The organism is Geodermatophilus sp. SYSU D00965 (genome assembly GCF_054050075.1).
The window spans coordinates 1-41,035 of record NZ_JBJGYQ010000032.1; the positions used below are offsets into that span (position 1 = coordinate 1).

The 41,035-nt window shown below is 76.2% G+C and carries 40 protein-coding genes and 1 pseudogene; 19 read left to right on the top strand and 22 right to left on the bottom strand.

What is annotated here, in order from left to right:
* Positions 1-132 precede the first annotated feature (132 nt).
* Positions 133-1,182: a 2,3-butanediol dehydrogenase gene (locus ACI789_RS22675; RefSeq protein WP_457011749.1), complete on the top strand. Its 1,050-nt coding sequence runs from the start codon at positions 133-135 to the stop codon at positions 1,180-1,182.
* A 175-nt stretch (positions 1,183-1,357) separates the two neighbouring features.
* A complete protein-coding gene (locus tag ACI789_RS22680; RefSeq protein ID WP_457011750.1) occupies positions 1,358-2,209 on the top strand; it encodes a cold-shock protein in 852 nt (283 codons plus the stop codon).
* A gap of 272 nt (positions 2,210-2,481) precedes the next feature.
* On the opposite strand, the gene ACI789_RS22685 is transcribed toward ACI789_RS22680, so the two are convergent.
* Positions 2,482-2,637 carry a hypothetical protein gene (locus tag ACI789_RS22685; protein WP_457011751.1) on the bottom strand — a complete coding sequence of 52 codons (156 nt, stop codon included), beginning with the start codon at positions 2,635-2,637 and terminating at the stop codon, positions 2,482-2,484.
* Positions 2,638-2,820: 183 nt separating this feature from the next.
* Between ACI789_RS22685 and ACI789_RS22690 the strand changes: the two genes are divergently transcribed.
* Complete coding sequence (locus tag ACI789_RS22690; protein ID WP_457011752.1) at positions 2,821-3,012, top strand: hypothetical protein; 192 nt, start codon at positions 2,821-2,823, stop codon at positions 3,010-3,012.
* A 12-nt stretch (positions 3,013-3,024) separates the two neighbouring features.
* Here ACI789_RS22690 and ACI789_RS22695 read toward each other — a convergent pair whose 3' ends face one another.
* Positions 3,025-3,570 carry a TIGR03086 family metal-binding protein gene (locus tag ACI789_RS22695; RefSeq protein ID WP_457011753.1) on the bottom strand — a complete coding sequence of 182 codons (546 nt, stop codon included), beginning with the start codon at positions 3,568-3,570 and terminating at the stop codon, positions 3,025-3,027.
* 34 nt (positions 3,571-3,604) lie between these two features.
* On the opposite strand from ACI789_RS22695, the gene ACI789_RS22700 reads away from it, so the two are divergent.
* Positions 3,605-4,444 (top strand): helix-turn-helix domain-containing protein, encoded by an 840-nt coding sequence (locus ACI789_RS22700; protein ID WP_457011755.1) that lies wholly within the window; start codon positions 3,605-3,607, stop codon positions 4,442-4,444.
* A 42-nt stretch (positions 4,445-4,486) separates the two neighbouring features.
* On the opposite strand, the gene ACI789_RS22705 is transcribed toward ACI789_RS22700, so the two are convergent.
* Both ACI789_RS22705 and ACI789_RS22710 read right to left on the bottom strand, forming a co-directional pair.
* Positions 4,487-5,074 (bottom strand): hypothetical protein, encoded by a 588-nt coding sequence (locus ACI789_RS22705; protein ID WP_457011757.1) that lies wholly within the window; start codon positions 5,072-5,074, stop codon positions 4,487-4,489.
* 105 nt (positions 5,075-5,179) lie between these two features.
* Positions 5,180-6,556, bottom strand: coding sequence for an FAD-dependent oxidoreductase (locus tag ACI789_RS22710; RefSeq protein WP_457011758.1), 1,377 nt, complete (start codon positions 6,554-6,556; stop codon positions 5,180-5,182).
* A 79-nt stretch (positions 6,557-6,635) separates the two neighbouring features.
* Here ACI789_RS22710 and ACI789_RS22715 point away from each other — a divergent pair, with 79 nt between their 5' ends.
* Both ACI789_RS22715 and ACI789_RS22720 read left to right on the top strand, forming a co-directional pair.
* Positions 6,636-6,785, top strand: a complete 150-nt coding sequence (locus ACI789_RS22715; protein WP_456921140.1) for a hypothetical protein — start codon at positions 6,636-6,638, stop codon at positions 6,783-6,785.
* A gap of 116 nt (positions 6,786-6,901) precedes the next feature.
* Complete coding sequence (locus ACI789_RS22720; protein WP_457011759.1) at positions 6,902-7,483, top strand: endonuclease V; 582 nt, start codon at positions 6,902-6,904, stop codon at positions 7,481-7,483.
* Here the strand turns inward: ACI789_RS22720 and ACI789_RS22725 are convergent.
* Together ACI789_RS22725 and ACI789_RS22730 are read right to left on the bottom strand one after the other, a co-directional pair.
* Complete coding sequence (locus ACI789_RS22725; protein ID WP_457011760.1) at positions 7,440-8,918, bottom strand: tannase/feruloyl esterase family alpha/beta hydrolase; 1,479 nt, start codon at positions 8,916-8,918, stop codon at positions 7,440-7,442. The two genes, ACI789_RS22720 and ACI789_RS22725, sit on opposite strands and share 44 nt — an antisense overlap.
* A gap of 47 nt (positions 8,919-8,965) precedes the next feature.
* Positions 8,966-9,436 carry a winged helix-turn-helix transcriptional regulator gene (locus ACI789_RS22730; RefSeq protein WP_456921138.1) on the bottom strand — a complete coding sequence of 157 codons (471 nt, stop codon included), beginning with the start codon at positions 9,434-9,436 and terminating at the stop codon, positions 8,966-8,968.
* A gap of 83 nt (positions 9,437-9,519) precedes the next feature.
* Here ACI789_RS22730 and ACI789_RS22735 point away from each other — a divergent pair, with 83 nt between their 5' ends.
* Complete coding sequence (locus tag ACI789_RS22735; RefSeq protein WP_457011762.1) at positions 9,520-10,017, top strand: N-acetyltransferase family protein; 498 nt, start codon at positions 9,520-9,522, stop codon at positions 10,015-10,017.
* Here ACI789_RS22735 and mug read toward each other — a convergent pair.
* Positions 9,966-10,544 carry a G/U mismatch-specific DNA glycosylase gene (gene mug, locus ACI789_RS22740; RefSeq protein WP_457011763.1) on the bottom strand — a complete coding sequence of 193 codons (579 nt, stop codon included), beginning with the start codon at positions 10,542-10,544 and terminating at the stop codon, positions 9,966-9,968. The two genes, ACI789_RS22735 and mug, sit on opposite strands and share 52 nt — an antisense overlap.
* An 84-nt stretch (positions 10,545-10,628) precedes the next feature.
* Between mug and ACI789_RS22745 the strand changes: the two genes are divergently transcribed.
* The gene (locus ACI789_RS22745) at positions 10,629-11,459 is read left to right on the top strand and encodes an alpha/beta hydrolase fold domain-containing protein (RefSeq protein ID WP_457011764.1); all 831 of its coding nucleotides are present in this window, start codon (positions 10,629-10,631) and stop codon (positions 11,457-11,459) included.
* On the opposite strand, the gene ACI789_RS22750 is transcribed toward ACI789_RS22745, so the two are convergent.
* Complete coding sequence (locus tag ACI789_RS22750) at positions 11,422-11,904, bottom strand: nitroreductase/quinone reductase family protein (RefSeq protein ID WP_457011766.1); 483 nt, start codon at positions 11,902-11,904, stop codon at positions 11,422-11,424. The two genes, ACI789_RS22745 and ACI789_RS22750, sit on opposite strands and share 38 nt — an antisense overlap.
* A gap of 120 nt (positions 11,905-12,024) precedes the next feature.
* Here ACI789_RS22750 and ACI789_RS22755 point away from each other — a divergent pair, with 120 nt between their 5' ends.
* Entirely contained in the window at positions 12,025-12,492 is a 468-nt protein-coding gene (locus tag ACI789_RS22755; RefSeq protein WP_457011767.1) for a RidA family protein, read from the top strand.
* 53 nt (positions 12,493-12,545) lie between these two features.
* On the opposite strand, the pseudogene ACI789_RS22760 reads toward ACI789_RS22755, so the two are convergent.
* Positions 12,546-13,763 (bottom strand): annotated as a pseudogene (locus ACI789_RS22760) (ScyD/ScyE family protein); the annotation flags it as partial.
* Here ACI789_RS22760 and ACI789_RS22765 point away from each other — a divergent pair.
* From ACI789_RS22765 to ACI789_RS22780, 4 genes are all read left to right on the top strand, one after another.
* Positions 13,762-15,126 (top strand): FAD-binding oxidoreductase, encoded by a 1,365-nt coding sequence (locus ACI789_RS22765; protein ID WP_457011768.1) that lies wholly within the window; start codon positions 13,762-13,764, stop codon positions 15,124-15,126. The pseudogene ACI789_RS22760 and the gene ACI789_RS22765 overlap by 2 nt on opposite strands.
* Before the next feature lie 97 nt (positions 15,127-15,223).
* Positions 15,224-16,303, top strand: a complete 1,080-nt coding sequence (locus tag ACI789_RS22770; RefSeq protein WP_457011769.1) for an LLM class flavin-dependent oxidoreductase — start codon at positions 15,224-15,226, stop codon at positions 16,301-16,303.
* Between the two features lie 80 nt (positions 16,304-16,383).
* Positions 16,384-17,202 carry an SDR family NAD(P)-dependent oxidoreductase gene (locus ACI789_RS22775; RefSeq protein WP_457011771.1) on the top strand — a complete coding sequence of 273 codons (819 nt, stop codon included), beginning with the start codon at positions 16,384-16,386 and terminating at the stop codon, positions 17,200-17,202.
* Positions 17,203-17,269: 67 nt separating this feature from the next.
* Positions 17,270-18,814, top strand: coding sequence for a hypothetical protein (locus tag ACI789_RS22780; protein WP_457011772.1), 1,545 nt, complete (start codon positions 17,270-17,272; stop codon positions 18,812-18,814).
* Positions 18,815-18,865: 51 nt separating this feature from the next.
* On the opposite strand, the gene ACI789_RS22785 is transcribed toward ACI789_RS22780, so the two are convergent.
* The 6 genes from ACI789_RS22785 to ACI789_RS22810 form a co-directional block, all read right to left on the bottom strand.
* On the bottom strand, positions 18,866-19,795 hold the full coding sequence (locus ACI789_RS22785; protein ID WP_457011773.1) for a ribonuclease Z: 930 nt from the start codon (positions 19,793-19,795) through the stop codon (positions 18,866-18,868).
* 40 nt (positions 19,796-19,835) lie between these two features.
* Positions 19,836-20,954, bottom strand: coding sequence for an NDMA-dependent alcohol dehydrogenase (locus ACI789_RS22790; protein ID WP_457011775.1), 1,119 nt, complete (start codon positions 20,952-20,954; stop codon positions 19,836-19,838).
* A gap of 106 nt (positions 20,955-21,060) precedes the next feature.
* Entirely contained in the window at positions 21,061-21,591 is a 531-nt protein-coding gene (locus tag ACI789_RS22795) for a MarR family winged helix-turn-helix transcriptional regulator (protein ID WP_457011776.1), read from the bottom strand.
* 58 nt (positions 21,592-21,649) lie between these two features.
* Positions 21,650-22,891: a cytochrome P450 gene (locus ACI789_RS22800; RefSeq protein WP_457011778.1), complete on the bottom strand. Its 1,242-nt coding sequence runs from the start codon at positions 22,889-22,891 to the stop codon at positions 21,650-21,652.
* The gene (locus ACI789_RS22805; RefSeq protein WP_457011780.1) at positions 22,888-24,516 is read right to left on the bottom strand and encodes a flavin-containing monooxygenase; all 1,629 of its coding nucleotides are present in this window, start codon (positions 24,514-24,516) and stop codon (positions 22,888-22,890) included. Before ACI789_RS22805 ends, ACI789_RS22800 begins: the two co-directional genes overlap by 4 nt.
* Positions 24,517-24,590: 74 nt before the next feature.
* Positions 24,591-25,613: an ABC transporter substrate-binding protein gene (locus ACI789_RS22810; protein WP_457011781.1), complete on the bottom strand. Its 1,023-nt coding sequence runs from the start codon at positions 25,611-25,613 to the stop codon at positions 24,591-24,593.
* Positions 25,614-25,863: 250 nt separating this feature from the next.
* On the opposite strand from ACI789_RS22810, the gene ACI789_RS22815 reads away from it, so the two are divergent.
* The gene (locus ACI789_RS22815; protein WP_457011783.1) at positions 25,864-26,715 is read left to right on the top strand and encodes an SDR family NAD(P)-dependent oxidoreductase; all 852 of its coding nucleotides are present in this window, start codon (positions 25,864-25,866) and stop codon (positions 26,713-26,715) included.
* A 10-nt stretch (positions 26,716-26,725) separates the two neighbouring features.
* Here ACI789_RS22815 and ACI789_RS22820 read toward each other — a convergent pair whose 3' ends face one another.
* On the bottom strand, positions 26,726-31,273 hold the full coding sequence (locus tag ACI789_RS22820; protein ID WP_457011785.1) for a cation-translocating P-type ATPase: 4,548 nt from the start codon (positions 31,271-31,273) through the stop codon (positions 26,726-26,728).
* Between the two features lie 128 nt (positions 31,274-31,401).
* Here ACI789_RS22820 and ACI789_RS22825 point away from each other — a divergent pair, with 128 nt between their 5' ends.
* Positions 31,402-32,577, top strand: coding sequence for an LLM class flavin-dependent oxidoreductase (locus tag ACI789_RS22825; RefSeq protein ID WP_457011786.1), 1,176 nt, complete (start codon positions 31,402-31,404; stop codon positions 32,575-32,577).
* Positions 32,578-32,640: 63 nt separating this feature from the next.
* Here the strand turns inward: ACI789_RS22825 and ACI789_RS22830 are convergent, their stop codons facing one another.
* Together ACI789_RS22830 and ACI789_RS22835 are read right to left on the bottom strand one after the other, a co-directional pair.
* Positions 32,641-33,036, bottom strand: a complete 396-nt coding sequence (locus ACI789_RS22830) for a YybH family protein (RefSeq protein WP_457011787.1) — start codon at positions 33,034-33,036, stop codon at positions 32,641-32,643.
* Positions 33,033-34,211 carry an AI-2E family transporter gene (locus ACI789_RS22835; RefSeq protein WP_457011788.1) on the bottom strand — a complete coding sequence of 393 codons (1,179 nt, stop codon included), beginning with the start codon at positions 34,209-34,211 and terminating at the stop codon, positions 33,033-33,035. Before ACI789_RS22835 ends, ACI789_RS22830 begins: the two co-directional genes overlap by 4 nt.
* Positions 34,212-34,304: 93 nt before the next feature.
* On the opposite strand from ACI789_RS22835, the gene ACI789_RS22840 reads away from it, so the two are divergent.
* Positions 34,305-34,688, top strand: coding sequence for a nuclear transport factor 2 family protein (locus tag ACI789_RS22840; RefSeq protein ID WP_457011790.1), 384 nt, complete (start codon positions 34,305-34,307; stop codon positions 34,686-34,688).
* 7 nt (positions 34,689-34,695) lie between these two features.
* Here the strand turns inward: ACI789_RS22840 and ACI789_RS22845 are convergent, their stop codons facing one another.
* Positions 34,696-35,160, bottom strand: a complete 465-nt coding sequence (locus ACI789_RS22845) for a DUF3237 domain-containing protein (protein ID WP_457011792.1) — start codon at positions 35,158-35,160, stop codon at positions 34,696-34,698.
* 153 nt (positions 35,161-35,313) lie between these two features.
* Here ACI789_RS22845 and ACI789_RS22850 point away from each other — a divergent pair, with 153 nt between their 5' ends.
* Entirely contained in the window at positions 35,314-36,495 is a 1,182-nt protein-coding gene (locus ACI789_RS22850) for an MBL fold metallo-hydrolase (protein WP_457011794.1), read from the top strand.
* Here the strand turns inward: ACI789_RS22850 and ACI789_RS22855 are convergent.
* Both ACI789_RS22855 and ACI789_RS22860 read right to left on the bottom strand, forming a co-directional pair.
* Entirely contained in the window at positions 36,473-37,399 is a 927-nt protein-coding gene (locus tag ACI789_RS22855) for a LysR family transcriptional regulator (protein ID WP_457011795.1), read from the bottom strand. The two genes, ACI789_RS22850 and ACI789_RS22855, sit on opposite strands and share 23 nt — an antisense overlap.
* Positions 37,400-37,452: 53 nt before the next feature.
* Positions 37,453-38,106, bottom strand: a complete 654-nt coding sequence (locus tag ACI789_RS22860; RefSeq protein ID WP_457011796.1) for an HAD-IA family hydrolase — start codon at positions 38,104-38,106, stop codon at positions 37,453-37,455.
* Positions 38,107-38,186: 80 nt separating this feature from the next.
* Between ACI789_RS22860 and ACI789_RS22865 the strand changes: the two genes are divergently transcribed.
* Both ACI789_RS22865 and ACI789_RS22870 read left to right on the top strand, forming a co-directional pair.
* On the top strand, positions 38,187-38,783 hold the full coding sequence (locus ACI789_RS22865; protein ID WP_457011798.1) for a TetR/AcrR family transcriptional regulator: 597 nt from the start codon (positions 38,187-38,189) through the stop codon (positions 38,781-38,783).
* A gap of 77 nt (positions 38,784-38,860) precedes the next feature.
* Positions 38,861-40,501 (top strand): MDR family MFS transporter, encoded by a 1,641-nt coding sequence (locus ACI789_RS22870; protein ID WP_457011799.1) that lies wholly within the window; start codon positions 38,861-38,863, stop codon positions 40,499-40,501.
* 119 nt (positions 40,502-40,620) lie between these two features.
* Here ACI789_RS22870 and ACI789_RS22875 read toward each other — a convergent pair.
* Positions 40,621-41,035 (bottom strand): HNH endonuclease (locus ACI789_RS22875; RefSeq protein ID WP_457011800.1); only part of this gene is annotated, 415 nt, incomplete at its 5' end.

Here is a 41,035-nt window from a genome sequence, read left to right on the forward strand (position 1 = left end):
CCCCCGGCCCCCCCCACCCCGGCAGCGCCCCGCCCCCCCGCCCCCCCCCCCCCCCCCCCCCCCCCCCCCCCCCCCCCCCCCCCCCCCCCCCCCCCCCCCCCCCCCCGCCCCCCACCCCCCGAGGAGGACACCGTGAGGGCAGCCCGGTTCCACGCACAGGAGGACGTCCGCATCGAGGACGTCGCCGAACCCTCGCCCGGCCCCGGTCAGGTGAAGCTGCGCAACGCCTATGCCGGCATCTGCGGGTCGGACCTGCACGTCTTCTACTCGCCGGAGAACTCCGGCCTGGACTACACGCAGCCGCATCCCCTCACCGGGTCGATGCCCCCGCAGGTGCTCGGCCACGAGTTCTCCGGCACCGTCGTCGACCTCGGCGACGGGGTCGACGGGGTGGCGGTCGGCGACCGGGTCGCCGTCTGGCCGGTCTACTCCTGCGGGACGTGCGCGGCCTGTCGCAAGGGCATGGTCAACACCTGCCGCAGCTTCGGCTTCCACGGGCTGACCAGCGACGGCGGCGGCATGGCCGAGTACACGACGGTGCCCGCGACCATGCTGCACCGGCTGCCCGACGCGGTGGACCTGCGCATGGGTGCCCTCGTCGAGCCCATGTCGGTCGCCTGGCACGCCGTCGACGTCAGCGGGGTCCGGCCGGGCGGGTCGGCCCTGGTCGCGGGAGCCGGCCCGATCGGCATCGGCCTGTACTTCGCGCTGCGGGCCCGCGGGGTGACCGACGTCGTCGTCTCCGAGCCGAGCGCGGCCCGGCGCGCAGCGGTGCAGCGGCTCGGCGCGCCGCACGTCGTCGACCCCACGGCCGACGACCTCGCCGCGGTCGTCGCCGAGGTCACCGGCGGGGACGGGGTGGACGTCGCCTTCGACGCCGCCGGCGCCGGCGCGGCGGTGACCGCGGCGGTCGGGCTGCTCGCCCCGGCCGGCCGGCTGGTGGTCGTGGCGCTGCACGAGAAGGGCTTCGAGTTCAACCCGTCGGTGCTGGTGTTCGGCGAGACCTCGATGACCGGGGCCCTGGCCTACCTGCCGCGCGACTTCGACGCCGTCATCGCCGCCATGGCCGAGGGGCGCTACGACCCGACCGGGTGGGTGGAGGAGATCGCCGTCGACGACCTCGTGGGGGCCTTCGGCCGGCTGCGCCACGGGGACGGGATGAAGATCCTGGTCAGGGTCTGACCGCACCCTGGCGGCGGCCGCCGGGCCCGCCCGGGAGATCCGCGATCCACGGGGGTGCGCGAAGTCCCGTCGGACGGGTAAGGCACGCTGCCAGTACCGCGCACGAGCCGGAGAGAGGCCCGCGCGGGCGGTCGGCGGGACGGACCCGCCGACGCGAGGGGTGCAGGAGCAAGAGATGCCGCAGGGCACGGTGAAGTGGTTCAACGCCGAGAAGGGCTTCGGGTTCATCGAGGCCGACGAGGGCGGGCCGGACGTGTTCGTCCACTTCTCGGCCATCGCCGACACGGGCGGCTACCGCAGCCTCGACGAGGGCCAGCGGGTGGAGTACGAGACCAGCCAGGGCCAGCGGGGCCCCCAGGCCGAGGACGTCCGGCCGCTGGGCGGTGGCCGTCCTCAGCGGGAGGCGCCGCCCCGCGACCGTGACCGGGGCGGCGACCGGGGCGGGGACCGGGGCCGGCCGTCCTCGCGCGGGGGCGGGCGCAGCACGGGCACCGTGTCGTGGTTCAACGCCGAGAAGGGCTTCGGGTTCATCGCCCCCGACGACGGCTCGGCCGACGTCTTCGTCCACTTCTCGGCCATCGCCGACACCGGCGGCTACCGCAGCCTCGACGAGGGCCAGCGGGTGGACTTCCAGACGACCCAGGGCCAGCGCGGCCCGCAGGCCGAGGACGTCCGCCCCGAGGGGGGCGCGGGGGGCGGGTCCCGCGGCCGGGACGGCGGCTACCGCGACTCGGGTGGCCGGGACGGCGGCTACCGCGACTCGGGGTACCGCGACAGCGGTCCGCGGGAGAGCGGCGGCCGGCGCTCCGGCGGCGGCGGGCGCGCCCGCGGCACGGTGAAGTGGTTCAACGCCGAGAAGGGCTTCGGGTTCATCGAGCCCGACGACGGCGGGCCGGACGTGTTCGTGCACTTCTCGGCCATCGCCGACCGCGGCGGCTACCGCAGCCTCGACGAGGGCCAGCGGGTCGAGTTCGAGACGACCCAGGGCCAGCGCGGCCCGCAGGCCGAGGACGTCTCGGGCGTCTGACCGACCGCGGGGGGGGGGGGCCCGCCCCCCGGGGGGGCCCCCGGGGGGGGGGGGGGGGGGGGGCGCCGCGGCCGGACTCCCGCCCCCCACACTCCGCCCGCCCCCCCCCCCCCCCCCCCCCCCCCCCCCCCCCCCCCCCCCCCCCCCCCCCCCCCCCCCCCCCCCCCCCCCCCCCCCCCCCCCGCCCCCGCCCCCCCCCGCCCCCCCCCCCCCCCCCCCCCCCCCCCCCCCCCCCCCCCCCCCCCTGGCCGGGGGGCGTTCCCCCCGGCCGGTCACTCGCCCGGCGCCGTCCCCTGGCCCATCGCGTCGTCGACCGCGGTCTCGCCCTGCGTGCGGCCGCCGCCGGCGCGCTCCGGGTGCTGCCCGGGGCTGTCGGACGAGCCCTCCTGCTCCTGGCCCTGCTGCGCGGCGTCCGTCGGCTCGCTCATCTGGTCCTCCTCGTGTGCTGTCCCCACCGGTTCGCGGCCGTCCGGGCCCGGACCCGGTCGCGCCGGGCGGCCCGGACTCGCGCATACCCGGCCCCGGTGGGGTTGAGCCCCGGAACGCGGGTACTACTGCGGCAGAGCCCCGGGCGAGACGGTCCCGGATCCGTGCCTCGCCAGGGAGCCGCCATGCTCTCCACTGCCCTGCCCGTGTCCGAGATCGACCTGCTGATCGCCGAGGCCCACCGTGACCTGGGGGTCGCCCGCTCGGAGTTCACCGACTCGCCCAGCATCGCCGCCTTCACCGCCTGCCAGGCCGCCGAGGCCCGCCTCAACGAGTGGCTCGAGGCGCGCTGGGCCCTCACCCGCCCCGCGGCCTGAGCGCCGCGCCGGTCAGGCCCGCCCGAGGCGGGCCAGCACGCGGGTCGCCCGGTCGGCGCCGGCGGGCGCCTCGACCGCCGGCCGGCAGATGCCCTCGCTGTAGAGGGCGTCCCCGAAGCCCTCGGCCCCCTGCTCGATCCGGTCGAGCTCGTCGTCGGTGAACCCGGCGTCGATGCCCGCGGCCCGGGCCACGTCCCAGCGGTGCACGAGCATGTCCCAGACGTAGAACCGCTCGAGGGTGGCGCCGACGGTCGTGGGGCCGAAGTACCCGTCGAACTCCGCGCCGGCGACGGCGTCGTCGGCGACCGCGCCGGAGACCCGTTCGGCGTGCCGGCGCCACGCGCCGGCCGGGTCGGCGTCGACGTCCGGGGCCTCCCCCAGGTCGACGCCGTGCCCGGTCAGGAACTCCCGCTGGGTCTCCACCAGGTGCCGGACGACGTCCCGGGCCGCCCACCCGGCGCAGGGCGACGGTGCGGTCCACCGGTCGGCGGGGACGGCGTCCAGGACGGCGGTCAGCGGGCGGTCGGCGGCCTCGTACGAGCTCGCGGTGTCGGTCATGGCCGAACGTTGACCACGGCAGGGTGGGGTCTTGATGAAACCCGACACCGCCCGGGCGGTCCCGCTGGACGCGATCGAGCGGGCCCACCTGCGCGATCCCCGCGACGGGTCGCACGTGATGCACCGGTACGCGGCCGACCCGGAGTTCGCCGGACTGCTCCAGCGGTTCTGGATCCCGGTCTGGTCGGTGCCGCCCGGCGCCGAGGCACCGCAGCGCGTGCTGCAGTACCCGGTGACGCTGCTGGTCGTCTCCGCGGGGTACGCGCGCTTCTACGGCGTCGTCTCGGGCCTGTCCACGACCACGCTCACCGGGGACGGCTGGGCGGTCGGGCTCATGTGCGCGCCGGCGGCCGGGTACCTCCTGGCCCGGGAGCCCCTGGCGGCCTACACCGACCGGTACGTCGACCTGGCCGAGGTCCTGGGTGCCGAGGGGAGCCGGCTCGTCGACCGGGTGCGCACCGCCATGGCGCCCGCCCCGGCCGCGCCCGCCGCGCACCGGGCGGCGATGGACGCCTTCGGCGACGCGCTGCGCCCGCTGCTCCCCGTCGACGCCGAGGGCGACCTGGTCAACCGGGTGGTCGCCTTCGTCGAGGGGGACGCCGGGGTGACCCGCGTGGCGCAGGTCTGCGCCGAGTTCGGGCTCTCGGAGCGGGCCCTGCAGCGGCTGGTGCACCGCCGGCTCGGGCTGACGCCGAAGTGGCTCATCCAGCGACGCCGGCTGCAGGAGGCGGCGGAGCGTCTCCGCAGCCGGTCCACCACCCTGGCGGAGGTGGCCGCCGTCCTCGGGTACGCCGACCAGGCCCACTTCAGCCGCGACTTCGCGCGGGTCACCGCGATGACGCCGCGCGCGTTCGCCACGCGCTACGCGGGTTGACGCGGGCCGGCCTGCGCCCGCGGCAGGCTCCCGGCGTCGAGGTCAGCGGCGCACCAGCCGGGCGAGGACGCCTTGGGCGGTGGCGGCAGGCCGGTAGGACTGCACGAGCCAGGAGCCGCAGACGATGTTCGCCCCGGCCAGCGCCGGGACGACGAACTGCGTGATCCGCTGGCGCCGCTGCCAGGTCGCGATCTCCTCGGGGGTGCCCGCGGTGGGCAGCGTGGCGTCCTTGACCTCGACGGGCGTGCCGCGCCGCTCGGCCTCCTCCGCCAGCGTGCCGATGCGGCTGCCGCTGTAGGCGGCGTACGCCGTCGCGCCGGCGCCGGCCACGGCCAGGGCGGCCTTGAGCGCACCGACCGACGCGAAGCCCTCCTGGAGCGCGAGCCGGCGGCCGCCGACCTGGGTGAGCCGCAGCCCGGCCAGCAGCGTGGCCGCGATGCCGCCCCACTGCGCCGGGGCGAACCGGCTCCAGGCGGAGTTGGCCACCCGGATGCGGTCGATGCCCTGGCTGAGGTCGCTGCCGGACTTGTTCACCCCGGCGATGCCCATCACCGCGCCGCCGAGCCACAGCGCCGAGCCGAGGTCGTGCACGGCCTGGGCGAGGAAGTGGTTGTCGCTCGTCGTGGTCACGTCTCCCCCTGCGGTCGCTCCCGTCCTGAGCCGCCCTGGTCTACCCGCGGACGCCCCCCGGGTAACGGTTCCCGCCCAGGGCGACGGACCGGGCCCCCTCGGCCGCTACAGCAGCCGCAGGTCGTTCTCCACGGCCTCGAACGCCTTCCGGGCCGCGATGAGCACGGGGTCCCACACCGGGGAGAACGGCGGGGCGTAGGCGAGGTCCAGGGAGAGGACCTGGTCGACGCCCATCTCGTTCCAGATGCAGATCGCCAGCGCGTCGATGCGCTTGGCCGCCGCCTCCCGGCCGACGACCTGGGCGCCGAGCAGCTGCCCGCTGCGCCGCTCGGCGATCATCTTGACCCGGATCGGCTGGGCGCCCGGGAAGTACCCGGCCTTGGTCGTGGAGTCCACCGACGCGGTGACGAAGGAGTACCCGGCCGCGGCCGCCTCGGCCTCGGACAGGCCGGTGCGCGCCACCTCCAGGTCGCAGATCCGGGTGATGGCGGTCCCGATGACGCCCGGGAACGTCGCGTAGCCCCCGCCGATGTTGATCCCCGCCACCCGTCCCTGCTTGTTGGCGTGGGTGCCCAGCGCCACCACGATCGGCTGCCCGGTCAGCCGGTGCCGCGACTCGACGCAGTCCCCGGCGGCCCACACCCCCTCGGCGCGGGTGTGCATCCGCACGTCGACGGCGACGCCGCCGGAGACCCCGAGCGGGATGCCGGCCTCCTCGGCCAGCCGGACGGCCGGCCGCACGCCCAGCCCCAGCACGACCAGGTCGGCGGGCAGCTCCTTGCCGCCGGCGGTGACCACCGCCCGGGCGCGCCCGGTGCGGTCGACCTCGATCGCCGCGACCGGGTCGGAGAGCACCAGCTCGATCCCCTCGCGGCGGACGGCGTCGGCGATGAACTGCCCGACGTCGGGGTCGAAGGTGCCCACCGGCGTGGCCGAGCGGTCGACGACGGTGACCTCGAGCCCGCGGATCCGGCAGGCCTCGGCGATCTCCAGGCCGATGTAGCCGCCGCCCACCACGACCACCCGGCGGACGTCGCCGCTCTCCAGCTCCGCGCGCAGCGCCACGCCGTCGTCGAGCACCTGCACGCCGTACACCCCGGCGGCGTCGATGCCCGGGACCGGCGGGCGCATGGGGACGCTGCCGGTCGCGTAGACCAGCTCGTCGAAGCCCTCGGTCCCCTCGCCACCGCCGTCCAGGTCCCGCCAGTGGACGACGCGGCGGTCCAGGTCGATCCCGACGACCTCGGTGCGCATCCGGACGTCGATGCCCGCGGCCCGGTGCTGCTCGGGGGTGCGGGCGATCAGCTCGGCCTCGGAGTCGACCGCGTCGCTGATCCAGTAGGGGATGCCGCACGCGGAGTAGGACGTCGCCCGCCCGCGCTCGAACATCACGACGTCGAGGTCGCGCTGCCGCTTCTTCGCCTGCGACGCGGCGCTGCCGCCGGCTGCGTCCCCGCCCACCACGACCACCCGCTTGGTCACCCCCGGACCGTAGGGGACCCGGCGGGCGGTCGCCGCTCGACGCGGGATGGCGCGGGCCCGGCCGGGTAGGAGCGGGCCCATGACGACGCCTCCCCTGCCCGGCCCCCAGCCCCCGTCGCCCTCCCCGTCGCCGATGGACCCGGTCTCCCCGCCCGGCCCGGCGCCGGTGCCGCAGCCGGGCCCCACCGACCCGACCGCCCCTCCTCCCGAGGGCCCGCAGCCGGTCTGACCGGTCGGTGGCCGGCCGACGCGGCCGCGGCGGTCGCCGAGCAGCGGCGGCTGGCCGACCGGCGACCGCCGGCCTGGACGCCCGGCGCGACCGCTCCGCTCGTCGCGGCCGCGGTCGTGGTCTCCGGCGGCGGCGAGGAGCGCTGCTGGGCCGCGGCCGTGCTGGCGCGCGGGACGCGGGTCCTGGCCGCGCGGGTCGTCGAGGGGGCCGCGGCGGCGCCCTACGTCCCCTCGCTGCTCGTCCTCCGGGAGGGCCCGCTGCTGGTGACGGCGGTGGAGCACCTGGAGGACTCCCCCGACGTGCTGCTCCTCGCCGCGTCCGGTCGCGACCACCCCCGCCGCGCCGGGCTCGCGCTGCACCTCGGCGCGGTGCTGGGGCTGCCCAGCGTGGGCGTCACCGACGTCCCGCTGCGGGCCCGGGGCCCCGGTCCCGGCCCGCGTCGGGGCGACACCGCGCCCCTGCTGCTGGACGGCGAGGAGGTCGCCCGCTGCGTGCGGACCGCGGCCGGGGTCCGCCCGGTGGTCGCGTCCGCGGCCTGGCGGACGACCGCGGCGACGGCCGCCGACGTCGTGCTGGCCGCGAGCACCGGTACGCGCACGCCGCAGCCGCTGCGGGAGGCCCGCCGGCTGGCCCGCGAGGCGCGGGCCGCGGCGCTCAGTCGCGGTGCGGGGCCAGGCGGGTGCCCTCGGCGCGGGTGAAGCCGGCCGCGTCGTCCGGGTCCCCCTCGCCGGTCCACCGCGCGATGCCCGGGTAGGCGTAGAGCGGGCGGGTCTGCAGCACGGTCCCGTCCTCGGCTGTCCTCGTCGCGACCAGCTCCTCGGGCGCGCGGCCCTCCTCCACCCAGGCCACCAGCGCCTCGAACTGGCCACCCGGCTGGGGTCCGACGCCGCCGCCGCAGTGGCCGACGCCGGGGGCGAGGAACAGCCTGAGGCATTCGTCGGTGCGCTCGGCGCCCATCCGCGCCCGGACCCGCTCGTAGTAGTCGACGGTGCCCTGGAACGGGATGCCGAAGTCGGCGGCGCCGTGCCAGAGCAGCGCCTTCCCACCCCGGTCGGCGAACGCGGTCAGGTCGGGATCGTCGGCGGCCAGGACGGCGGAGTACATCTCCACCGAACGCTCGACGTACGCCTCGAACGCCTCGCGGGTGAGGGTGCGCCAGTCCCAGGCCGGGTCCTGCTCCAGGAACAGCCCGATCCACCACAGGTCGAAGACGAACGGCTGACCGACCAGCTGGCCGTCGACCACCGCAGTGTCGTGCAGGCCGGCGAAGGGCGCGCCGGGGGCCAGGCCGTACCAGAGGAACTCCCCGTCCCGCCGCCGCGGCCCCTGACCGATGAGCCGGACCACCTCGACGTCGGTCTCGGTCAGCGGGCCGTCCGGCGTCGGCAGCCCGACCAGGGCGTCGAGGTCGGGCCGCGCGGCCAGCGGGTCGCCCACCACGCGGTCGCGGACGCCGTCCCCCACGGTGTCGCACTGCTCGATGATCGCGGCCAGCGCCGCCTCGAACTTGGCCGCGGAGACGAAGTTGCCTCGCTCGAGCATGACGAGCTGGCCCCAGATCTGGCCGACCTGCATCCGCGGCCAGTTGATCGCCGGCGCGCCGGAGAGGACGCCGTCGTAGTCGGCCGGGTAGCGCTGCGCCGCCATCAGCCCCTGCCGGCCGCCGGTCGAGCAGCCGTTGAAGTAGGAGTACGCCGGCGGCTGCCCGTAGTACGCGGTCACCACCGCCTTGGCCGCGACCGTCATGTCGTGGATGCCGAGGTGGCCGAAGTCCCGGATGCGCTGCCAGTCCAGCCGACCCCGGCCGTCGAGGGCGAAGGAGGCGGTGGCGTCGGGGTGGCCGGCGTCGGTCGCGGCCGCGGCGTACCCGGCGCGCAGCGGCTCGAGCAGGGACTCCGGGGAGCCGCCGAGGAAGCCGCCCCCACCCACGCCCTGGAAGCGGCCGTTCCACGTCTGCGTGGGCAGGTGCACCCAGACGGTCACGCGGTCGTCGGCCGGCGGGTGGGTGACGGTGAGCTGCACGCGGCAGGACGGCGGGGTCGTCGCGTCCCCCGGGTCGTCGACGACCGAGTCGACGGTCGTGTTCGGCAGCGACAGCGTGGCGAGTCGGCTCGAGGCCCCCGGGACCGGCATGCGGCCGAGTCTGTCAGCGGGCGCCCGGCCGGCCGGCCCCGCTTCCGTCAGCGGGAACGGGCGGCCTCGGCGCCGGCGGGGACGGCGCGCACGTCGCGGGCGCCGGAGAGCTCGTGCCCGGCCTCGCAGACCAGCGCCAGGTGCACCGGCTCGCCGCAGTCGCGGTGCCGCAGCTCCAGCGGCGCGGCGCCCTCCCCGGCGAGGTGGCGGTCGCCCCACTCCATCAGTGCGACCAGCGCCGGGTAGAGGTCGATGCCCTTCTGCGTCAGCCGGTACTCGTGCCGCTGCCGCTCCCCCTGCGCCTGGTAGGGCTCCCGCCGCAGCAGCCCCTGGTCGACCAGGGTGTTCAGCCGGTCGGTGAGCACGGCCCGCGGCGCGCCGAGCACCCGCTGGAAGTCGGCGAACCGGCGCACGCCGAGGAACGCCTCGCGCAGCACGAGCAGGCTCCACTTCTCCCCGACGACGGCCAGCGCGCCCGCGACCGAGCACCGCGACCGGTCCCACAGCGCCTCGCCCACACCGCGATCCTACCTCGCTGGGTTCGCTTGACGAACTCACCCGGACGGAGCAGAGTTCACCTCCCGAACCGAGGAGGTGCGGCATGGACATCGGAGTGCGCACGAGGCCGGTGCGGCCGGACGACGGCCCGCGCTTCTGCCGCCTGTGGAGCCGGCTGTCCCCGGAGACGGTCTACCGCCGGTTCCACGCGCCGCTGCGCCGGCCGCCGGTCGACGCGCTCCCCCACCTGGTCGCCGTGGACCACGACCTGCGGGAGGCGCTGGTCGCCGAGGTGGGCGGCGAGGTCGTCGGGGTGGCCCGCTACGACCGTTCCCCCGCCGACCCGGCGACGGCCGAGGTCGCCGTCGTCGTCGAGGACGGGTGGCAGGGCGTGGGGGTCGGCCGGCAACTGCTGCGGGAGCTGGTCGAGCTGGCCGGACGGCGCGGCGTCGCCACCCTCACCGCCGACGTGCAGGTGGACAACGACCGCGTCGTCGGGCTGGTCCGCCGGCTGCTGCCCGGCGCGTCCCTGACCGCGGCGGACGGCGTCTACGCCGTCTCCGCTCCCGTGGCCCGCGTGCCGGCACCGGTCGGCGCCTGATCCCGGGAGGAGTCCTCGGCGGCCCCTGCTGGTCGCAACTGCCGGTACAGCCGGGCGAGGTCCGGCAGCTGGTAGTGCGCGTTGAGGCCGCTCGGGTTCGGCACCACCCAGGTCTGCGCGCCGCCGATCCGCTCGTCCTGCCGGCCCAGGACGGCGCGCGGCCGGCCGAAGCCGGTCCGGTAGGCGCCCACCCCCAGGACGGCGAGCACCCGCGGCCGGTACCGGGCCACCAGCTCGGCCAGCGCCGCGGCCCCCTCCCGCAGCTCCTCGGGGGTCAGCTCCGCCGCCGTGCGGGTCGGCCGGTCCACCAGGTTGGTCACGCCCAGGCCGTGGCGCGGCAGCTCGCCGTCCTCCTCGGGCGTCATCCGCCGCGGCGTCAGCCCGGCCAGGTGCAGCGCCGGCCAGAAGCGGTTGCCCGGCCGGGCGAAGTGGTGCCCGCGCGCCGCCGACAGCAGCGAGGGGTTGATGCCGCAGAACAGCACGTCCAGGTCCGGCGCGACGACGTCGCGGAGCGGCTTGGCCGGCACCCGGCGAGCGTAACGGCGGGTTGCCGCCCGCTGCCGGACGGTCCAGGCTGGCGCCCGCCCCCGTCCTCGCGTCCCTGGAGCACCATGCCGTCCGCCGCCGTCACCGTCACCCCCGACCTGGTCTACGCCACCCCCGGCGGCGTCGAGCTGTGCCTGGACCTCTACGTGCCCGAGACGCCCCGGCCGGCACCGGTCGCGGTCTACCTCCACGGGGGCGGCTGGCTGCGGGGCACGCGCACCGACCGCGCCGAGGAGCGGCTGGTCCCGGTCGCCGCCGACGGCGTCGCCGTGGCCGCCGTGCAGTACCGGCTCAGCGGCCAGGCCACCTTCCCCGCCCCGCTCGACGACCTCCGGGCCGCCGTCCGGTGGCTGCGCGCCGAGGGGGCGGCCCACGGGGTCGACGCCGCCCGGGTCGGCGCCTGGGGCGCCTCGGCCGGCGGCCACCTCGCCGCCCTGGCCGGCCTGTGCCCCGACGCGCGGGACGGCGAGCTGGGCGACAGCTCGGTGCAGGCGGTCGTGACCTGGTTCCCGGTGACCGACCTGCTCGCCCGCGACACCGACGTCCCGGAGGGGCCGCTGCCGCCGTTCGTCAGCGGCCCGCCGCTGGTGCCCTCGTTCGAGGCCCGCCTGCTCGGGCTGGCGGCCACCGCCGACGACCCGGAGGCGGCCCGCGCGGCCAGCCCGCTCACCCACGTGCACGCCGGGGCGCCGCCGTTCCTCGTCGCCCATGGCGACGCCGACGGGCTCGTCCCGTCCACCCACAGCCGCCGACTGGCCGACGCGCTGCGCCGTGCCGGGGTGCCCACGTCGTTCCTCCTGCTGGGCGGCGCCAACCACGAGGACCCCGCGTTCGACACCCCGGCCGTGCTGGGTGCGGTCAGCGGCTTCCTCCGCGCCGCCCTCGGATCGGCGTGACCGGCTCGCCGACCACCCGGAAGACGGGGACGTCGGCGGCCACCCGCGGGGCGTCGGCCTCCGGTGCGGGCCGGGCTCCGCGGCGGCCGGGCACCAGCTCCAGGTAGCGCCGGATCACCGGCGGGCGCGCCGCGGGCGGCACCTCCTCCAGGCGCACCGGCTCCCGGCGCCCGTGCCGCAGCACCGCGCGACCGCCCGCGGCCCGCACGTTCCGCACCCAGCCGGTGTCCTCGCCGCGCAGGGCGACCAGGTACCGCTCCCCGTCGAGGGGGGCGACGACCAGCGGGGACGACGTCGCGCGGCCGGTGCGCCGTCCCCGCACCTCCAGGGTCACCCACCGGGGCCGGACGCCGTCCTCCCCGACCGCCCTCCACCCGCGGTGCACGGCCCGGACCAGCCGTCCCCGCCGGTGCTCTCCCCTCGCCCATCGGGTGTGCAGCGCCATCGTGGCCTCCTCCCACCCCTCCAGCGTGGGCGGTGGGACCCGGGACCTCCAGGGCCGGAGGTCGCGGAGCGGGACGCCGGCCCGTTGATGACGCCGGGGGCCGGAGGACAGGGTGGGCCCATGACCGTCGACGACCGGCTGCGCGAGCTCGGCATCGAGCTGCCCGAGCCGCTGAGCCCCCGCGCCCACTACGCGCCGGCCACCCGCGCCGGGGACCTGCTCTTCCTCTCCGGGGTGGGGCCGGTGCGGCCGGACGGCACCCTGCTCACCGGCAAGGTCGGCGAGCGCGCGCTGGACCTGGAGACCGGCCGGGAGGCGGCCCGGCTGGCCGGCCTGCAGATCCTCGCGAGGCTGCGGACCGAGCTCGGCGACCTCGGCCGGGTCCGGCAGGTGCTGAAGCTGTTCGGCATGGTGAACTGCGCGCCGGGGTTCACGGAGGTCCCCGCGGTGGTCGACGGCTGCTCCGACCTGCTCACCGACGTCCTCGGCGACGCCGGACTCGCCGCCCGCTCGGCGGTGGGCATGGCCGAGCTGCCCTTCGGCATCGCGGTGGAGGTCGACGCCGTCGTCCTCGTCGCGGCCGGCTGAGGCCGGCCCGGCTCAGGAGGCGGGCTCGAAGGCGTCGTCGCCACGCGCACCAGCTCGCCGCGGCCCGGCTGGCCGAGCAGGCCGGCGATGCTCCACGCCGAGGCGTACAGGTCGCCGTCGTCGAGCAGCAGCCCGGTCGGCAGGGTGACCTGCGCGTGGGTCCGCTCGTCGTCGGTCACCCGGACCAGCTGTCCGACCGGCGTCGGGTCGAAGTCGGGGGCCGGCTCGCCCGCGGGAGCGCCCTCCAGCAGCTCGGAGACGGTGACCGTCCCGTCGTCGTCGACCTGGATGCCGGTGAGCGGGTCGAGGTCCTCGATGACCTCCTCCTGCTCGCCGTCCGGGGAGAGGACGTACACGCGGCCGGCACCGGGGACCTCGGAGCCCAGGGTGCTCACGTAGACCCGCCCGTCCGGGCCGCGGGCCACGCCGGTGGGCACCGGGTCGCAGCCGACGGTGCCGGGGTTGTTCGGGACCTCGCCGCAGGCGGCGACCTCGTCGGGGCTCACCACCGGTGGCACGAAGAACGTGGAGATCTCCCCGGAGTCCCGGTCGACCGACAGGACGGTGTTGGCGCCGGCGTCGGCCACCAGGACCCGGGATCGCTGCACGAGGACGGCGAACGGGTTCGACAGCGAGTCGACCAGCACCCCGTCGACGAGCTGCGTCTGCCCGTCGGGATTGTCCTCCAGCTCGTAGGCGAGGGTGTCGACGGTCCGCAGCACCTGGCCGTCGGTGGCGGTCACCAGCAGGCCGGGGCCGCCCTGCCCGACGGCCGGCGGCTCGGGCGGCAGGCCCTCGCCCTCCTCCGGTGGCCCGGCCTCGCCCGCCGCGATCCAGATCTCGCCGCGCCGGTACCCCACGCCCTGCGGGTTGACCAGGCCGGTCACCACGGCCTCGACCGTGCCTTCGGAGGGGTCGACGGAGGACACCTCGCCGGTGTCGGACTCGGCGACCAGCAGCCGGCCGTCGGTGTACTCGGCGACCTGGCGGGGACCGTCCAGGCTGCCGGCCACGGTGGTGACGCCCTCCTGGGCGCCGGCCGCGGCGGCCGGCACGGTCACCAGCGCGAGGGCGGCGGCCCCGACGACGGTCATCCGGTGCGTCCTCATGGGTGCCTCCTCGCAGTGGCGGGCCAGGCGCAGGCCAGGGCCGTCAGCCGCAGGCGATGACCGGCGATCCGGAGCTGCCTGGTGTCGCGGCGCGCGCCGTCGCGGGCGGTGGTCGCGCGGGTGACCGCCGTCCCCGGCGCGCCGGTGGTTGGCTGCTGCCATGGACGAGGGTGCGGTGCGCCGGCTGGTGGAGTCCCTGCCCGAGGGGGTGGTCGTCACCGATCCCGCGCGGACGGAGAAGTACCGGCAGGACTGGACGCGGGCGGCCGACGCCGGGCAGCCGGTCGCCGTCGTCCGCGCCGAGGACGTTGGCCAGGTGCAGACGGCGCTGCGGTGGGCGAGCGAGCACCGGGTGCCGGTTGTCCCCCGGGGTGCGGGCACCGGCCTGGCCGGCGGCGCGACCGCGGTGCCGGGCTGCCTGGTGGTGTGCACCGAGCGGATGACCGGGATCGAGGTCGACCCGGTCACCCGGGTGGCGGTCGTGGAGTCCGGCGCCCTCAACGTCGCGGTCAAGGAGGCCGCCGCCGTCCACGGGCTGTGGTACCCGCCGGACCCGGGCTCCTTCCGCATCTCCACCATCGGGGGCAACGTCGCCACCGACGCCGGCGGCATCTGCTGCGTCAAGTACGGCGTCACCAGCGACTACGTCCTCGGGCTCGACGTCGTCCTGCCCGACGGGCGGCTGGTCACCCTGGGCGGCCGGACGGTCAAGGACGTCGCCGGCCTGCCGCTGCTGCCGCTGTTCGTGGGCAGCGAGGGGACCCTCGGCGTGGTGACCCGGGTGGTGCTGCGGCTGGTCCCGGCGCAGGAGCCGGCGGCCACCGTCGTCGCCTGGTTCGACACCCCGGCCGACGCCGGCGCCGCGGTCGCCGCGATGGGCGCCCGCGTGCGCCCGTCGATGGTGGAGCTGCTCGACCGGGCGGCGGTGAACGCGGTCGAGGACTTCCGCCCGATGGGGCTGGACCGCACCGCCGGCGCGCTGCTCATCGCCCAGTCCGACGCCCCCGGCGCGGCCCGCGCGCAGGAGGTCGCGGTCATCGCCGGGTGCTGCCGGGCCGCCGGCGCCCGCGAGGTGCTGGAGACCGACGACCCCGCCGAGGGCGAGGCGTTCCTGGAGGCGCGGCGGGCGACCGGGCCGGCCATCGACGCCCGCGGCGCGGTGATGCCCGAGGACGTCTGCGTCCCGGTCGACCGGCTGCCGGCCGTGCTCGAGCGCATCGCGGCGATCGCCGCCGAGCACGACGTCGAGATCCCCGTCTTCGCGCACGCCGGGGACGGCAACCTGCACCCGGCGATCCTCTACGTGCCCGGCGACGCCGACAGCGTCGTCCGGGCGCGGGCCGCGTTCGACGCGATCCTGCGCACGGCGATCGAGGCGGGCGGCACCATCACCGGTGAGCACGGTGTCGGCCGGGCCAAGGTCGCGGCGCTGGCCGAGCAGGTCGGTCCCGACGTCCTCGACCTCGCCGCCCGCGTCCGGGCCGCGGTCGACCCGCTCGGGATCATGAACCCCGGCGTCGGCTGAGGAAGTCTTCCGCCTGGCCGGAGAGCAGGACGGCCGGGGGCCGGGTGCTCCGTAGCGTCGCTCGGGAGACGCGGATCACACCGGGAGGACGGGCGCAGTGGACCTCAGCATCGGGATCAACCTCGGCTTCGGGAAGCTCGACCCCGAGCTCACCGACGAGCAGGTGTACGCCGGCGAGATCGACCTGGCCGTGCGCGCCGAGGCCCTCGGCTACGACAGCGTCTGGGCCGTCGAGCACCACTTCGAGGACTACTCGCTGTGCCCCGACAACCTGCTGCTGCTGTCCCACGTCGCGGGTCGGACGTCGCACGTCAAGCTCGGCACCGGCGCGGTGATCGTGCCGTGGAACGACCCGCTGCGGGTGGCCGAGAAGGCGCTGATGCTCGACACCATCTCCGGCGGCCGCGTGCTGCTGGGGCTCGGGCGCGGGCTGTCGCGCCGGGAGTACGTGCCCTTCCGCGTCCCGCTGGACGAGACCCGCGACCGCTTCGACGAGGCCGCGCCGATGATCTTCGAGGCGCTGGAGACCGGCGTCATCGAGGGCGACGGGCCGTTCTACCCGCAGCCGCGCGCCGAACTGCGCCCGCGCCCGCGCGGCAGCTTCCGCGGCCGCCGCTACGTCGTGGCCGGCTCGCCGGACTCGCTGGTCATGGCGGCGAAGCTCGAGGCGCAGATGATGTCGTTCATCGTCCGCCCGGTGCCGGCCCTGATGGCCAACTTCACCCGCTACCGCGAGCTGTTCGAAGCCGAGCACGGCCGGGTGGCCCCGCCGATCTCGCTCAACGTCAACATGTACTGCCACGAGGACGACGAGCTCGCCCGCGAGCGGCACTTCCGGTACGTCGACCGGTTCTTCATGTCCAACGTCGACCACTACGAGATGGCCGGCGAGCACTTCGCCACCACCAAGGGCCACGAGCGCTACGCGGAGAGCGCGGCGTACTTCCGCGAGATCGGGCTGGAGAAGGCCGCGAACGACTACGCCGCGACCGCGCTGTGGGGCGACCCAGAGCGCATCCTCGGCCAGATCGAGGCGATCCGCGACGTCCTCGGCGACTACGAGCTGGTCGTGGCGCCGTGCTTCGGTGGCATGCCCTACGACCAGGCCCGCGAGAGCCTGGCGCTGTTCGCCCGCGAGGTCATGCCCAAGGCGCGGGGCCTGCGGGTGGCCGCGTGACGACAGCCTCGGGAGCATCGCAGCGAGGAACGAGCGAGGAGCGGACCGAGGCGCGGAGTCGCGCCGGAGGAGAGAGCCGCGTGACCCGCACCGTGGAGCTCGCCGGCACCACCGCCGTGGTGACCGGCGGGGCGTCGGGCATCGGCCGCGGCCTGGCCCGGGCGTTCCGGGACGCCGGCTGCTCGGTCGTGATCGCCGACGTGGACGAGGCCGCCCTCGCCGCCACCGCCCGCGAGCTCGGCGTCCTCGGCGTGCGCACCGACGTCACCGACCCCGACAGCGTGGCCGCGCTGGCCGACCGGGCCGTCGCCGAGTACGGCGAGGTGCACGTGGTCTGCAACAACGCCGGCGTGGGGCCGTTCGGGCCGGTCGCCCGGCTCGGCCTCGACGACTGGCGCTGGGTGCTCGACGTCAACCTGTACGGGGTGGTGCACGGCATCCAGGCGTTCCTGCCGGTGCTGGAGCGCAACCCCGACTGGGGGCACGTGGTCAACACCTCGTCGATGTCGGTGCTGGTGACCCCGCCGGACGTCGCCCCCTACGTCGCGAGCAAGGCCGCCGTCCTCGGCCTCAGCGAGGTGCTGGCCGCCGAGCTGGCCGCGGCGGGCTCGCGGGTCGGCGTCACCGCCCTGCTGCCCGGCGCGGTGCACAGCAACATCAAGACCAGCCTGCGCACCCGGCCGGCGACCGGCGCCACCGGCCTGGTCGACGTCGACCTCGAGGAGACCGGCCGGCTGCGGTTCATCGAGCCCGACGAGGTGGGCGCGCTCGTGGTCCAGGCGGTGCGGGACAACGCCCTCTACGCGGTCACGCACGGCGAGTACCGGGACGTGGCGGCGGCCCGCAGCGCGCGGGTCCTCGCCGCCTTCCCGCCGGCCCCGGTCGCGGCGGGCGGCTGAGCGCGGCGGGGGCCGAGCGCGGCGGGCGGTGCAGCGCGGCAGGCGGTGCAGCGCCCAGACTGGAGCGGTGCGCGACGTCGACGAGGCCTTCGGGCGGTTCGTCGCCGCCGAGCGGCCGGCGCTGCTGGCCGAGGCGCTGCGGCTGACCGGGGACGCTCCCCGCGCCGAGGACGCCGTGCAGGCGGCCCTGGCCCGGGTGCACCGCCGCTGGGGCCGCACCGATCCGCGGGCCGCCGCTGGTGCCGCCCTCGCCTCCGCCGCCGGCCGGCTGGGCCGCGGGGAGCAGGTGCTCGAGTCGCTCGACGCCGCGCCCCCTCCCCCGCCGGCGGCGTGGCGGCTGGGCACCGCGGCGGCGGTCGCCGACGCCGTCGCCCGCAGCCGACGGTCCCGCCGGCTGCGGGCCGCGGCGGTGACCGCGGTGCTGGGGGCGGCGGCCGTCGGGGTCCCGCTGGCCCTCCGGGGGCCGGCGCCCGCGCCCCCGGTCGACCCCGCCCCGTTGGCCGCCGACGCCGCCGTCCTCGCCGAGCCGACCCGGGGCACCCTCGCCGGCGACCGCGGCTTCGTCGAGGCCGTCCGGCGGCGGGACTGGGGGCCGCTGGTGGCGCCGCCGATCGCCGAGCGGCAGGTCGTCCTGGCCACCGACACGCCGTCGGGCCGGGTCGCGCTGGTCGCGGGCACGGTCGACGAGGACCTGCGCGGCGTGTGGCTCACCGGGCCGGCCGGCGCCGCGGCCGGGGACCTGGTCGCGCACGTGCCCCCGCACCTGGGCCCGGGCCGCCCCGCGTCGCTGCTCCTCGGTGAGCCGGGGACCGCGACGCTGGTCGTCGTCGCCGGGCGGGACGACGGGGTGGAGGTGTCCCCGCGGCTGCAGGTGGGCCCCCGCGGAACGGTCGCCCGCACCTACCGGCCGGTGGCGGGCGACGACGGCGTGGCGGTCGTCCCGGTGGAGGGGGCCGGCGCCGGCGCGAGCGTCCGGGTGCGCCGGGAGGGGCGGGTCGTGGACCGGTCCGCTCCCGAGCGCGCCACCGCGGCGCCGCCGGCCGCCGCCGCGCCCGACCTCGAGCCGCTGCGGCCGGTCCCGGTCCGGCCGGCCCCCGCGGTCGTCGCGGCCGCCCTCGCCGGGCTCGCCGGGCCGCTGGGCACGACGCCGGAGTCGCTGGAGCCGCAGCTGCTGTGGTCGGGGCCGCTGCCGCTGCACCGGGTCCCCGGGACGGTCGCCGTCCTGGTCGGCCGCAGCCCGGGCGGCGGCCTGCTGGTGACGACGTGGGCGGAGAGCGGCACGCGGGCCACCCCGTGCGGCGTGTCGACCCCACCGGGGACGACCGCGGTCGCCGGCCTGGTGGTCGCGCGGACCTGCGCGCTGCCCGACGAGCACGGCCGCTGGCTGGTGGTGGCCGCTCCGTCCGACGCCGTGCAGGCCGCCGTCCTGGACCGGCGCGGCGGCGTGCTCACCGCGCTGCCCCTGTCCGGCGGCGGCGCGGTGGCGCGGCTGCCCGAGGGGGCGCGGACGGTGCGCACCCTGGACGCGGCCGGCCGGGCCCTGGCCGAGGTCCCGGTCGCGGCCGCGCCCGTCACGCCGTTCGGCGACTACGGCGGCGGGCCGGTGCGCTGACCGGCGGTCGACCGGGTCGGTCGAACGTGATCATGCCGCGGGGCGACGGCCTCAGCCGGCGCCCAGGTCCCGCCGGCGCGGCACGGCCACGGTCTGCAGGTCGTCGGCGACGACCAGGTCGCCGTCGAAGACCGCCGCCGCCTCGTCCCGGTAGCGGGCCGGGTCGGGGTAGCGCTGGGAGAAGTGGGTGAGCACCAGCCGGCGCACCCCGCAGCGGGCGGCCACGGTGGCCGCCTGCCGGGCGGTGAGGTGGCCGTAGGCGGAGGCCAGTGCGGCGTCCTCCTCGAGGAAGGTCGACTCGACCACCAGCAGGTCGGCGCCCTCGGCGAGGGCGAAGACGGCGTCGCACAGCCGGGTGTCCATGACGAAGGCCACCCGCTGCCCCGGCCGCGGCGCGCTCACCTCGGCCAGGTGCACGACCCGGCCGCCGACGTCCAGGCGGCCCTCGCGCTGCAGCCGCCCCACGTCCGGCCCGGAGATCCCGGCGCGGGCCAGCTCGCCGGGGAGCATCCGGCGGCCGTCGGGCTCGACCAGCCGGTACCCGAAGGCCTCCACCAGGTGGTCGAGCCGGCGGGCCTCCAGCGTCCACGAGGGTCCGGCGGCCACCGGCCCGTCGCCGGTCAGGGGTGCCTCGCGCAGGTCGAGCACGTCGTGGAAGACCGACGCGGCGCGCAGCCGGGCGAAGTACTCGCGGCCGGACGCCGGGAAGTGGGCGTGCACCGGGTGCGGGACCCGGTCCAGCGACATCCGCTGGACGACCCCGGGCACGCCCAGGCAGTGGTCGCCGTGGAAGTGGGTCAGGCAGATCCGGGTGACCGCGCTGCTGGGCACGCCGGCCAGCAGCATCTGCCGCTGGGTGCCCTCGCCGGGGTCGAACAGCAGGCCCTCGCCGTCCCAGCGGAGGAGGTAGCCGTTGTGGTTGCGGGTCCGGGTCGGCGCCTGGCTGGCGGTGCCGAGGACGACCAGCTCGCGGACCGTCACGCCGGCGACGGTAGTGCCGCCGGCGGAACGGTGCCGCCGGTCAGCTGTCGTGGACGATGACGCCCCGGATGATCGTGCCCTCGTCGAGGTCCTGGTAGCCCTGGTTGACCTCGTCGAGCGTGTACCGGCGGCTGATCAGCTCGTCGAGCTTGACCCGGCCCTCGCGGTAGAGGGTGAGCAGCCGGGGGATGTCGTAGAGCGGGTTGCTCATCCCGAAGATGTGCCCCTGGATCCGCCGCTGGTAGCCGACGACCCCGCCGCCGGCCGCGAGCTGGATCTGGTTCTCCCCGGTCCGCCCCACGGAGGTGACGGTGACCTGGCCGCCCTTGCCGACGATCGCCGCGGCGGCCGAGACGACCTCGGCGGTGAGCACGCCGACGGTGCAGATCGCGTGGTCGGCGAGCTGGCCGCGGGTCATCTCGACGACGGCCTCGTGCGCCTCGCCGGCGTCGGCGAAGGTGTGGGTGGCGCCGAACTCGCGCGCCTTCTCCCGCTTGAACGCCACCGGGTCGACGACGACGAGGTTCCGCGCGCCGGCGTAGGCCGCACCCTGGACGGCGTTCATCCCGACCCCGCCCGCGCCGAAGACCACGACGGTGTCGCCCGGGGCCACCTTCGCCACGTTCACCGAGGACCCCCAGCCGGTGGGCACGCCGCACCCGACGAGCGCGGCGACCTCGAACGGGATGTCCTCGTCGATGCGCACGACGGAGGCCTCCTGGACCACCGCGCGCTGGCTGAACGTGCCCAGCATGCAGAACCCGCCGAGGTCGTTGCCCGCGTCGTCGTGGAACCGGAAGCCGCCGTCGGCGAGCTTCCCGGTGGCCATCTCCGCGCCCCGGTCGCAGAGGTTCTGGTGCCCGGTCGAGCAGTACCGGCAGACCCCGCAGGCGGGGATGAACGAGCAGACGACGTGGTCGCCCACGGCCACGCGGCGCACCGCCGAGCCGACCGCCTCGACGACGCCGGCGCCCTCGTGGCCGCCGACCATGGGCAGCCGGGCGACGCTGTCCCCGGTGCGCAGGTGCTCGTCGGAGTGGCACATGCCGGAGACGGCGAAGCGGACCCGCACCTCCTCCGCCTGCGGCTCGTCCAGCTCCAGCTCGGTGACCTCCCAGGGCTTGCCCGGCTCCCGGATGATCGCGGCCCGCGTCCTCATGCTCGATGTGCTCCCTGGTGTCGTGCGGTGGTGTCGGTGGGTGGTCGTGCGGCGCCCGTGGTGCGGTGCTCGTGGTGGGTGCTCAGCCGCCGGCGGCGGCGGGTGCTCAGCCGCCGGCGGCGGCGAGGGGTGCTCCGCCCGCCTCGTCGGCCTCCCCCGGCTGCCGGGGGTCGTAGGCGGTGAGGGCCGGCAGGTTGGCGTGCAACCGGCGCAGCAGGGCGAGCAGCTGCTCGATCTCGGCGGGCTCGAGCCCGTCGACCAGGAGGTGCTCGCGCTGGAGTGCCACGGGGACCATCTCCTTGTGCAGCGCCGCGCCGGCGCCGGTCAGGTAGAGACGGCGGAAGCCCGGGGTGCTCTCGGCGGCGACCAGCCCGCGGTCCACCAGCGTCTTGACGCTGCGGCTGACCACCGACTTGTCCACCTGCAGCACGTTGCTGATCACCTGGGCGGTGCATCCGGGCTCCATGCCGAGGTGGGAGATCACCCGCCAGTCGTTGACCCCGATGCCGAACTCCCGCAGGTACACCTGCGAAGCCGACGAGGACAGCGCGTTGGCGATGACCCCGAGGTAGTACGGCAGGTAGCGGTCGCGGTCGATCCGGGGGCTCATGGGCCGCCGGCGCACGGATCCGGACATGTCCCCCCGGCCCTCCTGGACACGCTGCGCCCGTGTCGTCTCGCTGCCGGTGGTCAGGCTAGTGGGCCGCACGGGGCGCCCCCTCGGCCTCGCCCGCCGGGGTCAGCGTCAGCGGCACGCTGCGCCAGGCCCGCAGCGAGTTGTTCAGCTCCCGCTCGCCCTCCCCCCGCAGGCCCAGCGTCCCGACCCGCGCGGCCAGCTCCTGGAGCAGCACCTCGACCTCCGCGCGGGCGATGTGCTGGCCGATGCACTGGTGGACGCCGAGGCCGAGGTCGAGCTGGCCGTGGCCGCGCCGCTCCAGGCGGAAGGACAACGGGTCGTCGTACCGGCGGGGGTCGGTGTCGGCCGCGGCGAGCAGCAGCATCACCTTCTCGCCGGCCGGGATCCGGACGCCGTCGACGACGACGTCGCGGGTCGTGGTCCGGAAGACGTTCTGCACCGGGGAGTCCAGGCGCAGGGTCTCCTCGAAGGCGTGCCGGGCCAGGCCGGGGTCGGCGCGCAGCAGCGCCCACTGGTCGGGGTGCGCGGCCAGCTGCCACACGGTGGCGGCGATCCCGGTGACCGTCGAGTCCAGCCCGGCGCCGAGCAGGGAGCGCACGAGCACCGGTGCCTCGTCCTCGGAGACCCTGCCCTCGTCGGTCAGCGCCCAGATCCGCGCGCCCAGCCCGTCCGGGGACAACTCCTCCCGGCGGCACCGGTCCAGCACCCAGCCGGTGGCCCCCGCCGCGGCCTCCTGCGTCCGGCGGAACCGGTCGTTGAGCGGGCCGAAGCTGTTGAACAGCGAGCGCCCGTAGGGCAGCAGGTGCTCCCGCCCGTCCTCGGGCAGGCCGACGACGTCGGCGAAGACCCCGACGACGTAGGGCTCGGCCAGGTCGGTGACGGCGTCCACGTCCCGCCGGTCCAGCAGCCCGTCGATCAGCGCGGCGGCCGTGGCCGCGAACCGCGGGCGGTGCTCCTGCAGGGCCCGCGGCGACACCAGCGGGTCGACCGCGCGGCGGTACTCCTCGTGCTCGGGCGGGTCGGTCTCGAGCAGCAGGCTGCGGGGGCGCCAGGGGGGTTCCTCGCGGTAGTTCTGCAGGCCGGTCCCGGCGGAGGACTCGAAGTCGGCCCAGTTCCGCAGCACCGCCTTCACGTCGGCGTGCCGGCTGACCACGTAGCAGCCGTACCGGGCCAGGCGCACCACCGGCGCCGTCTCGCGCAGTCGGGTCTGCCACGGCACCGGGTCGGCGAGGGACTCGTCGGAGAACGGATCGAGGTCGGTCTCCGGCGCGCAGAGCCCCAGGTCGTCGTCGACGGTCACGCGTGCACCGCCCGCCGCTCCAGGAGGAACCCGTCGTAGCCGGCGGCGACGACCTCCTCGCAGCGCTGCCGGTAGGCCGGCACGCCACCGAGGTAGGGCATGAACACCCGCGGCTTGCCCGGCACGTTCGCGCCGACGAACCACGAGGGCGCCTGCGGGTACAGCGTCCCGGCCGCCACCTCCTGCACGTGCCGTGTCCAGGCGGCCTCGGCCTCGGGATCGGGCTCGATGGTGTCGACGTCGTGCTCGCGCACGTGGCGCAGGCACTCGGCGATCCAGTCGACGTGCTGCTCGATGGAGACGATCACGTTGCTGACGACCGACGGGCTGCCCGGGCCGGTGATCGTGAACATGTTGGGGAAGCCGGCGACCTGCAGGCCCAGGTAGGTCCGCGGCCCCTCCGCCCAGTGGTCCCGGAGGGCGATCCCGTCGCGGCCCCGGATGTCCATGCGCAGCAGCGGGCCGGTGACCGCGTCGAAGCCGGTGGCGAAGACCAGGGCGTCGAACTCGTGCTCGCGCTCGGAGGTGCGGATCCCGCGCGGGGTCACCTCGACGATCGGCGTCTCGCGCAGGTCCACCAGGGAGACGTGCGGGCGGTTGAAGGTGTCGTAGTAGCCGGTGTCCAGGCAGATCCGCTTGGTCCCGAACGGGTACCCCCGCGGCACGAGCTTCTCCGCGACGTCGGGGTCGCGGACGATCTCGCGGATCTTGCCGCGGACGAACTCCGCCGCGGTCTCGTTGGCCGCCGGGTCGGTGATGATGTCGGTGTAGGACGCCGGCAGGCAGGCGAACAGGCCGGCGTCCCAGCACTGCTCGTAGCGCTGGGCGCGCTCCCCCGGGTCCACCTCCAGGGCCGACCGGGTCCCGCGCTCGACGAGGATCCCCGTCCGGGCCTGCAGGACCGCCGCGCGGTGCTCGCGGTACCGGGCCTTCCACTGCTGCTGGTGGTCCGGGTCGAGCGGGGCGTTGCGCGCCGGGAGGCTGTAGTTCGCCGTCCGCTGGAAGACCGTCACCGACGCCGCCTGCTCGGCCAGGACGGGGATCGACTGGATGCCCGAGGAGCCCGTCCCGACGACGCCGAGCCGCAGGCCGCCGACGTCCACGCCCTCGTGCGGCCAGTTGCTCGTGGACCAGATCGGCCCGGCGAAGGTGTCCACGCCGGGGATCTCCGGCGGTTTCGGGGCCGACAGGCAGCCGGCCGCGGTCACGAACCAGGTGCAGGTGACGCGTTCCCCGGTGTCGGTGGTGAGCACCCAGCGGTTGGCCGCGTCGTCCCGGACGGCCGACACCACGCGGGTGCCGAAGGTGATGTCCCGGCGCAGGTCGTAGCGGTCGGCGACGTGCTCGATGTAGCGCAGGATCTCCGGCTGGGTGGCGTAGCGCTCGCTCCACTCCCACTCCTGCTCGAGCTGCGGGTCGAAGGAGTAGGAGTACTCGAGGCTCGGCACGTCGCAGCGCGCGCCGGGGTAGCGGTTCCAGTACCAGGTGCCGCCGACGCCGTCGCCGGCCTCGATGACGCGGACCGACAGGCCCAGCCCGCGCACGCGGTGGAGCATGTACAACCCGGCCAGCCCGGCGCCGACGACGACGACGTCCGGCTGCGGGCGATCGGTGCAGGGAGCCACGGTCGTCTCCTCGGGTCGGGTCCAGTGGGGACGGCGCAGGGGCGGCGGCACGTGCTGCGCCGCCGCCCCTGCGGTCAGTTGTCCGGCGTCCAGACCACCCGGTCGAGGTCGGGTTCCTGGTCGACGATGCCGAAGTGCACCGCGGCGTCGGCCAGCGGCGCGAGCTCCTGGGGCTCGAGGCCGGACTTGAAGGCCGGCAGTCCCATCGACTCGATGAGGGCGGGGTCCAGCTGGGTGTAGGTGGGCAGCTGGGCGCGGATCTCGTCGGGGTGGTCGGCGGCGTACTCCAGGGACTCCTGGATCGACTCCTGGATGCGCTGGTAGAGGTCCGGGTCCTCGGCGATCTGCTGCTCGGTGGCGAAGTACGACGAGGAGACGATCTGCTCCCCGGGCGCCAGGTCGTCGTAGGGGTTGGCGATCACCCGGGCGCCCGCGTCGGCGGCCATGCTGCAGAACGGCTCGGCGCAGACGAAGGCGTCGATGTCACCGGAGGCCAGCGCGGTGACCTGGTCGGGGAAGGACATCTCGGCGAGCTGGACCTTCGCCGGGTCCGCGCCGTCGGCCTCGACCGACACCTTGAGCAGCGCCTCGGAGAGGTTGTTCAGGGTGTTGACGCCGACCGTGCGGCCCTCGAGGTCCCCGGCGTCCTGGATCGCCGGGTCGACCGCCATGAGCATGTTGATGCCGACCTCGGGGTCGCCGGTGGCGGCGGCCGCGGGCGCGATGATCGTCAACGGCAGCCCCTGCTCGCGGGCCTGCATCACCGAGATCACGTTGCTGAACGCGAAGTCGTACTCGCCACTGACCACGGAGGGGACCAGGGCCGCGCCGCCCTGCCCGGTGTTGAAGTGCAGCGTGAGACCGCGGTCCTCGAAGAAGCCCTTCTCCTGGCCGAGGTAGAGGACGGCCACGTCGGACACCGGGATGACACCGACCTCCACCGTGGTCGGCTCGGCGGACCCGGAACCCGTCGTCGCCGACGCGTCGGTGGACGCCGGCTCGTCGCCGCCGCCGCAGGCGGCGAGCAGTAGGGACGCGGCCGCGGTGAGCACCAGGGCCGCACCGGGCCTGGAGCTGCGGTGCCTGGGGACGCGCATGTCGCCTCGCTCTCGTGGGGGCCCGCACGGTGGCCGGCAGTGGCGCCCAACGTGGCCTGCGTCACAGGTCCTGTCAAGAGCGGAGTTGCCATTGCAACGGTCTGCGCCGCGGGTTCCCACGCGGTGGATCGGAACCGCTCCGGTCCTTGACGGCCCCGGTGTCGCCCAGCACAGTTGCAGACGCAACCGGCCGTCGGACTCCCCGCCGGTCGACGACGGCGCGGCCAGCCGCGCGGGAGCGGGGTGCAGGGTGGGCGCTGACGGTGTCGTCGCCCCGGGGCGGGTGGCCGTGGTGACCGGCGCGGCCAGCGGCATCGGGCTGGCGCTGGCGCGGCGCTTCGCCGCGGAGGACATGCGCGTGGTCATGGCCGACGTCGAGGCGCCGGTGCTGCGCGCCGCGGCCGCGGAGCTGGCCGCGGACGGCGCCGAGGTGCTGCCGGTGGTCACCGACGTCTCCGACCCGGCCTCGGTGGAGGCCCTGCGGGACGCGGCGCTGGAGGCCTTCGGCGCGGTGCACCTGCTGTGCAACAACGCCGGCGTCGGTGGCTCGCAGGACCCGCTGTGGGAGGTCCCGCTCGCCGACCTGGAGTGGGTGTTCGGCGTGAACCTGTGGGGCGTGGTGCACGGCGTGCGGGCGTTCCTGCCGGTGCTGCAGCAGCAGGACGTCGCCCACGTGGTCAACACCAGCTCGGTCTTCGGGCTGTTCGCCGGCTCGCTCGGCGCCTACGGGGCGTCCAAGCACGCGGTCGTGGCGCTGACCGAGTCGCTGCACTTCCAGCTGCGCGAGACCGGCTCCCACGTCGGGGTCACCGTGCTCTGCCCGAGCGCGGTGCGCACCAACTTCGACACCTCCTCCCGCAACCGGCCGGCGCACGCGGGGCCGACCACGGACGAGGGCAGCGTCACCCAGGCCGCCCGCGCCGAGCTGCAGGCCCGCTCCGCGCCGCCGCGGGAGCCCGACGAGGTGGCCGACCTCGTCGTGGACGCGATCCGGACCGGGCGGTTCTACGTGCTCACCAACGCAGCCCGCGACACCGCGATCCGCCGGCGCGCCGAGGAGGTCCTGGCCGGCGGACCGCCCACTCCCCCGCTGAGCTGGTGAGCTCCGGCGGTCAGCCGCCCGCCCGGGCGCGGTACCGCTGCAGCAGGGCCGGGACGACCTCGGCCCCCACGGTGCCGGCGGCGGCCCAGCCCAGGACGACGCCCCAGGTCAGCGGGTCCAGCGGGGTGCAGCCGAAGAACCGGCTGACGCCGGGCGTGGAGACGAGCGCGACCAGCACCGCCAGCGACCCGGCGGCGGTGGCCAGCACCAGCGGGCTGCGCCGTCCGGCCCAGGCGGTCTGCCCCAGCTGGGTGGCGATGAGCGCGGCCAGGCCCATCGTCCCCGCCCGGCCGGCGGGACCGGTGAGCCGGCCGGCCGCCCAGGCCCCGGTGGCGCCGGCCGCGGTGGCCGCGCCGCGGACCACGACCATCCGCCGGACGCCCTGGGAGAACCCGCGCTGCGGCCCGGCGCGCAGCACGGCCTCCAGGGGGTGACCGGCCAGCGGCCCCTCCGACTGCTCCAGGACCGCCGCCCGCGGGGAGGCCACCGCGACGGCGAGCGCCGGGAACATGTCGGTGAGCAGGTTGACCAGCAGCAGCTGGCGGGTGCCCAGCGGCGCGCGCCCGCCGAACGCGGTGCCGAGGACGGTGAAGGCCACCTCGCCGGCGTTGCCGCCGACCAGGATCGACACCGCGTCACGGACCCGCCGCCACATGGCCCGGCCCTCGCCGATGGCGTCCACCAGCCGGGTCAGGTCGAGGTCGGTGAGGACCAGGTCCGCCGCGGCCCGTGCGGCCGGGGACTCGGCTCCGGAGACGCCGATGCCGACGTCGGCCAGCCGGATTGCGGCGGCGTCGTTCACCCCGTCGCCGGTCATCGCCAGCGTGGCCCCGGCGCGGCGCAGTGCGCTGACCAGGGAGACCTTCTGCTCCGGGGAGAGCCGGGCGAAGACCGCGCCCTCCCGGACCATCTGCGCCCGCTCGCTGTCCGACGCCCGGGCGAACTGGGCGCCGGTGACCACCCGGTCGGCGCCGGGCACGCCGGCCTGCGCGGCGATCGCCCCGGCGGTCTCCGGGTGGTCGCCGGTGGCGAGCACCACCCGGACGCCGGCAGCGCGCAGCTGCTCGATGGCGGTCACCGACGACTCCCGCAGCGTGTCGGCCAGGCCGACCAGCCCGCGCAGCCGCAGGTCGTGCGCCGCGGCCTCCAGGTCGTCGGGGACGCCGTCCAGGTCGCGGTCGGCCACGGCGAGCACCCGCAGCCCGTCGGCCGCCAGCTCCTGCACCGCCGACCGCACGTCCGGCGACCCCGCGCAGCGCGCCGCGACCACCTCCGGCGCGCCCTTCACCAGCAGCCGGCCGTCGCGGACCGCCGCGGAGAAGCCGCGGTCGGCGGCGAAGGGCACGCAGGCCTGCGCCGCGCCGTCCGGGTCCACCCCGCGTTCCTCCGCCGCCTCGACCACCGCCCGGTCGGTCTCGTGTGCCCGGGCGTCGCCGTTGGCCACGCCCGCGGCGGCCAGGCGCAGCACGTCGTCCTCGTCGGTGGCGTCGGCGCCCTCGCCCAGCGGCAGCAGCCGGACCAGCCGCAGCCGGTTCTCCGTCAGCGTCCCGGTCTTGTCGAAGCACACCGTGTCGACCCGGCCGAGCGCCTCCAGCACGCGCGCGCTGCGGACCACCGCACCGCGGCGCGACAGCCGCCGCGCCGCGGCCTGCTGCGCCACGGTGGCGACCAGCGGCAGCCCCTCCGGGACGGCGGCCACGGCGACGGCGACGCCGGCGGCGACCGCCTCCCGCAGCGGACGGCGCCACAGCACACCCAGCGCCGTCACCGCCGCCCCGCCGGCGAGCGTCAGCGGCAGCACCGCCCGGGTGAGCTCGGCCAGCCGGGCCTGGACGCCGGCCGGGGGTGCGGCCCCGCCGGCGGCGCGGGCGGCGCGGCCGGCCTGGGTGGCCGACCCGACGGCGACGACGACGGCCCGGCCGCTGCCGGCGACCACGGTGGTGCCGTCGTGCAGCACGCAGGTGCGGTCGGCGACGTCGGCGCCCGGTGTGGCCGGCACCGTCTTGGCCACCGGGAGGGACTCGCCGGTCAGGTTGGACTCGTCGACCTCGAGGTCGTTCGCCTCCAGCAGCCGGGCGTCGGCGGCCACCACGTCCCCGGCGGCCACGCAGACGACGTCGCCGACCCGCAGCGCGCTCGCGGGGACGTCCTCACACCGGCCGTCGACCTCCCGCCGGACGGTGACGTCCTGCTCCAGCAGCAGCGCCTCCAGCGCGGTCTCGGCGCGGAGCCGCTGCAACCCGCTGACCAGGGCGTTCATCACGGTGACGCCACCGACCAGCAGCGCGTCGGTGTTCTCCCCGAGGGCCGCGGTGGCGCCGGCGCCGGTGGCCAGGACCGGGGTGAGCGGGTCGGCGAGCTCGGCGGCGACGGTCCGGAGGAAGCGGGCGGGCACGCGCACCACCGGCAGGGACCGCACCACGCGCACCGCACCGGGGACCCGCCCGTCCGGCCCGTCGGGCTGCTGCGGGAGGTCGGCCAACCGGGCGAGGACGTCGTCGGGGTCCAGCGCGTGCCACGGGGTGTGCACCGACGGCGGTGGTACCGGCCGCCGGGCGGCGCGGACCGCGGTGAGCGCGCCGTCGACCAGCGTGGCGGTGCTCGCCGTCTTGCCCGGCGCGGTCGCCTTGGCCTGCCCGTACCGGGCGCTGCCGACCGCAGCCAGCAGCCCGCCCAGCACGTTGCCGGTCACGGCGGTGGTCACCGACCGGCGGCTGACCGACCGGGCCGGGACCGTGGCGGCGACGAGAGCGCACGCGTCGACCAGACCGGGCCCGGTGACCAGGTCGGCACCCCAGGCGGGAGCGCACCCGGGGACGACGGGGGCGATCGCGACGTCGGCGGCCATCAGCGCCGGGCCGTCCGTGGCCGAGACGAGGAGCACCGCCCGCCCCTCGGCCTGCAGCCGCCGCACGGTCTCGACCAGCTGCTCCCCGGCGGGCGCCACCTCGTCCGCGGCGCCGGCCACCTCGCGGGTGCCGACGTGCCGCGGCAGCACCAGCCGGTGGCCGGCCTCGGAGGCGGCGGCCATCAGTGCCTCGGCGTGCGGGTCGAGCTCCGGCGCGATGGTCACCACGCCCACCCGGCGGCGCCCGCGCAGCAGGCTGCGGACCTCGCCGCCCTCGGCGCCGTCCGCGGTGCGCGCCGGGCCCAGCCGGAGCCGCGGCTCGCCGTCGTCGTCGCCGTCGGGCGCGGCGTCGTGCTCGCCCAGCAGCCGCACGGCGGCGGTCCACACGGCGGCGTCGTCCCAGCCCTCGGCGGTGGCGGTCGCCTCGATGACGACGGGCGGGCCGGTGCACAGGGTCGCGGCGTCGAGGACGACGGTGTCGACGCGGTCGAGCCGCCGGTAGGCCGAGCCGTCCAGCGGCAGGACCCCGCGCCGGCACATCAGCAGGTCCAGCGTGGCCCCGAAGGACTCCCGGCCCAGGCCCGCGGCCTTGGGGTTCTGCGACTTGAGCATGTCCGCCGCCCGCCCGGGGCTGGCGGTGAGCGGCAGCATCCCCAGCGCGGCAGCGAGCGAGATCGGCTCCAGGCGGGCGCGGTAGGTCTCGACGGGCCCGTCCGGCAGTGGCTGGGGGCGCTTCCCGGGCGTGGTCAGCGGCTCGCTCTCGTCCTCCGGCTCGGGGCCGCACAGCTCCGCCTCGCGGCGCTGCCACACCTGGCGGCGGGCGCGCAGCTCCACCACCTGCTGGATGGCGGCCGCGGCGTTGAGCGCCGGGATGGCCGGGCTCTGCGTCAGCGCGTGCAGGAACGCGCTCGTCCCGTTGAACACGAGGTCGGTGCCGATGACACCGATCCGCTTCTCCAGGTTGGACCGGACCCAGCGCTGGCTGTCCAGCAGCGCGATGGCGAGGGTGACGTGCCGGGACACCGCCGGGATCGGCAGCACCTTGGCCAGGTAGGCGACGCCGACCGAGGCGGTGTCGACGGCGGCCGCCACGGCCGCGGCGAGCAGCGGCTCGAGGTCGGCCGGGTGCTCCACCGACTCGGGGAAGACCTGCGCACCACCCCGGGCCTGCTCGATGGCGGTCACCGCGCCGACGACGTCCCCGATGCCCACCCGGCGCTCGTCGAACGCGACGAAGACCCGGCCGACGACGTCGTTGACCGTCGCCCACTGGACGCCCTCGAGCCGCTCGAGCTGGCGGCGCAACGCCCGGCGCACCTCCGGCTGCTCCTCGACCGACGGGGCGCACACCTCCAGCTGGACGTGCCCGCGGTCGGCCCACACCCGCCGGGTGTGCCGGTGCTTCGGCGGCTCGACCATGCCCCTGGCGGCGTCGAGCAGCGAGTGCAGGTGCCCGTCGGGGACCGGGTCGGCGCCGGTGAGCACGGTGCCGACGGTGCGGGCCCCGGTGACCGCCGCGGTGTGGGCCAGCCGGCGGCCGGCGCCGACCGCCGCGGTGGTGACCTCGCCCGCGGTCCGCACGGTGGCGCGCGCCGGCCCGCCCAGCAGGCCGGCCGTGACCAGCGCGGGGGCGGCGGCCAGGCCGATGCCGAGGCGGGCAGCCGCGCCCGCGGCGCCGCGCGCGGCGTCGATCCGGCGGAGCATGCCCATGGGCGTCCCTCGAACGGTGGTGCCGGAACGCTACGCCGCCGGAACCGGATCGGCTCGGCGAGCGGATCTCCCGTCCACGGTGTGATCCACGTTACTTTCGGCCGACCGCCCCGACTCCTGGAGGACCCATGGACAGGCTGCGCTTCGGCACGTTCCTCGCCCCGTTCCACCCCGCCGGGGAGAACCCGACGCTGGCCCTGCAACGGGACCTCGAACTGGTCGAGCACCTGGACCGCCTCGGCTACGACGAGGCGTGGATCGGCGAGCACCACTCGGCCGGGACGGAGATCATCGCCTCGCCGGAGATCTTCATCGCCGCGGCGGCGGAGCGGACCAAGCACATCAAGCTCGGCACCGGCGTCACCTCGATCGCCTACCACAACCCGCTGTGGGTGGCCGAGCGCATGGTGCTGCTCGACCACCTCACCCGCGGGCGGGCGATGCTCGGCTGCGGCCCCGGCTCGCTGCCCACCGACTCGATGATGCTGGGGCTCAACCCGACCGACACCCGCGAGCTGCTCGAGGTCGACCTCGACATCATCATGCGGCTGCTGCGCGGGGAGACGGTCACCCAGAAGACCCGCACCCACGAGCTGGTCAACGCCCGACTGCACCTGCGGCCCTACACCGAGCCGCGCTTCGAGGTCGCCGTCGCGGCGGTCGCCTCCCCCACCGGGCCCCGCATGGCCGGCCAGCACGGCATCGGGCTGCTCTCCATCGGGGCGACCCTCACGAAGGAGGGCTTCGACGCGCTCGCCCACCACTGGAACGTCGTCCAGGAGCGGGCCGAGCACTTCGGCCAGACGGTGTCACGGCGCGACTGGCGGCTGGTCGGGCTGATGCACGTCGCCGAGACGCGGGAGCAGGCCTACGCCGACGTCCAGCACGGCATCGAGACCTGGTTCCGGTACTTCCAGAAGACCGCGGCCTTCCCGCAGATGGCGGTCGAGGGCGGCGACGCCAAGGAGATGATCGACTTCATCAACGAGGCCGGGATCGGTGCGATCGGCACCGTCGAGGACGCCCGCGCCCAGGTGCAGCGCCTGTGGGACCAGTCCGGCGGGTTCGGCTGCATGCTGCTGCTCGGCCACGAGTGGGCCAACCCGCAGGCCACCAAGCGGTCGTGGGAACTGATCGCCCAGCGCGTCATGCCGCACTTCCAGGGCGGCGAGGTGAGCCACGCGCAGCAGACGCTGGACTGGAAGGAGTACGCCGGCGGCAAGCGGGAGGACTACGCGGCCCAGCAGATGCAGGCGGTGGCCACGATGACCGAGCGGTACGAGAAGGAGAAGGCCGAGCACTGAAGAAGGACCCGGTCGTCCCCCTGGACGGGGCTCCGCCGGCCGCTCCCCGGGGCGGCCGGCGGGTCAGGGCAGCGGGAACGAGTGGTGCTCGTGCGCGACCACCCAGCGGCCGTCCTCCCGGCGCAGGCCCAGGGTGAGCCGCAGCCGCCGGCCCGGGGCCTCCGCCAGCTCCTCGGGGGTGCCGCAGCGCAGCAGCGCGTGGGCGTAGGCCACGTCGGACCCGGCGGTGACGTCGAGCTCGACCAGCTCGAACGACGCCCCCTGGCGCTGCCACGCGAAGAACGCCGGCCAGATCTCGCGGTAGGCGGCCAGTCCGCGGACGCCGTCGTCCGGCGGCGGGACGTCGAACACGACGACGTCCTCGGCGTGGTCGGCGAGGACCGCGTCGAGGTCGCCGGTGTGCACCGCCTCCGCCCAGCGGGTCACCAGGTCCCGGATGGCCGCGTCGTCGTCGCTCATGCCGGTTCCGACCGGACCTCCGGCACGGACTCATCGGCGCGACCGTCCGCCTCCTCGGCGGGCACCAGCTCGTAGCGGCGGCCGTAGGTCTCGACCACCGCCTGGACCGCGGCGACGACGGGGATGGAGACCAGCGCACCCATCGGCCCGAACAGTGCCGCCCCGACGATGACCGACCCGAACACGACCGCGGGGTGGATGTCCACGGTGCGTGCGGTGATCCGCGGGCCGAGGAGGTAGTTCTCCACCTGCTGGTAGACCGCGCCGAAGACGACCACCCAGACCGCGTCGAGCGGCTGGCCGGCCAGGGCGATGAGCGCCGGGACGCCGATGGCCAGGTAGGTGCCGATCGTCGGGATGAACTGCGAGACCACCCCGGTCCACAGCGCGAGCGGCAGCCAGAACGGGACGCCGAGGACCCACAGGAGGATGCCGGTGCAGAACGCGCTGATGAAGGCCAGGAGGAAGCGGGACACGACGTACCCGCCGGTCTTCTGCGCGGCGATCGCCCACACCGTGGAGATCACCCGCTGGTGCCGGGGCGGGAACCACCGGGAGACGGTGGCGCGCAGCGCCGGGCCCTGCGCGGACATGTAGTAGGCGAAGAGCAGGAACGTCAGGCCCTGGAACAGCAGCCCGACCAGCGCGGTGAGGATGCCGACAACACCCGGGGTGAGGTCGGACAGGATGCCCTGCACCCGCGCCGGCGTGAGGTCGAGGGAGTCGACGATGTCACTGGGCCGGAAGGACGAGTCGAAGCTGCGGTTGACCCAGAGGACCACCTCCTCGACGACGCCGGGCAGCGCCCGGAGGAGCTCGATGAGCTGGTCGACCAGCAGCGTGCCGAAGACCGCGAGGAAGCCCACGGCCAGCGCGGTCACGGCGAACAGGACCAGGCCGGTGGCCGCGCCCCGGCGCAGGCCGGCGCCGGTCAGCCGCTCGACCACCGGCTCCACGCTGATGGAGAACAGCCAGGCGAGGAACAGCAGCCCGAGGAAGCCGCGCAGGCTGGCGAAGGCCCACACGGCCACCTGGAAGACGGCGACCGCGACGAGCGCGAAGACCACGCCGCGCCGCAGCCAGGGCGGGGCCTGCCGGAACCAGCCGGCCTCGTCGGCGGGGCGCCGGGCGGCCGGCTCCCCCGGGCGGGGACCTGCGCGTTCGTCGCCGTCCACGCGCGGACGCTGGACCCTCCCGGCCGCCGACGGCACCGGTCGCCGGCGGGACCCGGCGTGCGCGGCGCCGCGCCCGCCCGCCACGATGGGGGCATGGCCGACACCAGCGACGACGTGCAGGCGGTGCTCGAGGCGGAGGACCGCCGCTACCGGGCGATGGTCGAGGGCGACCTGACCGCGCTGGACGCACTCCTGGCCCCGGGGATGAGCTACGCCCACTCCAGCGGCAGGCGCGACACCAAGGACGAGTACCTCGACAAGCTCAGGACGGGCTACTACGTCTACCGCAGCGCGGAGCACCCGGTCGAGCGGGTCGAGGTGGCCGGCGACGCGGCGATCGTCATCGGCCGGATGACCTCGGACGTCGTGGTGGACGGCACGCCCAAGCACATCGACAACCTCGCCCTCGCCGTCTGGACCCGCGCGGACGGCAGCTGGCGGATGCTGGCCTACGCGCCGACGTCGCTGCCCCGCTGACCCCCGCTCAGCCCACGCGGAAGAAGTCGAAGACCACCGCGGTGGGGTGGCGCACCCCGGAGCCGACGAAGACGTGCGAGGTGAGCGTCGCCAGCCGGGGCGCGTCGGTCTCGAAGCGGGGCGTGGAGCGGAAGTAGATGCGCGCCGGGTCGACCGGGAGGTCCTGCCGCAGCCGGGCGACGTCCTCGGCCGAGCCGGTGCGCAGGCCCAGGTTCTCGACGTACACCCGCTCGCCCCGGTCGCTCTCCAGGACGTAGCGCGCCTCGGCCACGGTCTCGGTCTCGGTGCGGATGACCTGGAAGTCCGCGCCGCCGGGGAGCACCCGCCCGGTCATCAGCGGCCCGGACACCGTCCCGCCGGTGATCGGGATGACCCGCCGGTGCCCGGCGGCGGTCGTCCCGATCTCGATCGGCCGGTCGACGGTCACCTCCAGGTGCAGCACGTGCTCGAGCGGCGGCGGGACGACGGTCACGGTTCTCCTCGGGCGGTCGGGTGCGGGCCGCAGCGATCCTGCCCGACGGCCGTTCGGAAGCGCCTGACGGCCGTTCGGACGGTCCTTCTGGCCGGTGCGGTGCAGCCGCGGGAACACTCCCGGGGACCCGCTGGACAGGAGGAACCCGCCCCCATGTGTGACGAGATCAGCCGCGTCGCCGCGGACCCGGCACTGCCGGAGTCCAATCGCCGCCAGTTCCTGAAGGTGCTGGCCACGACCGCGGCCGCGACCGGCGTCGTCGCTGCCGGGGCCGGCTCGGCCTCGGCGGCGCCCGCGCGGCCGGCCGGACGGCGCGGTGCGCGCACCCGCCTGGTGCTGCTCGGCACCGCAGGTGGTCCCGGTGTCCTCGACGGCAGCCGCTACGGCATCTCGACCGCGGTCCTGTACGGAGACCGGGTCTACGTCGTGGACCTGGGGCTGGGCTCGATGCTGCGGCTGCGACAGAGCGCCGCGTCGGGCGAGGCCGGGGTGGCCTCGGCGTGGACGAAGGTGCGCGGCGTCTTCTTCACGCACATGCACAGCGACCACCTCATGGACTGGCCGGCCGCCTACGCCACGGGGCCGATCAACACCGTCGGCCGCAGCGGGCCGCGGATCGAGGTGTTCGGACCGGGCGACCGGGGCACGTTGCCGCGGGTCTTCCCACCGGGTCGCCCGGCGCCGGCCGTGCACAACCCGGACCGGCCGACCCCGGGGATCGCCGGCATGACCGGGTACCTGGGTCAGGCCTGGGCCAACGACTTCAACGACCGCGCCCGGGACAGCGCCTTCCCGGGCCCCGACAGCGTCTTCGCCGTCCACGACATCGACCTGGCCGGCGTCTGGTCCCCCGACGACGCGGGCGTCCCGCCGCGGCTGACGGCGCCGATCCCGGTGTGGGAGGACGGCGACGTCCGGGTGACCGCCACGCTCGTCGACCACCACCCGACCGCCCCCGCGTTCGGGTTCCGCTTCGACACCCCCGACGGCTCGGTCACGATCTCCGGTGACACGACGGTGAGCGAGAACCTCATCGACCTCGCCCGCGACACCGACTACCTGGTCCACGAGGTGATCGACCCCGCGTTCGTCGAGCGGCTCGCGGCCACCCTGCCGCCCGAGCAGGCGACCGCCCTGACCGAGCACCTCCTCGGCGCGCACACGACGATCGAGCAGGTGGGGCGCGACGTGGCGGAGCCGGCGGGCGCGCGCACCCTCGTGCTCACCCACCAGGTCCCCGGCAACAACCCGAAGCGGGTCTGGCAGGCGGCGGCGCGTGGCTACTCCGGGCGGCTGGTCGTCGGCGAGGACCTCATGGAGCTCGACGTCCGCTGACCGGCTCGGGCCGCCCGGCGGCGACCCGCCGGGCCAGCGCCACGTAGGCCAGCACCGCGGAGTCGCGCTCGTCGGACCGCCACACCAGGGCGAACCGGGCGGCCTCGACGTCGCCGAGCGGGACGAAGCACACCCCGGGCCGGGTGTAGTGCGACGTGACCGGCTCGGCGGCGATGCTGAGCCCCTTGCCGGCCGCGCACAGGTCGAGCAGTTCGTCGACGTCGGTCGCCACCGGGCCCCGGCGCGGACTGCTGCCGTCGGCGCGGGGGTCGACCAACCACCGGGCGTTCCCCTCCGGGGTCGTCTCCGCCAGGGAGATGAAGACCTCGTCGTTGGTCTCCTCGATGCTCACCTCGGCCCGCGCGGCCAGCGGGTGGTCCGCCGGCAGCACCAGGACCCGGCGGTGCCAGGCCACCGTGAGCGAGCGGAGGCCCGGCAGCGGGTCCGGCATGGGCTCGGGGACGTAGGCCACGTCGACGTCCCCGTCGCGGACCCCCGCGAGCAGGTGGTCCAGACCCATCCGCCGGGTGGCGACCCGGATGCCCGGGTGCTCGGCCTCCGCGGCGCCGAGGACGGCGGTCCGCAGGGGTGCCGCCGACGCGGCGAAGGCCCCGACGCGCACGGTGCCCGCCACGGCCGTCCGGCGTCCGGCCGCCCAGTCGGCCACGGCGTCGTGCGCGGCCACGACGGCCCGCGCGAGCGGCAGCAGCTCGGCGCCGGCCGGGGTGAGGCTCACGCCGCGCGGGTCGCGGACGAACAGGGGCGCCTGCACCCGCTTCTCCAGCCGGGCGATCTGCTCGCTCAGCGACGGGGGCGTGAGGTGGAGCCGGGCCGCCGCCCGTGCGAAGTGCAGTTCCTCGGCGGCCGCGACGAAGTACCGCAGCGCGTGGGCGGTCAGGTCCACGGCGGCACGTCCTCGGGCTTGGTCACGGCGGGCATCCTGCCCCGTCCCTCCGGTCATCCCCGGAGCAGGGCGCCCGGGTCGACCAGCAGCGCGTCGGCGTCCCACGAGGTGCCCCGCAGGTCCCGGACGACGACCGGGACGTCCGTGGCGAGGGCGCGCTCGCTGACGCCGACGACGGTGGCCCCGGCCGCGCGACCGGCGGCGATCCCGGCCGGGCTGTCCTCGAGGACGGCGCACTCCCCCGGCGGCCGACCGAGCGCCTCGGCGGCGGCGCGGTACCCGGCCGGGTCGGGCTTGCCCGCGGAGACGTCCTCGGCGCAGACCAGCACCGCGGGCTGCGGGAGGCCGGCCGCGGCGAGCCGGGCGGTGACCAGTTCCCGGCGTCCGGAGGTGACGACCGCCCACGTCCCGGCGGGCAGGGACGCGAGCAGGTCCGCGGCCCCGGGCACAGCGCTCACCCGGGCGGCGTCCTCGACCTCGTAGCGGTCGATGGCCGCCAGCGCGTCGGTGCGCCCGGCCTCGTCCACGAGCAGCGCGACGGTGTCCGCCGTCCGCCGCCCGTGCACCACCGCGGCGACCGCCCGGGGGTCCAGCCCGCGCTCCCGGGCCCAGCGCGACCAGGACAGCTCGACGCTGGTGTCGGAGTCGACCAGCACGCCGTCGGCGTCCAGGAGCAGCCTTCGGCAGGGGACGCGCAGGCTGGCCACACCGGTGATCCTGCCGCAGCGACACTCCGTGCAGTCTCCGCAAACTTGCAGTCTTCGCAAGTTCCGTCGACACTGGTGCGGTGACCGAGCCGGGCCTGCGCGAGCGGAAGAAGGTCGCGACGCGGCGCGCCCTGCACCGGGCGGCCCTGGAACTGGTGGCCGAGCGTGGCCTGGATGCGGTGTCGGTCGACGACATCGCCGCCCGCGCCGAGGTCTCCCCGCGCACCTTCTTCAACTACTTCTCCACCAAGGACGACGCGGTGATCGGCACCGTGCCCACCGCGCGCGACGACCTCGTCGAGGTGGTCCTGGCGCGGCCGGCGTCGGAGTCGCCGGTGGAGGTCCTGCGGGCGATCGCCGGGGACGACGTCGCGGAGATCCTCCAGGACGCCGAGCTGTGGCCGATGCGGCTGCGCGTGGTCGACGCCCATCCGGTGCTCGTCGCCCGGCTCATGGCGAGCTTCGCCGAGGCGGAGCGCATCGTCTCCGCGGCCGTCGCCGCCCGCACCGGAGCGGACGTGGACGGCTATCCGGCGTTGCTGGCCGCCGTCCACTCCGCGGTCATGCGGACCTCGCTGCACCGCTGGCTCACCAGCGGGTTCGCCGCCCCGCTCGCCGACCTCGTCGACGAGGCCTGGGACCTCGTCGAGGCCGGGCTGCCCGCACCGCCCCGCTGATCCGACTCCCCTCCGCCGGACCGGTCCCGCACCGGCCCGGTGGGTCCCGCACGCCTACCCGACGCCCAGGAGCGCCCATGTCCGCCCCGTCCGCTCCCCCACCGCTGGTCCTCACCCGGCGGCGGATCAACACGATCTTCGCGGCGCTGCTGGCCGGCATGCTCGTCGCGGCCCTGGACCAGACGATCGTCTCGACGGCGATGCCCACGATCGTCGGCGACCTCGGCGGGGTCTCGCACATGGCCTGGGTGACCACGGCCTACCTGCTGGCCACGACCCTGGTCATGCCGGTCTACGGCAAGTTCGGGGACCTGTGGGGCCGGCGCACGCTGTTCCTCGTCGCGATCGCGCTGTTCACCTGCGCCAGCGTGGGTGCCGCGCTGTCGCCGGACTTCACGTGGTTCGTCGTCTGGCGCGGGATCCAGGGCCTCGGCGGCGGCGGGCTGATGATCCTGAGCCAGGCGATCATCGCCGACGTCGTCCCGGCCCGGGAGCGGGCGCGGTACATGGCGCCGATCGGGGCGGTGTTCGCGGTGTCCTCGGTCGCCGGGCCGCTGGTGGGCGGGTTCCTCACCGACGCGGCCGGCCTGGGGTGGCAGTGGTGCTTCTGGATCAACGTCCCGGTCGGTGTCGGGGCGCTCCTGGTCGCGTGCTTCGCGCTCACCCTGCCGCGCCGGAGGAGCACCGCGCCGATCGACGTGGCCGGCATCGTCCTGTTGTCCGCCGCGACCACGGCGCTGGTGTTCCTCGCCGACCTCGGTGGGCGGGAGGGCTGGACGTCGTGGCCGGTGCTCGCCCTGCTCGGCCTGCTGCTCGCGTCGCTCGGGGCGTTCGTGGTCGTCGAGCGGCGGGCGGCCGAGCCGGTCGTGCCGCCCGCGCTGTTCACCAACCCGACGTTCGTCGTCGCCACGGGGATCGGCGCCTGCGTCGGGCTGGGGATGATCTCGGCGACGACGTTCCTGCCGACCTTCCTGCAGATGACGTCGGGGACCTCGGCGGCGGTCTCCGGCCTGCTGATGACGCCGATGGTGGCCGGGATCGCGCTGACCATCCACGGTTCGGCCGCGGTCATCCCGCGGACCGGGCGGTACAAGGCCTTCCTCGTCGCGGGGGTGGCGGTCGGCCTGGCCGCCATCGGCTGGATGACGACCCTCTCCGGCGACACCCCGCTGTGGACGGTCGGCTGCATGGTCTTCCTGGTCGGCGCCGGCATGGGGCTGGTCATGCAGAACGTCGTCCTGGCCGCGCAGAACGCGGTCTCCCCGCACGTGCTGGGCGCGGCGACGGCGGCCAACAACCACGTGCGGGAGTCCGCGCTGACCCTCGGGGTCGCGGTGTTCGGGTCGCTGTTCACCAGCCGGCTCGGCGAGTCGCTCGCGGCGGCGCTCACCGCGCACCCGGCGGAGGCCGCGGCCGCCGGCATCTCCGACGCCGAGAGCCTCGTGCCGTCCGCCGTACAGCGCGCGGCCGAGCCGCTGGGGTCGGCGCTCGTCGACGCCTACGCCGGCTCCCTGGCGCCGGTGTTCGGCTACCTGCTGCCGGTGCTGGGCGTCGGGCTCGTGCTGGCCCTGGTGCTCAAGGAGCTGCCGCTGTCGCAGGTCTCCGGCATGGTCGCCCGCGGCGAGGCCGTCGAGGGACCGGAGGCCGTCGAGGCGCCGGAGGCGATCACCGACGGCGGTGACCCCAGGAAGGAGCTGGAGAGCCCGCTGCGGAGCTGACCCGCCACCCCGTCGATCGGGCACGCGCCGACGCCCGACGCCGAACGGATCGGGTCGGGTGGGTCAGGCGGCGGCCGGCAGGAGCGGAGCGGCTCAGGCCGCGGCGGGCCCGGGGTGGGTCAGGCGGCGGCGGGGAGCAGCGGGCCGGTGTGGATCGGGGTGCCGTCGGGGCGCCAGGTGCGCCATCGGCCGTCGGGTTGTCGCTCGACCCGGAAGCCGTGGTGGACCTTTGTGTGGTGCCGCTCGCACAGCAGCGCGGAGTTCTCCAGCGACGTGTGGCCGCCGTTGATCCACTCCAGCACGTGGTGCACGTCGCACCACCAGGTCGGCGCGCCGCAGCCGGCGAACACGCAGCCGCCGTCGCGGACCTCCGCGGCGCGGCGGATGTGCGGTGGCACCAGGCGGAGGGTGCGGCCGTAGTCCAGTGGCCGCCCGTCGGGGCCGAGCACGATGCGGGTGAGCTGCCCGTCGCAGGCCAGCCAGCGGGCCCGCGCCGCGGAGATCACCGCCCCCGACGCCAGCTTCCCCGTACCC

Bases quoted from the DNA above. Each gene is read 5' to 3' on its own strand.
- ACI789_RS22755 (WP_457011767.1), top strand. From the start codon at position 12,025: ATGACCGTCGACGACCGGCTGCGCGAGCTCGGCATCGAGCTGCCCGAG.
- ACI789_RS22685 (WP_457011751.1), bottom strand. From the start codon at position 2,637: ATGAGCGAGCCGACGGACGCCGCGCAGCAGGGCCAGGAGCAGGAGGGC.
- ACI789_RS22765 (WP_457011768.1), top strand. From the start codon at position 13,762: ATGGACGAGGGTGCGGTGCGCCGGCTGGTGGAGTCCCTGCCCGAGGGG.
- ACI789_RS22870 (WP_457011799.1), top strand. From the start codon at position 38,861: ATGTCCGCCCCGTCCGCTCCCCCACCGCTGGTCCTCACCCGGCGGCGG.
- ACI789_RS22820 (WP_457011785.1), bottom strand. From the start codon at position 31,273: ATGGGCATGCTCCGCCGGATCGACGCCGCGCGCGGCGCCGCGGGCGCG.
- ACI789_RS22825 (WP_457011786.1), top strand. From the start codon at position 31,402: ATGGACAGGCTGCGCTTCGGCACGTTCCTCGCCCCGTTCCACCCCGCC.
- ACI789_RS22840 (WP_457011790.1), top strand. From the start codon at position 34,305: ATGGCCGACACCAGCGACGACGTGCAGGCGGTGCTCGAGGCGGAGGAC.
- ACI789_RS22735 (WP_457011762.1), top strand. From the start codon at position 9,520: ATGGACATCGGAGTGCGCACGAGGCCGGTGCGGCCGGACGACGGCCCG.
- ACI789_RS22795 (WP_457011776.1), bottom strand. From the start codon at position 21,591: ATGTCCGGATCCGTGCGCCGGCGGCCCATGAGCCCCCGGATCGACCGC.
- ACI789_RS22700 (WP_457011755.1), top strand. From the start codon at position 3,605: ATGAAACCCGACACCGCCCGGGCGGTCCCGCTGGACGCGATCGAGCGG.
- ACI789_RS22690 (WP_457011752.1), top strand. From the start codon at position 2,821: ATGCTCTCCACTGCCCTGCCCGTGTCCGAGATCGACCTGCTGATCGCC.
- ACI789_RS22715 (WP_456921140.1), top strand. From the start codon at position 6,636: ATGACGACGCCTCCCCTGCCCGGCCCCCAGCCCCCGTCGCCCTCCCCG.
- ACI789_RS22725 (WP_457011760.1), bottom strand. From the start codon at position 8,918: ATGCCGGTCCCGGGGGCCTCGAGCCGACTCGCCACGCTGTCGCTGCCG.
- ACI789_RS22810 (WP_457011781.1), bottom strand. From the start codon at position 25,613: ATGCGCGTCCCCAGGCACCGCAGCTCCAGGCCCGGTGCGGCCCTGGTG.
- ACI789_RS22850 (WP_457011794.1), top strand. From the start codon at position 35,314: ATGTGTGACGAGATCAGCCGCGTCGCCGCGGACCCGGCACTGCCGGAG.
- ACI789_RS22680 (WP_457011750.1), top strand. From the start codon at position 1,358: ATGCCGCAGGGCACGGTGAAGTGGTTCAACGCCGAGAAGGGCTTCGGG.
- ACI789_RS22750 (WP_457011766.1), bottom strand. From the start codon at position 11,904: ATGGCGCTGCACACCCGATGGGCGAGGGGAGAGCACCGGCGGGGACGG.
- ACI789_RS22830 (WP_457011787.1), bottom strand. From the start codon at position 33,036: ATGAGCGACGACGACGCGGCCATCCGGGACCTGGTGACCCGCTGGGCG.
- ACI789_RS22790 (WP_457011775.1), bottom strand. From the start codon at position 20,954: ATGAGGACGCGGGCCGCGATCATCCGGGAGCCGGGCAAGCCCTGGGAG.
- ACI789_RS22745 (WP_457011764.1), top strand. From the start codon at position 10,629: ATGCCGTCCGCCGCCGTCACCGTCACCCCCGACCTGGTCTACGCCACC.
- ACI789_RS22695 (WP_457011753.1), bottom strand. From the start codon at position 3,570: ATGACCGACACCGCGAGCTCGTACGAGGCCGCCGACCGCCCGCTGACC.